At 46.3% G+C, this 57,671-nt stretch carries 45 protein-coding genes (2 of these 45 cut by a window edge); 36 read left to right on the top strand and 9 right to left on the bottom strand.

Features of this window, described 5'->3' with window-relative positions; genetic code table 11:
- The 12 genes from plsX to ACESON_RS02555 form a co-directional block, all read left to right on the top strand.
- Positions 1-223 carry the end of a phosphate acyltransferase PlsX gene (gene plsX, locus ACESON_RS02610; protein ID WP_373108374.1) on the top strand. The gene continues 791 nt to the left of window position 1, outside the view, so only the last 223 of its 1,014 coding nucleotides appear in the window; its start codon lies beyond the left edge, outside the window; it ends in the stop codon at positions 221-223.
- 20 nt (positions 224-243) lie between these two features.
- The gene (gene acpP / locus ACESON_RS02605) at positions 244-474 is read left to right on the top strand and encodes an acyl carrier protein (RefSeq protein WP_177960094.1); all 231 of its coding nucleotides are present in this window, start codon (positions 244-246) and stop codon (positions 472-474) included.
- A 132-nt stretch (positions 475-606) separates the two neighbouring features.
- Positions 607-1,302 carry a ribonuclease III gene (gene rnc, locus ACESON_RS02600; RefSeq protein WP_177960126.1) on the top strand — a complete coding sequence of 232 codons (696 nt, stop codon included), beginning with the start codon at positions 607-609 and terminating at the stop codon, positions 1,300-1,302.
- Positions 1,293-4,853 (top strand): chromosome segregation protein SMC, encoded by a 3,561-nt coding sequence (gene smc, locus ACESON_RS02595; RefSeq protein ID WP_373108373.1) that lies wholly within the window; start codon positions 1,293-1,295, stop codon positions 4,851-4,853. Before rnc ends, smc begins: the two co-directional genes overlap by 10 nt.
- Before the next feature lie 101 nt (positions 4,854-4,954).
- On the top strand, positions 4,955-5,890 hold the full coding sequence (gene ftsY / locus ACESON_RS02590; protein ID WP_373108372.1) for a signal recognition particle-docking protein FtsY: 936 nt from the start codon (positions 4,955-4,957) through the stop codon (positions 5,888-5,890).
- Between the two features lie 36 nt (positions 5,891-5,926).
- A complete protein-coding gene (ilvA, locus tag ACESON_RS02585; protein ID WP_373108370.1) occupies positions 5,927-7,201 on the top strand; it encodes a threonine ammonia-lyase in 1,275 nt (424 codons plus the stop codon).
- 32 nt (positions 7,202-7,233) lie between these two features.
- Positions 7,234-8,490 carry a chloride channel protein gene (locus ACESON_RS02580; protein WP_177960091.1) on the top strand — a complete coding sequence of 419 codons (1,257 nt, stop codon included), beginning with the start codon at positions 7,234-7,236 and terminating at the stop codon, positions 8,488-8,490.
- Between the two features lie 24 nt (positions 8,491-8,514).
- Positions 8,515-9,831, top strand: coding sequence for an amidohydrolase family protein (locus ACESON_RS02575; protein ID WP_177960090.1), 1,317 nt, complete (start codon positions 8,515-8,517; stop codon positions 9,829-9,831).
- Between the two features lie 319 nt (positions 9,832-10,150).
- Positions 10,151-10,984 carry an ABC transporter permease gene (locus ACESON_RS02570; RefSeq protein WP_373108368.1) on the top strand — a complete coding sequence of 278 codons (834 nt, stop codon included), beginning with the start codon at positions 10,151-10,153 and terminating at the stop codon, positions 10,982-10,984.
- Between the two features lie 29 nt (positions 10,985-11,013).
- On the top strand, positions 11,014-12,045 hold the full coding sequence (locus ACESON_RS02565) for an ABC transporter ATP-binding protein (RefSeq protein WP_373108367.1): 1,032 nt from the start codon (positions 11,014-11,016) through the stop codon (positions 12,043-12,045).
- An 18-nt stretch (positions 12,046-12,063) separates the two neighbouring features.
- A complete protein-coding gene (locus tag ACESON_RS02560) occupies positions 12,064-13,230 on the top strand; it encodes an extracellular solute-binding protein (protein WP_177958715.1) in 1,167 nt (388 codons plus the stop codon).
- A 39-nt stretch (positions 13,231-13,269) separates the two neighbouring features.
- Positions 13,270-14,049, top strand: a complete 780-nt coding sequence (locus ACESON_RS02555; protein ID WP_177958714.1) for an ABC transporter permease subunit — start codon at positions 13,270-13,272, stop codon at positions 14,047-14,049.
- 104 nt (positions 14,050-14,153) lie between these two features.
- Here ACESON_RS02555 and ACESON_RS02550 read toward each other — a convergent pair whose 3' ends face one another.
- The gene (locus tag ACESON_RS02550; RefSeq protein ID WP_177958713.1) at positions 14,154-15,071 is read right to left on the bottom strand and encodes a PfkB family carbohydrate kinase; all 918 of its coding nucleotides are present in this window, start codon (positions 15,069-15,071) and stop codon (positions 14,154-14,156) included.
- Between the two features lie 208 nt (positions 15,072-15,279).
- Here ACESON_RS02550 and ACESON_RS02545 point away from each other — a divergent pair, with 208 nt between their 5' ends.
- The gene (locus tag ACESON_RS02545) at positions 15,280-16,593 is read left to right on the top strand and encodes an amidohydrolase (protein ID WP_177958712.1); all 1,314 of its coding nucleotides are present in this window, start codon (positions 15,280-15,282) and stop codon (positions 16,591-16,593) included.
- 124 nt (positions 16,594-16,717) lie between these two features.
- On the opposite strand, the gene ACESON_RS02540 is transcribed toward ACESON_RS02545, so the two are convergent.
- On the bottom strand, positions 16,718-17,539 hold the full coding sequence (locus ACESON_RS02540) for a hypothetical protein (RefSeq protein WP_177958711.1): 822 nt from the start codon (positions 17,537-17,539) through the stop codon (positions 16,718-16,720).
- A 273-nt stretch (positions 17,540-17,812) separates the two neighbouring features.
- Between ACESON_RS02540 and ACESON_RS02535 the strand changes: the two genes are divergently transcribed.
- Both ACESON_RS02535 and ACESON_RS02530 read left to right on the top strand, forming a co-directional pair.
- Positions 17,813-18,727 carry an AEC family transporter gene (locus ACESON_RS02535; protein ID WP_177958710.1) on the top strand — a complete coding sequence of 305 codons (915 nt, stop codon included), beginning with the start codon at positions 17,813-17,815 and terminating at the stop codon, positions 18,725-18,727.
- A 186-nt stretch (positions 18,728-18,913) separates the two neighbouring features.
- Complete coding sequence (locus ACESON_RS02530) at positions 18,914-20,566, top strand: SH3 domain-containing protein (protein ID WP_373108364.1); 1,653 nt, start codon at positions 18,914-18,916, stop codon at positions 20,564-20,566.
- A gap of 161 nt (positions 20,567-20,727) precedes the next feature.
- Here the strand turns inward: ACESON_RS02530 and ACESON_RS02525 are convergent, their stop codons facing one another.
- Positions 20,728-21,639 (bottom strand): LysR substrate-binding domain-containing protein, encoded by a 912-nt coding sequence (locus tag ACESON_RS02525; protein ID WP_177958709.1) that lies wholly within the window; start codon positions 21,637-21,639, stop codon positions 20,728-20,730.
- A gap of 453 nt (positions 21,640-22,092) precedes the next feature.
- Between ACESON_RS02525 and citD the strand changes: the two genes are divergently transcribed.
- The 18 genes from citD (at position 22,093) to mobB (ending at position 44,670) form a co-directional block, all read left to right on the top strand.
- Entirely contained in the window at positions 22,093-22,389 is a 297-nt protein-coding gene (gene citD, locus ACESON_RS02520) for a citrate lyase acyl carrier protein (protein WP_177958708.1), read from the top strand.
- Positions 22,386-23,288, top strand: a complete 903-nt coding sequence (locus ACESON_RS02515) for an aldolase/citrate lyase family protein (RefSeq protein ID WP_177958707.1) — start codon at positions 22,386-22,388, stop codon at positions 23,286-23,288. The genes citD and ACESON_RS02515 overlap by 4 nt, the downstream gene beginning before the upstream one ends.
- Position 23,289: 1 nt before the next feature.
- Positions 23,290-24,852: a citrate lyase subunit alpha gene (gene citF, locus ACESON_RS02510; RefSeq protein ID WP_177958706.1), complete on the top strand. Its 1,563-nt coding sequence runs from the start codon at positions 23,290-23,292 to the stop codon at positions 24,850-24,852.
- A 193-nt stretch (positions 24,853-25,045) separates the two neighbouring features.
- Positions 25,046-26,350, top strand: a complete 1,305-nt coding sequence (locus ACESON_RS02505) for a 2-hydroxycarboxylate transporter family protein (RefSeq protein ID WP_177958705.1) — start codon at positions 25,046-25,048, stop codon at positions 26,348-26,350.
- Positions 26,351-26,655: 305 nt separating this feature from the next.
- Positions 26,656-28,191: a YifB family Mg chelatase-like AAA ATPase gene (locus ACESON_RS02500; RefSeq protein WP_177958704.1), complete on the top strand. Its 1,536-nt coding sequence runs from the start codon at positions 26,656-26,658 to the stop codon at positions 28,189-28,191.
- Positions 28,191-29,297, top strand: a complete 1,107-nt coding sequence (gene dprA, locus ACESON_RS02495) for a DNA-processing protein DprA (RefSeq protein WP_177958703.1) — start codon at positions 28,191-28,193, stop codon at positions 29,295-29,297. Before ACESON_RS02500 ends, dprA begins: the two co-directional genes overlap by 1 nt.
- Positions 29,298-29,478: 181 nt before the next feature.
- On the top strand, positions 29,479-31,557 hold the full coding sequence (gene topA / locus ACESON_RS02490; protein WP_177958702.1) for a type I DNA topoisomerase: 2,079 nt from the start codon (positions 29,479-29,481) through the stop codon (positions 31,555-31,557).
- Between the two features lie 125 nt (positions 31,558-31,682).
- Complete coding sequence (gene codY, locus ACESON_RS02485) at positions 31,683-32,459, top strand: GTP-sensing pleiotropic transcriptional regulator CodY (protein ID WP_177958701.1); 777 nt, start codon at positions 31,683-31,685, stop codon at positions 32,457-32,459.
- A gap of 288 nt (positions 32,460-32,747) precedes the next feature.
- A complete protein-coding gene (rpsB, locus tag ACESON_RS02480) occupies positions 32,748-33,488 on the top strand; it encodes a 30S ribosomal protein S2 (RefSeq protein WP_177958700.1) in 741 nt (246 codons plus the stop codon).
- Positions 33,489-33,553: 65 nt separating this feature from the next.
- On the top strand, positions 33,554-34,492 hold the full coding sequence (gene tsf, locus ACESON_RS02475) for a translation elongation factor Ts (RefSeq protein ID WP_177958699.1): 939 nt from the start codon (positions 33,554-33,556) through the stop codon (positions 34,490-34,492).
- A 361-nt stretch (positions 34,493-34,853) separates the two neighbouring features.
- Entirely contained in the window at positions 34,854-35,213 is a 360-nt protein-coding gene (locus ACESON_RS02470; protein ID WP_373108361.1) for an SHOCT domain-containing protein, read from the top strand.
- A gap of 589 nt (positions 35,214-35,802) precedes the next feature.
- The gene (locus tag ACESON_RS02465; protein ID WP_373108359.1) at positions 35,803-36,735 is read left to right on the top strand and encodes a cation diffusion facilitator family transporter; all 933 of its coding nucleotides are present in this window, start codon (positions 35,803-35,805) and stop codon (positions 36,733-36,735) included.
- A gap of 91 nt (positions 36,736-36,826) precedes the next feature.
- On the top strand, positions 36,827-37,840 hold the full coding sequence (locus ACESON_RS02460) for a substrate-binding domain-containing protein (protein WP_177957988.1): 1,014 nt from the start codon (positions 36,827-36,829) through the stop codon (positions 37,838-37,840).
- Positions 37,841-37,975: 135 nt separating this feature from the next.
- Entirely contained in the window at positions 37,976-38,833 is an 858-nt protein-coding gene (locus ACESON_RS02455; RefSeq protein WP_373108356.1) for a ketose-bisphosphate aldolase, read from the top strand.
- 131 nt (positions 38,834-38,964) lie between these two features.
- The gene (locus ACESON_RS02450) at positions 38,965-40,014 is read left to right on the top strand and encodes an SIS domain-containing protein (protein ID WP_177957990.1); all 1,050 of its coding nucleotides are present in this window, start codon (positions 38,965-38,967) and stop codon (positions 40,012-40,014) included.
- Positions 40,015-40,240: 226 nt separating this feature from the next.
- Entirely contained in the window at positions 40,241-41,629 is a 1,389-nt protein-coding gene (locus ACESON_RS02445) for a phosphatidylserine/phosphatidylglycerophosphate/cardiolipin synthase family protein (protein ID WP_373108354.1), read from the top strand.
- A 201-nt stretch (positions 41,630-41,830) separates the two neighbouring features.
- Positions 41,831-43,537: a VanW family protein gene (locus ACESON_RS02440; protein WP_373108352.1), complete on the top strand. Its 1,707-nt coding sequence runs from the start codon at positions 41,831-41,833 to the stop codon at positions 43,535-43,537.
- A gap of 11 nt (positions 43,538-43,548) precedes the next feature.
- Positions 43,549-44,670, top strand: coding sequence for a molybdopterin-guanine dinucleotide biosynthesis protein B (gene mobB / locus ACESON_RS02435; protein ID WP_373108350.1), 1,122 nt, complete (start codon positions 43,549-43,551; stop codon positions 44,668-44,670).
- A 338-nt stretch (positions 44,671-45,008) separates the two neighbouring features.
- Here the strand turns inward: mobB and ACESON_RS02430 are convergent, their stop codons facing one another.
- The 6 genes from ACESON_RS02430 to ACESON_RS02405 form a co-directional block, all read right to left on the bottom strand.
- Positions 45,009-46,346 carry a uracil-xanthine permease family protein gene (locus tag ACESON_RS02430; protein WP_373108348.1) on the bottom strand — a complete coding sequence of 446 codons (1,338 nt, stop codon included), beginning with the start codon at positions 46,344-46,346 and terminating at the stop codon, positions 45,009-45,011.
- 22 nt (positions 46,347-46,368) lie between these two features.
- Entirely contained in the window at positions 46,369-47,316 is a 948-nt protein-coding gene (gene arcC / locus ACESON_RS02425) for a carbamate kinase (RefSeq protein ID WP_177959083.1), read from the bottom strand.
- Positions 47,317-47,408: 92 nt separating this feature from the next.
- A complete protein-coding gene (gene ygeW / locus ACESON_RS02420) occupies positions 47,409-48,605 on the bottom strand; it encodes a knotted carbamoyltransferase YgeW (RefSeq protein WP_373108346.1) in 1,197 nt (398 codons plus the stop codon).
- An 82-nt stretch (positions 48,606-48,687) separates the two neighbouring features.
- Complete coding sequence (locus ACESON_RS02415) at positions 48,688-50,004, bottom strand: YgeY family selenium metabolism-linked hydrolase (protein WP_373108345.1); 1,317 nt, start codon at positions 50,002-50,004, stop codon at positions 48,688-48,690.
- A 55-nt stretch (positions 50,005-50,059) separates the two neighbouring features.
- Positions 50,060-51,265 carry a diaminopropionate ammonia-lyase gene (gene dpaL, locus ACESON_RS02410; protein ID WP_177959647.1) on the bottom strand — a complete coding sequence of 402 codons (1,206 nt, stop codon included), beginning with the start codon at positions 51,263-51,265 and terminating at the stop codon, positions 50,060-50,062.
- 45 nt (positions 51,266-51,310) lie between these two features.
- The gene (locus ACESON_RS02405) at positions 51,311-51,961 is read right to left on the bottom strand and encodes a PAS domain-containing protein (protein ID WP_177959648.1); all 651 of its coding nucleotides are present in this window, start codon (positions 51,959-51,961) and stop codon (positions 51,311-51,313) included.
- Between the two features lie 244 nt (positions 51,962-52,205).
- On the opposite strand from ACESON_RS02405, the gene ssnA reads away from it, so the two are divergent.
- The 3 genes from ssnA to hydA form a co-directional block, all read left to right on the top strand.
- Complete coding sequence (gene ssnA, locus ACESON_RS02400; protein ID WP_373108344.1) at positions 52,206-53,537, top strand: putative aminohydrolase SsnA; 1,332 nt, start codon at positions 52,206-52,208, stop codon at positions 53,535-53,537.
- Positions 53,538-53,601: 64 nt separating this feature from the next.
- Complete coding sequence (gene ygfK, locus ACESON_RS02395; protein WP_373108342.1) at positions 53,602-56,586, top strand: putative selenate reductase subunit YgfK; 2,985 nt, start codon at positions 53,602-53,604, stop codon at positions 56,584-56,586.
- A gap of 141 nt (positions 56,587-56,727) precedes the next feature.
- A protein-coding gene (gene hydA, locus ACESON_RS02390; RefSeq protein WP_177959651.1) for a dihydropyrimidinase crosses the window boundary here: on the top strand, positions 56,728-57,671 show its 5' portion. 433 nt of this gene lie beyond the right edge of the window; 944 of the gene's 1,377 nt are visible here — the first part of the coding sequence; its start codon is at positions 56,728-56,730; the stop codon falls past the right edge of the window.

Raw genomic sequence — 57,671 nt, 5'->3', positions numbered from 1 at the left:
GCTTGTTAAGCCTGCTTTGAAGGAAACCCTGAAGCGTTTTGATGCTTCCCAGTATGGCGGAGCGCCCCTTTTGGGACTGAAAGGCCTTGTGGTGAAAACCCATGGAAATGCAAAGGCTGGCGAGGTCTGCAATTCCATTATTCAGTGTGTGACCTTTAAAGAACAGGGGATTAGTGAAAAAATCAAGGAAAGCCTGGATGCCAAAGAACAGGCAGAAAAATAATAAGGACAGGAGAGGGATTTATGGAATTTGAAAAGTTACAGGAAATCATTGCAGAGGTTATGAACGTGGAGACGGATGATATTACTCTGGATACTTCCTTTGTGGAGGATCTGGGTGCAGATTCTCTGGATATTGCCCAGATTGTCATGGGAATTGAGGAAGCGTTTGACATTGAGATTCCGTCTGAGGCTTCCGAGCAGATCGCTACGGTAGGAGATGCTGTAGAGCAGATTAAGAACGCAATGAACTAAGGTTGCTAAAAGCGAAGGGGCTGACGCAGAATATCTGCGCGCCCCTTTTCTGAATACCTGAGAGAACACAAGACAGAGTTCCGGAAAAGCACCGGCACACTGTTTGTAATAGGAAGGAGCATGCAGGAAATTATGAATCGTGATTTAAACGAACTGCAGGAAATTACCGGCTATGAGTTCCGGGACAAAGAACTGTTTTGCCGTGCGCTGACTCACAGCTCTTATGCAAACGAACACAGAATGGCAAAAAAACAGTGCAATGAAAGACTGGAGTTTTTGGGAGACGCTGTGCTGGAACTGGTATCCAGCGATTTTTTATATCACAAGTATCCGGACAAGCCGGAGGGAGAACTGACGAAAATCCGTGCAAGTATTGTGTGCGAACCAACACTGGCATATTGTGCTGCGGACATTCATCTGGGCTCTTATTTGCTTTTGGGAAAAGGAGAAGAAGCGACGGGAGGAAGAGAGCGGAATTCTGTTGTTTCTGATGCCATGGAGGCGCTGATCGGCGCAATCTATCTGGATGGTGGTTTTGCTAGTGCAAAAGAGTTCATTCACCGTTTTATATTAAATGATATTGAGCACAAACAGCTCTTTTATGATAGCAAGACTATCCTGCAGGAAATCGTGCAGGCTTCCTACGAGGAACCTCTGGAGTATGAGATTTTAAAGGAGGAGGGGCCGGATCACAATAAAACCTTTGAGGTTCGTGCGCTTCTCGGCACAAAGGAAATCGGACGGGGCAGCGGCCGGACGAAAAAGTCTGCAGAAGCTGTTGCGGCTTATCGCGGAATTCTGAAGCTGAGGGAAGAGGTATGTATTTAAAAAGTATTGAAATACAGGGATTTAAGTCCTTTGCCAACAAGATCCTTTTTGAGTTTCACAATGGAATTACAGGAATTGTAGGGCCAAACGGAAGCGGAAAAAGCAATGTTGCAGATGCCGTCCGGTGGGTGCTGGGAGAGCAGCGCGTAAAACAGCTGCGGGGCGGCTCTATGCAGGATGTTATTTTTGCCGGTACAGAAATGAGAAAGCCTCAGGGCTTTGCCTATGTAGCAATTACTCTGGATAACTCGGATCATCAGCTTTCTATTGATTATGATGAGGTTACGGTTTCCAGGCGCCTTTATCGTTCCGGAGAAAGTGAATATCGGATTAACGGCAGTGCATGCAGGCTGAAGGATATTAACGAGCTGTTTTATGATACCGGAATCGGAAAAGAAGGTTATTCTATTATCGGGCAGGGTCAGATTGATAAGATTCTAAGCGGTAAGCCAGAGGAACGGCGGGAGCTGTTTGACGAGGCCGCCGGGATTGTGAAATTCAAACGGCGCAAGGCCATCGCCCAGAAAAAGCTGGAGGACGAGAAGCAGAATCTGGTCCGGGTGACAGATATTCTTACAGAGCTGGAAAAGCAGGTAGGCCCTCTTGCCCGCCAGTCAGAAACGGCAAGAAAATATTTAAGTCTGAAGGAGGAACTGAAGACTTATGATGTAAACCTGTTTCTGATGGAAGCGGAGGTTCTTCGCAGTCAGCTGGGAGAACTGGAGAAAAAAGAGGCAATTGTGTCCGGAGATCTGAAAGAAACGATGGAACAGTCAGAGGCACTAAAGAGTGAGTACCAGCAGCTAGAGCAGGAAATTGCCGGATTGGATACAGAGATTCTTGAGGAGCGGGGAAAATTAAGCCAGGCGGAAATGCGCAAAGGAAGTCTTGAGGGACAGATTAATGTGATCCGTGAGCAGATTAACAGTGAACGGATGCATGCAGAGCATATTCGTTCCCGGATTCAGGCGATTGCCCAGGATGCGGAGGAAAAAAGTAGCCAGATTGCCCTGTACCGGGAGGAACACGCAGGAATCGCTTCTGAGGAGGAGATAAGCCGGAAGCGTCAGGAGGAAGCTGAGGCCGGACTGATGCACAGGGATGAGCAGCTGATGCTTTTGGATCAGAAGCTGGAGGAGGCAAAAAGCAGTATTATTGCCGGGCTGAATGAAAAAGCGTCTCTCACTGCAAAGCAGCAGCGGTATGAAACTATGCTGGAGCAGGTTCAGGTAAGGCGCTCTGAGGTAGCTCAGAAAATTCTCAAGTTCAAAAGTGATGAGTCTGTTCAGGATGAACAGCTTCAGGAGGCATTAAAGAAGCTGGCAAAGGCTCAGGAGGAGCAGGAGGCGCTGGCATCTGCCCAGACAGAATGTGAGGAGCAGCTGGCTTTCTATGAACAGGAGCAGCGGCGCCTGACAAAAAATCTAAATGACCAGCAGCATGAATACCACACAGCTTCCACAAGGCTGGAGTCTCTGCGCAATCTGGCAGAGAGGTATGAAGGCTATGGAAACAGTATTCGACGAGTGATGGAGGTCCGGGATCGGATTCACGGAATTCGTGGTGTTGTGGCAGATCTGGTGACTACAGAGAAGGAATACGAAACAGCCATCGAAACTGCTTTGGGCGGAAGTATTCAGAATGTGGTAACCGATTCTGAGCAGACGGCCAAACAGCTGATTGAATATCTGAAAAAAAATCGTTATGGCCGGGTAACCTTTCTCCCGCTGACCAGCATCGGAGGCGGAAGTGGTTTTTCCAGGCCGGAGGCATTAAAGGAGCCGGGAGTAATCGGACTGGCCAGTGAGCTGGTTCATGTAAAACCGGAATATCAGGTTCTGGCAAAATATCTGTTAGGCAGGGTGGTCGTGGCAGATACCATTGATCACGCCATTTCCCTGGCAAAAAAGTATAAATATACGCTGCGGATTGTTACGCTGGAGGGAGAGCTTTTAAGTGCAGGCGGATCCATGACCGGCGGCGCATTTAAAAATTCCAGCAATCTCCTGGGAAGAAAGAGGGAGATTGAAGAACTGGAGGCAGTCTGCAAGAAGGCACTGTCTGCAGCTGACAGTATTGAAAAAGAACAAAAGCTTAATGAGGGGCTGATGACAGAGAAGCATGAGGAGCTGGAGGAATTGAAGAACCGGCGCCATCAGGTTTCTCTGGTACAGAATACCCATCAGATGAGCGTCAGCCAGCTGGAGGATAAAAAGGAGGAGATTCGGGAATCCTATCAGGATCTGAATCTGGAAAACAGGCAGCTGGAAGCTCAGCTGCGGGAAATTGAGGAAACAAAAAAGAAGCTGGAGCAGGCTGCTACGCAGCTGACTGCCCAGAATGAGGAAACCAACAGCCAGATTGAACAGATGGCTGTCTGGATGGACGAGGATCGGAAAAACAGGGAAGAGGCCGCAAGGGGATTGGAGGAAATCCGCCTGGAAGCTGCCGCCCTGAAACAAAAGGTTGATTTTGTAAAGGAGAATATCCGCCGCGTTGAAACGGAACTTAAGAAGCTCAAGGAGGAGAAAGAAGAGCTGGAAGCTGGAAGCTCTGCCTCCGGAGAGGCGGTATCTGCAAGACAGAAGGAGATCGAACGCTTAAAGGAAGAAATCGTTCATGCAGAGGAAGAAAAAGAACAGCTGGAGAACAGCGTAAAAAGCCGCAGTTCATTAAAGGAAGAAAAGGCCAGCCGTCAGAAGGCATTTTTCAGCCGGAGAGAGGAGCTGTCTGAGCGGACAGGCCAGCTGGATAAGGAGCTGTACCGGATTCAGGGACAGAAGGAAAAGCTGGAGGAAAAACAGGAAAGTCAGATCAATTATATGTGGAATGAGTATGAGCTGACTTACAGTACAGCCCTTCCTCTGAAAAACCCGGAGCTTACAGTTCTGACGGATGTCAGAAAGGGTATTGAGCAGTTAAAAGCTTCCATTCGTGCATTGGGCAATGTGAACGTAAATGCCATTGAGGATTATCGTGAGATTTCTGAGCGGTATGAGTTTATGAAAAACCAGCACGAAGATCTGGTTCAGGCGGAGGCTGCGCTGCTGCAGATTATTGAGGAGCTGGATACAGGAATGCGCCGACAGTTTCAGGAAAAATTCCGGGAAATCCGACAGGAATTTGACCGGGTATTTCGGGAATTGTTTGGGGGCGGACACGGAACTCTGGATTTGCAGGAGGATGAAGATATTCTGGAAGCAGGGATTCAGATTATTGCCCAGCCGCCGGGCAAAAAGCTGCAGAATATGATGCAGCTTTCCGGTGGAGAAAAGGCTCTGACAGCAATTTCTCTGCTGTTTGCGATTCAGAATCTGAAGCCGTCACCCTTTTGTCTGTTGGACGAGATTGAAGCGGCTCTGGATGATTCCAATGTAGATCGGTATGCTGGATATCTTCACAAGCTGACAAAAAATACACAGTTTATCGTTATCACGCACCGAAGAGGCACTATGGTGGCTTCTGATCGGCTGTACGGAATTACCATGCAGGAAAAAGGAGTATCCACCCTGGTATCTGTTAATTTAATTGAGGATCAGCTGGACGAGTGAGAATAGGTAAGTAAAACAGAAAAAGCTGGATGAATCAAACTGCGGACAACGCAGAAAATACGCCGGTCAGCATGCCGGAGGGGAATAGGAAGGAGAACGACATGGAAGAGAAGAAGAAGGGGTTTTTCAGCCGGCTGGTAGAGGGACTGAATAAGACAAGAGAAAATATTGTATCAGGGATTGACTCTATTTTCAGCGGTTTTTCAGCCATTGACGATGATTTTTTTGAGGAATTGGAAGAAACTCTGATTATGGGAGATATCGGAATCCAGACAACGATGACGATTATGGAGGATCTGAGAAAAAAGGTAAAGGAGCAGCATATTAAGGATCCGTCCCAGTGCAAGCAGCTTCTGATTGATTCCATCCGAAGCCAGATGGATTTAGGAGAAAATGCCTATGAATTTGAAAACCGTCAGTCTGTTGTTCTGGTAATCGGCGTAAATGGAGTGGGAAAAACTACTTCTGTAGGAAAGTTGGCCGGACAGCTGAAGGACGAAGGCAAAAAGGTGGTTCTTGCAGCAGCCGATACCTTCCGTGCAGCAGCGATTGAACAGCTGACCGAGTGGGCAAACCGGGCTGGTGTGGAGATTATTGCACAGCAGGAGGGCTCTGATCCGGCGGCCGTTATCTATGATGCTGTGGCAGCAGCCAAATCCCGGAAAGCAGATGTTTTGATCTGCGATACAGCCGGACGGCTTCATAATAAGAAAAACCTGATGGAGGAGCTGCGCAAGATCAACCGGATTATTGAAAAGGAATATCCGGATGCCTACCGGGAAACCCTGGTGGTGCTGGATGGAACAACAGGACAGAATGCTCTGGTTCAGGCGAAGCAGTTTATGGAGGTTGCTGATATTACAGGCATTATTCTGACAAAGCTGGATGGAACGGCGAAGGGCGGAATTGCAGTTGCGATTCAGGCAGAGCTGGGGCTTCCGGTTAAATATGTCGGTGTGGGAGAAAAGATTGACGATCTGCAGAAATTCAATTCTACAGATTTTGTTAATGCCCTGTTTGATGTAAAGCAGGACTGATAGAAATAAAGGACAGAGGGAGAGAGGACAAAAGTTATGGAAAATACAGAGAATATGGAGCTTTTAGAGAACGGACAGGATGAAGAAAAAATGACTCTGGAGAAATTTGAGGATGCCACAGAAGAGGTAAAAAAGGTTACTCAGGAGACGAAGCTGGTTTTCAGTGAATATTATTCATCGATTACAGGAAATAAGGTTTATTTCAAACCGGAAAATATGCAGTATACCGGCGCATATAAGGTGCGGGGCGCTTATTACAAAATCAGTACGCTTTCAGAGGAGGAAAAGAAACGGGGACTGATCACTGCCTCTGCGGGAAATCATGCCCAGGGTGTGGCCTATGCCGCCAAGCTGGCCGGAATCCGCGCTGTTATCGTAATGCCCACAACCACGCCTTTAATTAAAGTAAACCGCACCAGAAACTATGGGGCAGAGGTAATTCTGCACGGCAATGTTTTTGACGAGGCCTGTGCCTATGCTTATCAGCTGGCAAGTGAAAATGGATATACCTTTGTGCATCCCTTTGATGATCTGGATGTGGCAACAGGTCAGGGAACCATTGCCATGGAAATCATTAAGGAGCTTCCCACAGTAGACTACATTCTGGTTCCTATTGGAGGAGGCGGACTTTGCACAGGTGTTTCCACCCTTGCCAAGCTCCTGAATCCGAAGATCCGGGTTATCGGCGTAGAGCCGGCAGAAGCCAACTGCATGCAGGAATCCTTAAAAGCCGGTCATGTAGTAGCGCTTTCTGACGTAAATACCATTGCAGATGGTACGGCGGTGAAACGCCCCGGTGAAAAGCTGTTCCCTTATATTCAGCAGAATGTGGACGAAATCATTACGGTAGAGGATTCCGAGCTGATTGTTGCATTCCTGGATATGGTTGAGAACCATAAAATGATCGTAGAGAATTCCGGACTTCTCACAGTGGCAGCACTGAAGCACCTGGATGTGAAAAAGAAAAAAATTGTATCTATTTTAAGCGGCGGCAATATGGATGTGATTACCATGTCCTCGGTTGTTCAGCATGGACTCATCCAGAGAGATCGTATCTTTACCGTATCCGTACTGCTTCCGGATAAGCCCGGTGAGCTGGCAAAGGTTTCCTCACTTCTGGCGGAGGAGAAAGGAAATGTGATTAAGCTGGAACACAATCAGTTTATCAGCATTAACAGAAATGCAGCTGTGGAGCTTCGGATTACTCTGGAGGCAGAGGGTACGGAACATAAAAACAGAATTGTTCAGGCCTTAAATGATGCGGGATACCGCCCCAAGCTTGTAAAATCCAAGGGCGTGTACAGTGACTGATTCTGCTGTAAGGAAAAATGGGGGTATCTGGGATGAGCGAGGATGCTAGGACTGCGCCGTTGGCGTTGAATATACATTATTTTATCAAATGGACCCTGATTTCCGTTGTGATTGGCCTTACTGTAGGCGCAATAGGAACGGTATTTGGACACGGCGTAGCCTGGGCAACCCGGGTGTGGAATCGTTACCATTGGACGGTTTTTCTCATGCCGGCAGCAGGTCTTCTGATTGTCTGGCTGTATCGTGCTTGCCGGGAAGAAAAAAATCGTGGAACGGACATGGTGATTGAAGCTGTTTCTGCCAATGAAGAGGTAACCTTTGCTACTGCGCCGCTGATTTTTATTTCTACGATACTGAGTCACTGTGTCAGTGCTTCTCTGGGGCGGGAAGGGGCAGCCCTTCAGCTGGGAGGAAGTCTGGGAAACCTGATCGGCAAAGTGATGAAGCTGGATGAAAAGGATAAAAAGGTAGCGGTTATGTGTGGAATGAGCGCAGGCTTTGCAGCTCTTTTTGGGACACCGCTGGCAGCTGCTGTCTTTGCCATGGAGGTAATCAGCATTGGTGTCATGTACTATGCGGCCCTGGTTCCCTGTGTATTTTCCGCTTTTCTCGGAGCGGCTCTGTCTTCTCGCTTCGGACTGAAGGCAGAGGCCTTTTCTGTGGGACAGATTCCGGAATTCGGTTTGTATGGAGCAGCCCTGTCCATATTTTTCGGTATTCTCTGTGCCTGCGTAGGAATTGTTCTTTGTATCAGCCTTCATAAAAGCGGCCATCTGTACCGGAAATATCTTCCAAATCCGTTTCTGCGGATTCTGGCTGGAAGCGGAATTTTTATTCTTCTGACATTGATATTTTCAGATAGGACATATAATGGAAGCGGTATGGCTCTGATTGAGCGCTGCTTTGAGGGGGAAGCTGTTCCCATGTATGCATTTCTTCTGAAAATTTTGTTTACAGCAGTAGCGCTGGGGGCCGGATTTAAGGGCGGGGAAATTGTTCCGACCCTTTGCGTAGGCGCGGTATTCGGCTGTACAGCCGGAACCATTCTTCATGCCCCGGCTGGTCTGTGCACGGCAATGGGCATGGCCTGTCTGTTTGTCAGTGTAACAAACTGCCCTGTAAGCACCATGTTTCTGGCTTTTGAAATGTTTGGATTTGAAGCCATGCCTTATTATGCCTTGGCAGTGGGAGTGTGTTTTACGCTTTCTGGATACTATGGGCTTTACAGCAGCCAGAAATTTATTTATTCCAAAACAAGGGCAGAATATATTAACAGAAAATCTCATTAAAAACATAATAAACGGAGGACTTGTATGCGAACCGTAATCAATCATGCAACTATTCTTACCATGGATTCGGAGAAACACATTTATAAAGACGGATATGTGGTAATGGAAGGGAATACGATCCTGGAAACGGGAGAAGGAGAGGGGCCGAAGGATGCGGACTGTGTTGTAGATGGCAAAGGCGGAATCCTGATGCCTGGTATGGTCAATGTACACAGCCATATTTCCATGATTCCGTTTCGCTCCATGGGAGATGACTGTCCTGATCGTCTGAGGCGGTTTCTGTTTCCTCTGGAGCTGGAGGCCATGACTCCGGAGCTTATTTATTTAAGCGCCCGGTATGCAGTCTGCGAGCTTTTGCTGTCTGGTGTGACTACGGTATTGGACATGTATTATTTTGAAGATCAGGTTGCCCAGGCATGTGAAAAAATGGGAATCCGCGCGTGGGTGGGAGAGACCGTTATTAATATGGAAACCTGTGACAGCAAAGAGCCCTACGGAGGACTTGCCCTCTGTGAGGAGCTTTTGAAAAAATGGTCCGGCCACGACAGGATTCACCCGATGGCTGCTCCCCATGCTACCAATACCAATTCTCCGGAAATGCTGAAGGCAGCCTATGATCTGGCATGCCGCTATGAGGCTCCCTATACTCTCCATGTAAGTGAAATGGATTATGAAATGGAGCTTTTCCGGGAGCAGTATCAGAAGACACCGATTGAATTCCTGGCGGATTTGGGCGTCCTTGGCCCCAGAACCATAGCTGCCCACTGTATCCACGCAACCGATCATGACATTGCTCTGTTTGCAGAAACGGGAACAAAGGTGGCTCACTGTGTAGGCGCCAATACAAAAGGAGGAAAGGGTGTCTGCCCTGTTCTGGATATGAGAAACCAGGGCGTTTGTGTGGGCGTGGGAACAGATGGGCCGTCTTCTGGTAATACGCTGGATCTGTTTACCCAGTTTAAGATGATTGCTTCTGCTCAAAAAACAAAATACCACAGCCGCGGCGTTTTTCCGGCAGTGGATATTGTGGAGATGGGAACGATGGGCGGCGCCAGGGTTCTGGGGGCAGAGCAGGAAATTGGCTCTATTGAGCCGGGAAAGAAGGCGGATCTGGTTCTTTTGGAAACAGAGTCTGTTAACATGTTCCCCATATACAATGTATACTCTGCTATTGTATACTCTGCAAATGCGTCAAATGTAGACAGTGTATGGGTGGATGGAAAACGCCTGGTGAAAAATCACAGACTTCTTTGCGCGGATCTGGCAGCTGAGAGAAAGAAGCTGTCAGATGCTATGGGCGAATTTGCCAGCCGGGCAGAAAAATATCCGGATGTGCTTTGATTGTTTTTCAGTCTTTGACAAAAAACAGACAAAGGTACGATTTTTGTCAAAGCTATGCAGAATTGCGATAAAAATATGCACATAATTTGACGAATCGGGTTGACATTTGTTCTTTTCAATGTTATGTTAATATCGTTATTAGAGGAATTGATAAAGACTCGGCTATTTATTAGAGGGACTGATTAATGAGTGGGTATTCGACTTATAAATGCAAGTCCCTTTTTTCTGTCACAGTTTTTATGTTGCAGAAAGGAGTGTTTTTGCCGTAATATCGCCTCTTGCAACAGCAAAAGATTGAGAAAGAAAGGTTGGTAGAACCGTGCTTGAGAAAAAAACAAAGATTTACTGGCTGTTTATTCTTCCCGGCTGCCTGTTTCTGGCTGTATTTATGCTGATTCCGCTGTTTTCGTTGATTTTGACGACATTTTTTGATGAAGCGGGCGGGTTTAGCCTGAGAGGATATTTCAGTCTTCTGGAAAGCACCTACTTTAAACAGGTTTTCTGGAGAAGTATCCGTCTGAGTCTTATCAGTACAGTGGCATGTGCGCTTCTGGGATTCCCTACAGCGTATTATATTTCCAAATATTCCAAGAACAAGGGAATGCTGATGGCTCTGGCCGTATTCCCCATGTTTACCAGTCCGGTTATCCGTTCCTTCAGCTGGATGGTTATCCTTGGAAAGAAGGGCTTTGTCAATAATCTTCTGGTCAGCAGCGGAATTGTAGACAAGCCAATTAGTCTTCTGTACAACGAATTTTCTATGGTGGTAGGCTTTATTCAGCTGTTCCTGCCTCTGATGATTCTCTCACTGATTGGAATTATGGACAATATTTCCGAGGATCTGAATCTGGCAGCCGGAAGTCTTGGGGCATCCAGAGCCAGTACATTCCGCCATGTAATTCTTCCGTTAAGTATTCCCGGTCTGGTAACGGGAAGCGTTCTGGTATTTACCGGCTGTCTGACAGCCTACACCACCCCGCAGCTTCTGGGTGGAACCGACACTCGTGTGCTTGCTACCATGATTTATCAGCAGGCCATGTCTCTGGGTGACTGGACTCAGGCTTCCGTAGTGGCTGTAGTTATGATTGTGGTGACCATGCTGGTTTCCAGCGGCATCACAGCAATCAGTAAAAAACTGAACCCGACGGTCTGACCGTTGTAGAGAGGATAAAGGAGAAAAGTATGGCACTGTTGGAATTGCAGAATATTACTGCAGGTTATGACAAAAACGTGATTCTGAAGGATTTAAACTTTCAGGTAGAAAAAGGAGAGCTGGTTTCTTTACTTGGTTCCAGCGGATGCGGAAAAACCACTACTCTGCGTCTGATTGCAGGTTTTTCCACTCCCATGGAGGGAAAATTTATCTTTGACGACAAGGATTATACCCAGGTTCCTCTGAACAAGCGGAATTTTGGCTTTGTATTTCAGAGTTATGCCCTGTTCCCCCACATGACTGTTTTTGATAATGTGGCATTTGGATTGAAGATGCGCAATCTTCCGCAGAAGCAGATTCGTAAGGAAGTGCTGGAGATGCTGGAGACTGTGGATCTGAAAGGCTTTGAAAACAGGTTTCCCAAGGAAATGTCAGGCGGACAGAGACAGCGAGTGGCTCTGGCGAGAGCTCTGGTGATTAAGCCGGATCTGCTTCTTCTTGACGAGCCCCTGTCTAATCTGGATGCCAAGCTCCGTGTAAAAATGAGAGTCGAGATCCGCCGCCTGCAGCAGAAATTCGGATTTACGGCAATCTATGTAACCCATGATCAGGAAGAATGCTTTGCTATTTCTGACAAGGTTGCAATTATGAACCACGGCGTGATTGAACAGATGGATACCCCATCTGCTATTTACAATCATCCAAAGACAGAATTTATTGCCCGTTTCGTAGGCTTTGAAAATTTCCTGAACCTGAAAAAAGACGGAGAAAATTATCTGGCTGAGGACGGAACCCGGATTCAGGTTACGGAGAAAAAGGATGGAGAGCAGTTTAAGGCATGTATCCGTCCGGAGGACATTCAGATTGTCCCGGAAGGAGAGAGCGCGGTGAATCCCCTGTCCGGTGAAATTGTAGTAAGCACCTTCCTCGGCAAACGCCATCAGTACAATGTACGGACGGCTATCGGCGAGCTGGAGGTCAGCACAGATCAGGAATGCGTTTACGGCGTTGGAGATCAGGTTACCCTGTCTCTGACTCCCAATAAAATTATTTTACTGTAATGGCAAAGGAGAGATATTATGAAAAAGAAAGTATTGAGTGTTGTACTGGCTGCGTCTATGGCAGCTGCACTGGCAGGCTGCGGAGGAGCTCCGGAAGAGACAAAGGCTCCAGAAACCACAGCTGCTAAGACTGAGACTACGGCTGCTGCAGAAGGCGCTGAGAGCGAGGCTGCAGAGGGTGAGGCTGCAGAGGGTGAGGCTGCCGCTCTTGGCAATTTTGAAGGACAGGAGCTGAGTGTTTCTACCTTTTCCTTTAATGCAGAGCTGCTTCAGAAGAATGTTTACGATCCCTTTATGGAAGCAACCGGCTGCAAGCTGATTGTAGAAGGCGGAAAGAATGCAGAGCGTGTAACCAAGATCAAAGAAACTCCGGAAAACTATGATGTTGTGATTATCGGTGATGCTTTCGTGGCAGACCTGATTGATGCGGATCTTCTGGAAAAGGCTGATTACAGCACCTTAACCAACAGAGATGCTCTGTATGACAATGCAAAAGCACCTTTTGGCGAGGAGTACGGTCCTGCTTACACCTTTAACCGTCTTGGTATTGTGTATGACAAGGCTACCTGCCCCATTGAGATTACCTCCTGGGCAGATCTGTGGAATCCGGAACTGGAGGATTCTATTGCAATCCCGGATATTACTACTACCTCTGGCCCGCTGTTTTACTACGCTGTAGCAAAGATGGAGGGACTTACTCCCGGAACAGACGATGACGCAATCTTTGCAAAGATGGAAGAGTTAAAGCCGAATGTTATGAAGACCTACACCAGCGCAAATGATACCATCACGATGCTGAATCAGGGCGAGATTTCCGTTGCTGTTCTTCTGGACTTCTCCTACACTGCAGCAAAGGCTGCTTCTGAGGATTATGTCTGGGTAGATCCTTCTGAAGGAAACTACAGCGGATACAATACTCTGAATATTGTTAAGGGCTGTGAGAATAAGGATCTGGCTATGGCATTTATCGATTTCTACATTTCCAAGGAAGTTCAGCTGGCTGAAGCATTAGACGGCGTTGATTCTCCTGTCCGCATGGATGTAGAGCTGACAGAAGAGCAGGCTGCAAACTTTACCTATGGAAAAGAAATGATCGACGGTCTGCTGCTTCCTGACTGGTCTGTTATCAATGCCAACAAGGCTGACTGGACCGCCAGATGGAATGAGCTGTTCTCTGTACAGTAATCCGGCATTCCGAATCTGAACCAATAAAAGGAGTCATTCATGAAAAAGAGTAAATCACTGTTTCTTGTTACTGTGCTGGTATATATTTTCCTGATTGGGCCTCTTCTTGTCATTATGGCGGCCTCCTTCAGTGATACCACATACCTGAAATTCCCGGGCGAGGGCTTTACCCTCAAGTGGTATGCGCAGATTCTGAAGGTAAAAACCTTCGGAAGCGCAGCAAAATACAGTATCATTATTGCATTTGCCGCTACCTTCCTTGCTCTGATTCTGGGACTTCCTGCGGCCTATGCTTTGAACCGCTACCGCTTTAGGGGAAAAGAGTTTATCAAAGGACTTTTCCTTTCTCCGGTGCTGATTCCGGTGATTGTACTTGGTTTTGTTATGCTCCGCTATGTAACCAACCGGTTTAAGCTTCCGGCTCTGCCCAGCCTGCTGATTGGACATACGATTCTGTCCATTCCCTATGTTATGCGGGTGGTAACCTCCAGTCTGGCTAACTTTGATTTTTCCATGGAGGAGGCTGCAAGAATTCTGGGAGCGGGAAATGTTTATACCTTTTTCCATATTTTACTGCCGAATATCAAGTCCGGTATTGTATCCGCATGCATCATGGCGATCATTAACTCTTTCAACAACGTATCTCTGTCAGCCTTCCTGACAAGCGCTGGAGTTACAGTACTGCCGATTGAGATGATGGCTTATGTAGAGTACCATTTTGATCCGACGATTGCCGCTCTGGCAAGTCTTTTGATGGTAATTACTCTGGGGGTTATGCTGGTTATTGAGAAAACGCTTGGACTGAAGAGTGTTGTATAGGCTTGAAAAGGAGTTCCTGTGACGTGGTCATAGAAAAGAAAGGCCGCTGCTTTCGATTTCATTTGAGAGCAGCGGCTTTTTGTGTATAAAAGTTGTATCAGAGCTTATTCCTGAGTTTCCTTTTTGAGAAGAGGAGGAAGCAGCTCGGGGGGAAGAGAAGAGCCTGTGATTCCTACAACAGCAGCAGAAACACGGTTTGCGTAGGCCACAGCGTCAGCCAGAGGCATATCGTTTGTCAGGCAGGCAAGAATGGTTCCAATATGGGCATCTCCTGCGCCAATGGTATCCTTTACCTCAGTGACCGGTACAGATGGTACCAGATATCCCTCTTTTCCAGGCTCCAGACAGTAGGCGCCTTTGCTTCCAAGGGTCAGAATAACCGTATTATTTGTCACAGCCTGAAGAGCAGCGGCAGCTTCCTGGTAATCGCTGCAGCCGCTTAGGGCAGCCGCTTCGCCTTCATTCACATGGAGCATGGGATGAAGCGCCATCATGCGGTTTGTTTTGTCCGGTTCAATCAGTACGCCGCGGGGGCCAGGAGCATAGCACACAGAAAGCTGGGGATGACTCTCCAGATATTCAATCAGATTGATTCCGGTTGATTCTTCAATTTCCAGGCCGCATACATAGGTCAGTCCATAGGAGTCAGCCTGATAGGGCTCCATCCAGGATTTCTGGAAGGTATATTCTACTCCGTGGTAGGACATGAAGGTACGTTCTCCGGAAGCCTCTACCAGGCAGTAGCAGCATCCGTTTTCCTCTTCTGGAATATGGACAGAGACAGGAATTCCCTGAAGTCTCATCTGCTTTGCCACATAATCGCCGTAGGTTCCTCCGCCTACTGGGCTGATAAAGGTGTGGGGAGCGTGAAGCAGCCGCATCATATGGGAAACATTGTAGGCACAGCCGCCGAGAGCCATAGTCTGAGAGGTGGGGCGGATATTTTCCTCGGTTTTTGGAAGATGATCAATATGAAGGATGACATCCAGACAGGTGGAGCCAATAATTAAAGCTGGTTTCATAGCAGATAATAATCTCCTTATTTAATATTATTTTATCATTATACGATCTTTTCTTGGCTTGTTCAATTTCTTTTTGTGTTTTCCCAAGGAATATGGTAAAATTGACTGTAACTGTTCAGAGCGGCAGGAAAACCGGATAAGAAGATGATCCGTCCTGAACCGTTATCATTGACTTTATGGAAACTGACAGAACATGGGAGGAAATACGATGTACCAGAAGATAATCGAATATGCAGAAGCCCTGGATAAAATCAGCAGAGAGCGTCGGAGAGATTTTCACAGGTATCCGGAGACGGCCTGGCTTGAGATGCGAACATCGGCAGTAATTGCAAAGGTTTTAACGGAGCTGGGGTATGAGGTTCTCACAGGAAAGGATGTATGCCTGGAGTCCAGCCGATTGGGAGTTCCTTCTTCAGAGGAATTGAAGGAGCATGCAGAAAGAGCTCTTTTGCAGGGGGCTCCGGCAGAATATCTGACAGAGGAGATGAGAGCGGGCTTTACCGGTGTGATTGGAATTCTCCGGTGCGGAGAAGGGCCTGTGACAGCTCTCCGTTTTGACATTGATGCTCTTGGTCTGACAGAGGATGAAAATGTAAATCACAGACCCTTTGCAGAGGGATTTGCTTCCAGGAATCCGGGAATGATGCACGGCTGCGGTCATGATGGACATGCGGCGATCGGCCTGGGTGTAGCAGAGGTTCTGATGAAAATTAAGGACGGGCTTCACGGAACGGTAAAGCTGATTTTTCAGCCAGGAGAGGAGGGAGCAAAAGGAGCCTGTGCGATTGTGGCTCATGGACACCTGGATGATGTTGATTATTTTGCAGGAACTCATATTGCTCCTACAGGCGGACCGGATGACGGAGATGTAACACCCGGTACCTGGGGCTCTCTGGCTACAAGCAAATATGATGTGTATTTTGAGGGACAGGCTGCTCATGCAGGAGGATTTCCGGAAAACGGACACAGCGCCATTGTAGCAGCAGCCAATGCTGTATTGAATCTGACAGCAATTCCCCGCCATTCCGGCGGAATCACAAGAGTAAACGTAGGGATGATTCAGGGCGGAACCGGCAGAAATGTGATTCCTGACTCTGCCATGATTCAGATCGAGGTTCGTGGGGAAACGACAGAGATTAACGAATACATGGACGAGCAGGCAAGACGTATCTGTCAGGCTTCTGCAGACATGCTCGGTTGTACCTGCCGCATGGTATCTCAGGGCTCCTCTGAATCTCAGCACAGTGACGAGGATTTCCTTTATGACATTGGCAATATGGTCAGAGAGCATCTTCCCAGACTGAAGGTCAGCAGCTGTGAAAATGCTCAGAATTGGGGAAGTGAGGATATTTCTCTGATGATGAACCGGGTACAGGCACATGGAGGAAAGGCAACTTATATGCGTTCTATGACAGATATGGCATCTGCCCAGCATACAACTGCCTTTGATTTTGATGAGAAAGTGCTTGTAGATGCGATTGAAACCTTTTCTGTGATTGTTTATGATTTGATGAAAAAATAAAAAGAGAAGAGCCTGACTGGCCTGTAGATAAACCGGACAGACAAAAGGATAACCGGTCCGCGAATGAATCGGGGAACAAAAGAAGCCTGGGAGGTAAAAGTCCCAGGCTCTTTGTATGTCTTTCTTACTGTGCTGTAACTTCAACAGCAGGAATCTCTTTTGCACTGATGGTACCGGTGTAAGTAATCTTGAGTGTCTGATCCTCCTCATATTCGGTAAAGTCAATACTGTCAGAGACAAAGGTAAAGAAATCACCGTCTGCTGATTCCAGAACAATTCCGGCGCCGTCTTCGTTAACCTGTGCAACCGTTCCGATAAAGGCGTTGATCTCAGACTCTGGAGTATCATAAGAGTCTTCCATAACAACCTTGAGAGCCATGGGGGCATCATCTAAAGCGCCAAGATAGGTAACAGTCGCATTCTTGTTGACTTCAATGCCGTTTTTACCAACCACATAGGCATTGGCAGTTTCCAGGGTGTACTGCTCGCCGTCTACTTCCAGAGTCAGGGTGCCTTCCGATGCATCGACAACCTTGCCTTCCGCAGAAGGATCGGTATTCTGCCCGATGACAGACTCCATAACATCAAAGATCATAACCGGAACCGGATCCTCCGTGCTTCCAGCCGGGAAGGTAATATCAACCCAGTCGCCTTCAGAAAGAGGGAACTCCTTATTGACCTCAGCATTGGAAATATCATAATTCTTTTCTGTTTCATCACTGTCATTTTTTACAGTAATGGTATTGCCGTCAATTTTTGTGATCAGTCCGCTGACATAATCTTCCTCCACTTCTTCCTCTGTTTCTGTTTCAGCTTCTGTGGTGGCTTCTGTTACTGCCTCAGATGAAATCTCAGCGGTAGTAGGCGCTGTTTCCTCCTTTTTGGAACAGGCTGCCGCACTGATGGAAAGGGCTGCAATAGTAACCAGTAATAATGTTTTCTTCATAATTGAATCACTCCTCTTTTTGTCTCCAAAGCAGCTTGTTCCTGGAAAAGGAGCTTCTTTGGATGATTTTGATTAATAACAGAAGTGTACTACAAAGCTTTGGAAAATACCATTGATTTTTTATTAAATTTTTGAACTATTTTTTCGTAAAAAACAAAAATTTTTCTAAAATTTCGGAACAGAATAGAAAACTGACATTTGACGGAGCCGCTGAATGGTATTACAATATACATATTTCGGCAGAACAGCAGAGGAGAGGGGAAGTAAGAGGTTATGGATTTTAAAGGTTTGTTTGAAATGCAGGGAATGCTTTTTTCTATTATGATACTGGGGCTTTTTCTCCGGAAAAAGAAAATTGTGGGAGCAGAGGGAAAAAAACTTCTGACAGATCTGGTTATTGATGTAACGCTTCCTGCCAGTATACTGAAATCCTTCCAGATTGAATTTAACGGAGAGATTCTGAAAAGCTGCATGGTGATTGGAGCGGCAGCTCTGATTATTCAGGTGGGAAGCTATATGCTGGGGATGGTTCTCTATCCTGGATTTGGCGATGAACGAAAACGGGTTCTTCAGTATGCAACAATTTGCTCCAATGCAGGCGTTCTTGGCAATCCGATTGCTGAAGGGATTTTCGGTGGTCTGGGACTTTTATATGCTTCTATTTATGTGATCCCGCAGCGAATTTTCATGTGGTCTGTCGGTCTTACTTATTTTACAGAGGCGCCGGATAAGAAGACTCTGATAAAAAAAGTAGCAACCCATCCCTGTATTGTAGCAGTGGTTATTGGATTTCTTTTGATGATTTTTCAGATTCCGCTTCCCGGATTTGTGAATCTGACGATCAAGCAGGTGGCAGGAGCCAATACCTTTCTGGCTATGATGCTGGTGGGAACCATTCTGGCAGAGGTGCCTCTTTCCTCGCTGGCAGATGGAGCAACACTGTATTATTCTTTTGTGCGTCTTGTGTTTGTACCGTTTCTTGTATTTTGCGGCTGCCGGATCTGGGGAATTGACGGACTTGTGACAGGGGTATCGGTAGTTCTTTCCGGAATGCCGGCTGCCAGTGTTACTGCTGTTATGGCTTCAAAGTATCACAAGGATGAGGTTTTTGCTGTGAGATGTGTGGTTCTTTCCACTCTGCTTTCTATGCTGACTGTGCCATGCTGGTGTATGATTTTAAATTTTTGAGAGACATGCTTTCATTTTGTAATAGAAAATTCATAATTTTTCATATTTTTTTCACATACCTGCCTCGTCAAGCCCGGTGATTTATGGTATACTGTAACGGAATTTAGGTAAAGTACAGCCATGCAAAGATTCGGACAGGAAGATGCATGGCTGAACTATTATGAATTTAAAGAAGGAGCCCCCAATATGGCAGAGGAAAAGAACTATATTGATATCTTAAACAAAGCAAGACGAAGAAGAAAACGGGATCAATATAAAAAATATGTGATGTTTGGCGTGGCCGCTGTGGTTGCGGCAGCGGGAATTGCCGTTGTTGTCGGACATTTCAGAGGAGATCCTGCAGGAAGCGGAGAGAAGCCGGCGGCTGTCCGAGCAGAAGGAGCAGATGGAAATACGCAGGAAAGTGAAGCTGTAATTTCCTCAGAGGAGCTGGAAGCTCAAAAGGAAGCCCAGGAAAAACAGGCAGTTGTAGACTCCTATACGAATCTTGGAATGGTACAGCTTCAGGACGGAGGTTATTTAAACATCAGAGAAACTCCGACAGATGAAAGCATGGCAAATATTATTGGCAAGATACCGGATAAGGGCGCCTGCGAGGTGCTGGGAGAAGAGGAGAATGGCTGGTATCATATTCAGACTGGCGGTGTAGACGGCTACATCAGCAGCCAGTATGTGCTGACTGGAGAGGAAGCCCGTCAGAAGGCATTGGAATATGCAGCAAAGATGGCCGTGGTGACCATGGGGGAGGAAAATGAGACACTCCGGATTCGACAGACTCCGGATGCTTCCTCTCTGGATAATGTAGTAGGACAGGCTGCAAACGGATCCCGCTATCCGGTTTTAGGAGAGCAGGACGGCTGGGTGCAGATTCGGGAAGGATATATTTCCAGTGAGTTTGTCACCATAGAAATGGGACTTTCCGAAGGAGAAAAGCTGGATTTAAAGACAATGGCCTTAAATCAATACGACAATCTCCTGATTTCCCGGGTAGACAACTACCTGAATATTCGAAGTGAGCCAAAGGTTGATGCCTATGATGAAAATGTAATCGGAAAGCTGCCCAGTGACGCGGCAGGAGAAATTCTGGAAACCCTGGATGGCTGGTATAAGATCAAATCCGGTCCTATCACCGGTTATGTCAGCGCGGATCATGTGGCAACAGGCCCTGAGGCAAGGGATCTGGCTTTGCGCACGGCACAGCTGACAGCGATTGTGAATACGGATATGCTCAATGTCCGCACGGAGCCCAGTACGGAGTCCAGCATCTGGACGCAGATTTCCAAGGAAGAGCGGTATCATGTACTGGATCAGCTGGATGGCTGGGTGCAGATTGAACTGGATGCAGGAGACGGCGAGGGAGAAGAGGTGGACAAGGCTTATATATCCACCCGGGACAACAATGTCGAGGTACGGTATGCTCTTCCGGAAGCAATCAAATTCTCTCCTTTAGAGGAACGGGCCAATCAGCAGGCATCTCTGCGGAGCAAGGTGGTAAACTATGGCTTGAAGTTTGTAGGCGGAAGATATGTATGGGGTGGAACCAATCCCAATACAGGCGCCGACTGTTCTGGCTTTGTACAGTACGTGATGCGCAATGCAGCCGGTGTAAGTCTGCCCCGTACCTCCAGAGAACAGGCAAAAGTAGGAAGGTCTATCAAATCCAGCGAGATGCTGCCAGGAGATCTGATTTTCTATGCCAACAGCGGCGGCACAGTCAATCACGTTGCCATGTATATTGGAAACGGTCAGATTGTTCATGCAGCCAGCAGAAAGAGCGGAATCAAGATTTCTACCTGGAATTACCGGAGTCCAAAGACAATCCGGCGCGTTTTAAACTGAGTAACGAATAAATAATTTTTAAATAGTAACAAAAAGGAGCTGCGCTCTGGCAGAGGATGAAAGAAAACCTCTGCCGGAGCACAGCTCCTTTGCTTTTGATATCATGCCTGTGGAAGAAGCGTGATCCGTCGCAGGCGGGGAAGCTATCTGAGCGTTTTTTATCAGTGAAGAAATGGTTTTTTCAGACCGGAAAGGATTTCGATAAAATCTCTCATATATTTCGTCAGATACAGCTCTTTCCTGTGGCAGACATAGAAGCTGCGCCGCTGTTCGATTCCCTTAATGGGGTAAACACAGCAGCCAGGATACAGCTCCGGCGTCATTTCTATATAGTTGATGGGACAAATCATAACGGCATCACAGGCAATGGCTGTGCGTTTTCCAACCTCAATGCTGGATGTTTCCATCAAAATTTCCGGTTGAATATCATAGGTGACAAAAAGTCGATCCTGAGTATCCCGGACACTGTGTCCAACCTTGCTGCTGATGAATTTTTCGTTTTTTGCTTCTGTAATGGAGATGGAAGTTCCGGATGGAATCCGTTTCGCAAGCTGAGAGTTGCGGCTGGTCAGAAGAACCAGCTCTTCCTCTTCAATCAGAATATAGTTCAGTTCCTCATGCTTGGGATAGGTGGTCAAGCAGGCCAGATCCACAGTGCCGTCCAGGACGGCTGCCTCTGTAGTGGCAGATCCGCTTTCCCGCACATCCAGCTTTACATGAGGATATCTGGCATGAAAACGGGGCAGTACATAAGGCATGACCTGCATAGCCCGCTGTACCGGAATTCCCAGCTTGATGGTGCCATGTTCTTCGTGGTTGATCTCGTCGATTTCTTTGATCAGATTGGCATTGATGGTGAGAATTTTTTTGGCTGCTTCTATGTATTTTTCTCCGGCATAGGTCAGGGTAATGGGATCTGTTGTGCGGTTAAAAATAGGTGTTCCAAGAGTGTTTTCCACCAGCTTGATCATCTGACTTAAGGATGGCTGGGAAATATAAAGCTTTTTTGCAGCAGCGGTAATGCTCCCTTCCTTCAGAACCGTGAGCATATATTGCGCATGTTTAATATTCATTGAAAATCCCTCACATAATAAAAAATTATAGATGGCATAAACAGAATCGTATTAGCTATGTGAATAAACGTATGATACCATAAAAATAGTATGAATTCAATGCGAAAAACAGGGAATCGTTTGTTTGCTAGTAACAGTTAGGCCGTACATCTTCTTGCCCGCTTACAGTGGACAAGAAGATGTAAATATCTGTCCTATGAAGATTCAGATAGGAAAACGATTCTTGATGTAGTGAGGAAAATAAAGCCTTATCGGTTTGAAGAAAGTGAAGAAATAAGTGGAAAATAACAAAAAAATCAGAAAGACATAATAAAATAATTATAATCAGCATAATAATATATGTATTTGCACAATTGTATTTGAAATGATACACTGAATTCAGTTGAAATGACGGAGATCATTCTTCTCCGCTGATTCAGGCATAACTTGTCTTTGGACAAAAGGAGGAAGAAAATGGAAGTTAAGAAAGCTGCTATGGCAGGCACGCTGGAGTCCAGTGATGCTCAGGTAACCGTAGAACCGGGTAATGGCATTGAGCTTTCCATCGAAAGCAGTGTGATTCACCAGTTCGGAAAGCAGATTAAAGCAACAATTCTGGAGACGCTGGATCGTCTGGATGTAAAAAATGCAAAAGTAACTGTGGTAGATAAGGGTGCTCTTGACTGTACCTTAAAAGCGCGTGTGGAATGCGCGGTATACCGTTCCAATGATATTACTGAAAATCTTCCGTGGGGAGGTGTAATCAGATGAGTCATCCCAATAAAAAAAGATTAAGACGTTCCATGATGTTTTTAAACTGTCAGAAGCCAGGTCTGATTAAAGACCCGTATATCTATCGTCCAGATTCCATTATGCTGGATCTGGAGGATGCAGTAGCAGAAAATCAGAAGGACGCTGCCCGCTATTCTCTGTATCACGCTTTGCAGGAAATTGATTACAGAGGAGTAGAACGTGTTGTCCGTATCAATGGTTTGGACACGCCTCACTGGAAAGAAGATATTCGTGTCTGCGTAGCAGGAGGAGCCGATGTTATTCGTATTGCAAAGACAGAGTCTGGTCAGGATGTGCGTACAGTAGAAGAGCATGTGCTGGCTGCAGAGAAGGAATTCGGCAGACCGGAAGGTTCTACCCTGCTGATGGCAGCTCTGGAATCCTGCCGCGGAGTTCTGAATGCCCTGGAGGTATGTGAGTCCTCCGATCGTCTGATTGGCATTGCTCTTTCCGGAGGAGATTACACCAAGGATCTGCAGACTGTGATTACTGGAACAGGAGTAGAGCTGCAGGGAGCAAGACAGCATATGATTATGGCAGCAAGAGCAGCCGGAGTACAGTGCTGGGATACTGTATTTACCAACCTGGATGCAATGGACGTCTTTGAGGAAGAAGTAAAAATGATTAAAATGATGGGCTTTGACGGAAAATCTCTGGTAAATCCCCGTCAGATTGATATTGTACATAAGGTATTTACTCCAACTCAGAAGGAAATCATTTTTGCGGAAAAGGTAGTAAAGGAAATCGAAGAAAAGAAAGCCCAGGGTATCGGCGTATTTACCGTAGACGGCAAGATGATTGACATTGCTTTCTATGACGGAGCAAAGAGAACCATTGCTTTGGCAAAAGCATCAGGCGTATATGAGGGGGATCTGTAAAATGATAAATGCAGTAGGTAGAGAAATCCCGGAAGAGGTCTTAAAGGCCACCGGAAAGGATATTTTTAAAGGCGCATACGTCAATGCAGGTGTTGAGTATCAGAAGGGCGCCCCGAAGGTAAGAGCTAACGGAGATCCCACCAGGGACAAGCAGGTTGCTTCTATTGCCGAGGTCTTGAAGCTGTGCGGAATCCGGGACGGCATGACCCTGGGCTTCCACCATCACTTCCGCGAGGGTGACTATGTGGTTACTATGGTAATGGAAGAAATTCACAAAATGGGAATTAAAGGACTGACCATCTGTGCCAGCTCTCTGGGAAAGGCCCACGATGCTCTGCTGCCCATGATTGAGGACGGTACTATTGTAGGAATTCAGTCTTCCGGTGTTCGCGGCAAAATCGGTGAAGCAATTTCTACTGGAAAGCTCCGCGATATTGCTATTATGCGTTCACACGGCGGCCGCGTCCGCGCTATTGAATCAGGCGAGGTACATCTTGATATTTCCTTCATTGGAGCGCCCACCTGTGACAAATGCGGCAATATGAGAGCCAACGGAGGTAAAAGCGACTGCGGCGTTCTTTCCTATGCAATGGTAGATGCCCAGTATGCAGATAAGGTTGTAGCAATTACAGACTGTCTGGTTCCCTTCCCGAATATTCCGGCCAGCATTTCCATGATTGATGTGGATTATGTGGTTGTTGTAGATGAAATTGGAAATCCGGCCAAGATTGCTTCTGGAGCAGCAAAGCCCACTACAGACTTACGGAAGCTGAAAATGGCAGATTACTGCACACAGGTTGTAGTGAATACTCCGTATTTTAAGGATGGTTTTTCCTATCAGACCGGTGTTGGCGGAGCTTCGATCGCATCTACCATTTCTCTTGGAAAAATTATGGAGGAGCGGGGCATTACTATGGGCCTGGCGCTTGGCGGAATTACAACTCCTATCTGCAATCTGCTGGAAAAGGGATTGATCCGCAAGGTAGTTGATACCCAGGATTTTGACCTTGGAGCGATTGAATCTATTAAAAAGAATCCGAACCATATTGAGATTTCCGGTTCTGAATATGCCAACCCCTTTAATAAGGGCGCATATGTAAATCAGCTGGATTTTGTAATTCTGGCCTCTCTTGAGGTAGATGTAAACTTTAACTGCAACGTAGTAGTAGGTTCAGACGGTATGATTACCGGCGCGCAGGGAGGACATCCGGATACGGCAGCAGGTGCAAAATGCACCATTGTCATTGCACCGCTTCTGCAGGGAAGAATTCCGGCTATCTGTACCAATGTAACAACGGTAACCACACCAGGTGAGACCGTTGATGTGGTAGTTACTGATTACGGTGTAGCCATTAACCCAAGAAGACAGGATTTAATTGACTGTCTGAAGGATACCAACCTGCCCTTAAAGACCATTGAAGAGCTGCGGGATATTGCGTATTCGATTGTGGGAGAGCCGGATCCGGTTCAGTTTGGCGACAGAGTTGTTGGTGTTATTGAAGCCCGTGACGGAAGCATTATTGATGTTGTACGGGAAATTAAGGAATATGAATTTGAAGATTAAGCTTTAAATTCACAGGCGAAATGTAACAGTTCAGGATGGGGCAAGCTTGACACGGCTTTTTTGCCAGCTTTCCCGCCTTCCTGAATCAATTACGGTAAAATAATTATCCCGGTGGATGGGGACCGCCGGGTGATTATACAGCAGACTCTGCTTGCAGAGCGAAGACAAACCAATATATGGAGGTATTATATTTATGGCTGAAAACAAAGGATTTAGTCTGAAAACATTTGGAATGCCCTGGTGGCTGGCTGGAGCAATTGCAGTAATTGTTATTGCAGCAGCAGCAACAGGAGCACTTTCCGCAGATTTGGCAGGCTGTTTTGCACTGATGCTTGCCATTGGTCTCATTTGTAACGAAATTGGTGAGCGAATTCCGTTCTGGAACAGCTACATTGGAGGCGGTCTTGTTCTGACCTTCCTGGTATCTGCTTTTCTGTTTACCTATAAACTGATTCCGCAGAAATACGCAGATGGAATGATTATGATTATGGATGATGCAGATTTCCTTTCTTTCTTTATCATCTTCCTGATCACCGGTTCCATTCTGGCTCTGGACAGAAAGCTTCTGGTTCGTTCCTTTGCAGGTTATATTCCGGCTATTTTCGGAGGACTCTTAGGCGCAGGTATTCTGGGTATTGCAGCAGGTCTGCTGTTTGGTATCAGTCCGGTTGACATTCTGCTGAAATATGTATGTCCGATTATGGGCGGCGGAAACGGCGCAGGCGCAGTTCCCTTAAGCCAGATTTATGAGACAGTTACCGGGGATGCAGCCGCTAACTACTATTCCTTTGCAATTACCATTTTAACCATTGCCAATATTTTTGCAATTCTGACTGCAGCAATCCTGAAAAAGATTGGTGAGAAGAAAACAAGCTGGACTGGTGACGGAACACAGCTGATCCGCAAGGGCGGAGATTTTGCTACGGAAGATAAAAAAGTAAAGGTAAGCATGAAAGACCTGGGCGGCGCATTCTTCCTGGCTATCGGTTTTTATGCTCTGGGACGCCTTTTTGCCAAGGCTCTGCTTCCTACTATTTTTGGCGTTGCAATCCACCAGTTTGCATATATGATCATTTTTGTTGCACTGGTAGCTGCATTAGGCATTGTACCCGAGAACATCCGTGCAGCAGCAAAAAAACTTCAGTCCTTCTTTACTGCAAACCTGATTCTGATTATTATGGTAGGCGTAGGCGTTGACACCAACATCATTGAGCTGGCTAAGGCAATTACCCCGGGTAACGTCGTGATTGCACTTGCGATTGTAATTGGAGCAATTATCGGTTCCGCTCTTGTGGGATACCTGGTTGGCTTCTTCCCCATCGACTCTGCAATTACTGCTGGTTTGTGTATGGCAAACCGCGGCGGTTCCGGAGACCTGGCAGTACTTGGTGCCTGTGATCGTATGGGTCTGATTGCATATGCACAGCTGTCTTCCCGTTTAGGCGGAGGTATCGTACTGATTATTGCAAGTATTCTGTTTGGCGCTTTCCTGAAATAATGAACTAGGAAGCAATAACAAAACAAATATTACGCAGCAGGGGCTGTATACGCAAAAAGCGTGTACAGCTCCATTTGTTTGCGGCTGATGCATTTTCAAGACAGAAGGAACACTTACAAAAGGCGTTTTTTGTCGAACGATTTCCCTTGCATATTTTTCCTGCTCAGGCTATAGTAATAGTATCTTCATGAATCTGAGATTTTCGTACACTTCGTGTTTTTTCCAGTAAAAATATTCCTATGATTCCATAATAAGTAACAAGTGCTGCAAAGCTGCACAGCAGAATGTAGGTAAGGAGGGTTTTATTGTTCAGCAGAGTATACAGCGGCGGTCTGTCCGGAATGGAGGGCTATGTCGTGCAGGTGGAGGCAGATGTCAGTCCAGGGCTGCCTTCTTTTCACATGGTAGGATATCTGGCTTCTGAGGTAAAGGAGGCAGAAGAGAGGGTCAGAACCGGGATTCGCAATTCCGGATTTCGTCTTCCCTCTATGCGAGTAACTGTGAATCTTTCACCAGCCAATGTGCGAAAGGATGGAACTGGCTGCGATTTGCCGGTTGCAGTTGCAGTTCTGGCCTCTTATGGAGTGGTGGAGCCAACGCTTTTGAAAGACTCGGCATTCCTGGGTGAACTGGGCCTTGATGGAAGAATCAAGCCAGTGAGAGGCGTGCTGTCTATGGTTTTGGCTATGCGTCAGGCTGGTATGCGCAGATGCTTTCTGGCAGAGGAAAATATTTCAGAAGGATTGGCAGTAGAACAGATAGAAATTATAAAAGTAAGCAGTATCGGCAGCCTGGTGGAGCTTCTGAATTGCCCGGAGCAGATAAAAACATCCATCCGCGGAACAGAAGCGATTGAGGAGAGTGTCTATGCTGTGGATTTTTCAGAGGTCAATGGGCAGAAGCTGGTGAGACGGGCAACGGAGGTGGCAGTGGCTGGATTTCACAATATTTTGTATATTGGTCCTCCAGGAAGCGGAAAAAGCATGATTGCCCGAAGAATTCCGACGATTATGCCAGAACTTACACAGGCAGAGCAGCTGGAGGTATCTCAGGTATATAGTATCTGCGGGCTGCTTCCTCAGGGAAGAGCGCTGATGCGGGAGCGGCCGTTTCGTGCTCCCCACCATACGATCAGCGCACAGGCTCTGACAGGCGGCGGGATGATTCCACGTCCAGGTGAGATTTCCCTGGCTTCCCGAGGCGTCTTGTTTCTTGATGAGCTTCCAGAATTTGAAAAAAGGACACTGGAAATTCTTCGCCAGCCTATGGAGGACAGGAAGGTTACGGTAGCCAGAGTACAGGGAACCTATGAATTTCCGGCGCATTTTATGCTGGCAGCTGCGCTGAATCCATGCCCTTGCGGCTATTATCCGGATCGGCAGAGGTGTACCTGCTCAGAGCTTCAGGTGAGAAAATATCTTGGAAAAATATCACGGCCTCTTTTAGACAGGATTGATCTGTGTGTAGAGGCGGCGCCAGTTTCCTATCAGGAAATCCGCCAGCAGGAAATCAACGAATCCTCGGCCGCTATCCGAGAGAGGGTGGAAAACGCAAGAGGGATTCAGGAAAAACGGTTTGCAGGAATGGGAATTATTTTTAACAGCGAGATGGGGAATCGGGAAATCCGTCACTTCTGCCGTCTGGGAGATCAGGAAGAAGCATTTTTGCAGATGGTCTTTCAACGACTTGGCCTGAGTGCCAGAGGCTGCCAGAAGCTGCTTCGGGTAGCCCGTACTATTGCGGATCTGGATGGTCAGGAACAGATTCAGAAACATCATCTTATTGAGGCAGTCGGATATCGGGATCTGGAAGAACGGTATTGGGGGCGGGAAGAATCGTGATGAAAGAAAGAAACGCGGAAGAAAAACGGGCTTTATATTGGCTGTGCTGCTGTCCCTGTCTGGGCGCTGTCTCGATTCGAAAGCTGGGAAGTTATTTTGGCAGTTATCAGGAACTTATTAATATAGAAGAAACAGCGTTGGAGAAGATGCAGATTCTGACTCCTGCCCAGAAAAAGGGGATTTTGCAGTGGAAAAAAGAGTTTTCCAGATGCAGCAGTGCATATGATCGGATGGGAGGTAAACGAATCCGGTTTGTGACTCCCCTGGATTTGGAATACCCTCAGCGGCTTTTGGAAATCAGCGATTATCCGATGGGGCTTTTTCTGTATGGAGCACTGCCGTCAGATGATAAGCCTTCTGTGGCTGTTGTAGGGGCCAGAGGCTGTTCTTCTTATGGAGAGCAGATTGCGGAAGCCTTTTCCAAAGCCCTGGCTGCAGAAGGTGTTCAGATTATCAGCGGTCTGGCTGCAGGAATTGACGGAGCAGCTCACAAAGGCGCTCTGAAGGCAGGGCAGCCGACCTTTGGAGTACTGGGATGCGGAATCAATCAGTGCTATCCGCCAGAGCACTACAGACTTTTTGAAAGAATGAAAGAACAGGGAGGAGTCCTTTCTGAGTTTCCTATAGGGGAGCCGCCGCGTCCCAGAAATTTTCCCATGAGAAACAGGCTGATCAGCGGTCTGGCTGATGCGGTATTAGTAGTGGAGGCCAGGGAAAAAAGCGGTTCTCTTATTACTGCAGAGCTGGGACTGAACCAGGGAAGGGAGATATTTGCTGTTCCAGGGCGGGTGACGGATCCGCTGAGTAAAGGATGCAATCAGCTGATTCAGCAAGGGGCTCATATGGCAATATTGCCCAATGATATTTTGGAGTATTTAGGATTAAAATACAAAAAAACATTAATTATGTATGAAAAAGATGTAAATGGACTTGCCAAGAAAGAAAAAATGGTGTATAGTTGCTTGGATTTCAAACCGAAGCACATAGATGAGATCCTGTCTGAAGCAGGACTTCCTCTCAGCGAATGTATGGCTGCTTTAATGGAGCTTGAACTGGGCGGTTATGCCTATCGGTCTGCAAATCACTATTATGGAAAACAATTATAATGTTTGTAACAGTTCAGCCTTGCGGGGATTCAGTCAGGAAAACTCGTTGAAAGTATGCTTTCATAAGAGTTTTGATGCTTGAATCCACATAAGGCGGACGCCTAAAGCTTTTTGTTCGCTGTAAGCGGGCAAGAAGATACAAGGCTGAACTGTTACTAATGTTTCACATTTAGGAGTGGCTATGGCAAACAATTTAGTTATTGTGGAATCACCTGCAAAAGTAAAGACAATTCGTAAGTTTCTTGGGTCTACTTATGTGGTAGATGCTTCAAATGGTCATGTTCGGGATCTTCCCAAAAGCACCATGGGCATTGATGCGGAAAATGATTACGAACCCAAATATATAACAATCCGTGGCAAAGGAGATATTCTTGCAAAGCTTCGCAAAGAAGTAAAGAAGGCTGATAAAATCTATCTGGCAACGGACCCTGACCGGGAAGGAGAGGCAATTTCCTGGCATTTGACAAAAGCTCTGAAGCTGGATGAGGCCAAGGATAAAAAGGTTTACCGAATCAGCTTTAATGAGATTACAAAAAATGCAGTGAAAGCATCTTTGAAGAATCCAAGAGAGCTGGATATGAATTTGGTTGATGCTCAGCAGACACGTAGAATTTTGGACCGGATGGTAGGATACAGCATTAGCCCGCTTTTGTGGGCTAAAGTAAAGAGAGGGTTAAGCGCCGGCCGTGTTCAGTCTGTGGCTCTGCGCATGATTTGCGATCGTGAGGATGAAATCAGTGCTTTTATCCCGGAGGAATACTGGAATCTGGAAGCACAGCTTCTCCAGAAGGGCGGAAAAAAAGCACTTCACGCAAAGTTCTACGGAACCAGAACAGAAAAAGCAGCGATTCACAGCAGACAGGAGCTGGACGAGATTTTAAAGGGCCTGGAAAGCTGTCAGTATCTGGTAGAAGATGTGAAAAACGGCCAGAGAACAAAGAAGCCGCCGATTCCCTTTACTACCAGTACCCTACAGCAGGAAGCATCAAAGGTTTTGAATTTTTCTACTCAGAAAACCATGCGTCTGGCTCAGCAGCTTTATGAAGGTGTAGATGTCAAGGGTCATGGAACCATTGGTCTGATTACGTATCTGCGTACAGACTCTACCAGAATTGCAGAAGAAGCGGATCTGGCAGCCAGACAGTATATTGAAGAACAGTATGGTCAGCAGTATGTACTGCAGACAGAGCAGTCCAGAAAAAACAGCGGCAAGATCCAGGATGCTCATGAGGCAATCCGTCCGACTGATATTTCTCTGACACCAACCCTGGTAAAAGAATCTCTGCAGAGGGATCAGTTCCGTCTTTACCAGCTGATCTGGAAACGGTTTACAGCCAGCAGAATGCAGCCTGCTGTTTATGATACCACCTCTGTAAAGGTAGGAGCAGGAGATTATCTGTTTACTCTTTCTGCTTCACGGCTGTCCTTTGACGGCTTTATGTCCGTTTACGTTCAGGATGATGAAAAAGAGGAGAGCAATATGCTGCTTGGCAAGCTGGAGCAGGGAGATGTCCTGGAGCTTCAGGAACTGGAACCCAGCCAGCATTTCACCCAGCCGCCAGCCCATTATACAGAAGCATCTCTTGTAAAGGCTCTGGAGGAGCAGGGAATCGGTCGACCCAGTACCTATGCGCCGACAATTACAACCATTCTGGCAAGACGTTATGTAACAAAGGAAAATAAAAATATTTATGTAACAGAACTGGGAGAGGCAGTCAACGGCATCATGAAGCATTGCTTCCCGAGTATTGTAGATATCAGCTTTACGGCTAATATGGAGCTTTTGCTGGATAAGGTAGCTGATGGAACGGTAAAATGGAAGACCATTGTCCGCAATTTCTATCCGGATCTGGATGAGGCGGTAAAAACTGCGGAAAAGACGCTGGAATCCATTAAAATTGCCGATGAGGTAACAGATGTTATCTGTGATGTCTGTGGACGGAATATGGTTGTAAAATATGGCCCCCATGGAAAATTCCTGGCCTGCCCTGGATTCCCGGACTGCAAGAACACAAAGCCTTATCTGGAGAAAATTGGTGTATCCTGTCCCAAATGCGGAAAAGATATCGTAATTAAAAAGACAAAAAAGGGCCGCCGGTATTATGGCTGCGAAAACAACCCTGACTGTGATTTTATGTCCTGGCAGAAGCCGTCATCTGAAAAATGTCCTAAGTGTGGAAGCTATATGGTAGAAAAGGGAAATCGCCTTCTCTGTTCCGATGAGCAGTGCGGATATAGCATGAATTTAAAAGATAAATAATCTAATAATTAAAATAGTCAAAATAAATCGAAAAACTATTGTTATTATTGGCGAATCGTGTTAATATTTACTTAGTGTAGTACGATTGAACGAAGGCAGTCAAATAATTGAGGAGGTTTTTCGATATGAGTGTACAGCTTTTGGACAAAACTAGAAAAATAAACAAATTATTACACAATAATAATTCACACAAAGTTGTATTCAATGACATTTGTAAAGTGCTGAGCGATATTCTCTGTTCGAATATTCTGGTAATCAGCCGAAAAGGAAAGGTTCTTGGCGTAGGCCTGTGTCCCGGAGTGGATGAGATTGAAGAGCTGGTAGAGGATCAGGTCGGCGGATTTGTAGATCCAATGTTTAACGAACGTCTTTTAAGCATTCTTTCTACAAAGGAAAACGTCAACCTGGCGACTCTGGGCTTTGCAGAGGAATATGTGAAAAAATATCAGGCAATTATCACTCCGATTGATATTGCAGGAGAGCGGCTTGGCACCCTGTTTATTTATAAGTGTGACGAGCAGTATGATATTGATGATATTATTTTGAGTGAGTACGGAACTACTGTTGTTGGACTGGAAATGATGCGTTCCGTCAATGAAGAAAATGCCGAAGAGATTCGAAAGGTTCAGATTGTCAAGTCCGCAATCAGCACCCTGTCTTTCTCTGAGCTGGAAGCTATTACTCATATTTTTGAGGAGTTAGACGGCAATGAGGGCATTCTTGTCGCTTCTAAGATTGCAGACCGGGTGGGAATTACCCGTTCTGTTATTGTAAACGCCCTTAGAAAATTTGAAAGTGCCGGCGTGATTGAATCACGTTCCTCCGGCATGAAGGGAACCTATATTAAGGTACTAAATGATGTAGTATTCGATGAACTGAAAAATATCAAGGCAGATAAATAATGCTTAAACTCTGCGCCCGGGATCAGAATGTCTCCATTCGCTTTCTGATTTCGGGCGCAGTTTTTATAAGATCTCAACGCTCTTTCCTGTCTGAATCTTTACATAGCTGAAAGGACGCGGAAATCTAGAAAAATTCAAAATCCCCTCTTGTCAAACCATGGAAGATATGGTAGGATAAAAAGGCTGATAAAAATCACGTCTGCTGATTCTGACGGCGGTGCCTGAATCCAGGTCCCGAAGGAAGCACAAGAGGCAGGCGGAAGTAAAAACCAATTGGAGGTAAGAAACATGAGCGTTATTTCTATGAAGCAGCTGTTAGAAGCAGGTGTTCATTTCGGACACCAGACCAGAAGATGGAACCCCAAGATGGCTCCGTACATCTACACCGAGAGAAACGGCATCTACATCATTGACCTGCAGAAATCTGTTGGCAAGGTAGATGAGGCTTACAATGCAGTATCCGAGATCGCTGCCAACGGCGGCACCATCCTGTTTGTAGGTACCAAGAAGCAGGCTCAGGATGCTATTAAGACTGAGGCAGAGCGTTGCGGTATGTACTATGTAAACGAGAGATGGCTGGGCGGTATGCTGACCAACTTCAAGACCATTCAGAGCCGTATCAACAGACTGAAAGAGATCGAGGCTATGTCCGAGGACGGAACCTTTGACGTACTGCCGAAGAAGGAAGTTATCGCACTGAAGAAAGAGTGGGAGAAGCTGGAGAAGAACCTGGGCGGAATCAAAGAGATGAAGAAGCTTCCGGATGCTATTTTCATTGTAGATCCGAAGAAGGAAAGAATCTGTGTACAGGAAGCTCATACCCTGGGTATTCCGTTAATCGGTATCGCAGATACCAACTGTGATCCGGAAGAACTGGATTATGTAATTCCGGGTAACGATGATGCTATCAGAGCCGTTAAGCTGATCGTTGCTAAGATGGCAGACGCTGTTATTGAGGCAAATCAGGGTGAGGCTGGCGCTGACTTCGCTGAAGAGTTTGGTGCTGAAGAGGAAACCGAAGAGGCTTAATTAGAAAAATATTTCAGCCTGCGTATCATTGCGCAGGCTGAATAACAATCATGGAGGAAAAAACAATGGCAGTTACTGCAGCAATGGTAAAAGAATTAAGAGAAATGACCGGAGCCGGCATGATGGATTGTAAAAAGGCTCTTGCAGCTACCGATGGTGATATGGACAAGGCCGTAGAGTTCCTGAGAGAAAAGGGACTGGCTGGCGCAGCAAAGAAGGCTGGACGTATCGCTGCTGAGGGTATTGTTGATACCGCTATTACCGAAGACGGTAAGAAGGCTGTTGTCGTTGAAGTAAACGCAGAGACTGACTTCGTAGCTAAGAATGCAAAATTCCAGGCTTACGTTGCAGATGTAGCAGCACAGGCTCTGACCACTTCTGCAAAAGATATGGACGAGTTCTTCGCTGAGAAATGGGCAAAGGACGAGACTCTGACTGTAAAAGAGGCTCTGTCTTCTCAGATTTCCATTATTGGTGAGAACATGAACATCCGTCGTTTTGAGCAGGTTGAGGAGCAGAACGGTTTCGTTGCTTCCTACATTCATGCAGGCGGCAAGATCGGCGTTCTGGTAGACGTTGAGACTGACGTTGTAAACGATGCAATCAAAGATATGGCTAAGAATGTAGCTATGCAGGCTGCAGCATTAAAGCCCATGTACACCAGCCGTGATGAAGTAAGCGCTGATTTCATCGAGCATGAGAAGAGCATCCTGCTGGCTCAGATCCAGAACGATCCGAAGGAAGCTTCCAAGCCGGAGAAGGTTATTCAGGGCATGATTCAGGGTCGTATCAACAAAGAGATGAAGGAAATCTGCCTGCTGGATCAGGTTTATGTAAAGGCAGAGGACGGCAAGCAGTCCGTTGCTCAGTATGTTGCTGAGGTTGCTAAAGCAAACGGCGCTAAGGTTGCTGTTAAGAAATTCGTTCGTTTCGAGACCGGTGAAGGTATGGAGAAGAAGAACGAGGACTTCGCAGCTGAGGTTGCTGCTCAGATGGGTAAGTAATTCTGAACTGACCAAGCGAATATGAGGGATGCTTTCTGCCCGCGATGCAGGAAGATACACATAGAGAAAAAACGCTGGAAACCGATAGGTTTCTGGCGTTTTTTCGCGTTTTATGGTAAAATATTATTACCATATTATCATCGACTGGCTGTTTACTCAATTTGAATTGGAGGTATAAGATGAGAATCGAAAGGACTAAAAAAATAAAAGAAATTTTGTTCCCAAAAAAGGTCGCACCAATACGGCTCTTCGGTTTTCGTTTATTCCATATGGGAGGACGCGTAAGGTGGATTATGGACTTATTCAAATAGTAAATTTTGAGATGGGATAGACTTAAAAAATTATACGAGGAGGTTCTTTTATGAAAAACAGAAATATAAAAGTAAAACCTGGAAAGACACAGTCCCTGTTAGGATTTGTTGTTGGAATTTTGTTTGTAATATTAGGAATTACAATTGTGATTCCGATGTTTGGACTTTTTGGGATTTTATGGACTGTTATGGCTGGCTTCGGTGTGTTTTTTCACTATAAAAATGCATTTACAGAAAAAGGGATGGCAACACATGAAATTGTGGTTGAAGAAGATAGTGAAACATCTGCAGAGCCATCCCAGGAAAATATCGAAGACAAGCTTATAAAATTAGAATCCCTATATCACCAAGGCTTAATTACTCAAAAGGAATATGATTCCAAGAGAAAAGAAATTCTGGACAGGCTTTAGGATTTTATTCTAAATTCAGCAGAAGGTTCTCGATATTGATATGTTTTGCATCAGAATGTGAATATATGCATTCCTATTTTCTGTTAATTTCAGAAAATTTGGGCTATAATGAAATAGGGCTAAGATTTTTCCTGCGCAGGATGAACAGGCTTTGGAAATCTAAGATTTTGAGAGTCTGTTTTTTATGTCATAGGATTAGGGTGTCAAAAGGTCATTTTAAAAAGGAATGACACATGAGAAAAGTATGAATCCCAAAAAACTGTGCTTATTAAAACAGCAAGTGGGAGAAATACAGCAAAAAAATATCTATTTTCACCCTACATGCCCATGCACTTTATTGAGGGAAAGCATATTTTTATTAAAATTATCCTTTTGACACCCTAATCGTCATAGGAAAGTGCATCCTATGACATAAAAACGCTCCGCGAGGATCGCCATGGGTTGCAAGAGAATTGGGCTGATGAAACGACCCGCCGCAGGAGAAGCTCGCTTGCGAGCTTCTTTTTTATTCTCTGTATCAGCAACATTTCTTCTTTCAGGAATATTCTGAAAGTAAAGCAGTATCTTTGGAATAGCGGAGGTTCTGTCCGTGAGAAAAAACCTGTCTCATATGTCAGAGGAAGCCTATGTAATTCGAAAACTTTCTCTGGTAGGAATTATTGGAAATATTATTTTAAGCAGTTTTAAATTGGCGGCTGGAATCTGTGGCCACTCCGGAGCCATGGTTTCCGATGCGATTCATTCAGCCTCAGACGTATTTACCACAGTTGTTGCCTGTTTCGGTGTGCGGCTTGCCAAAAAAAATGCTGATAAGGAGCACCCCTACGGCCACGAGCGGATGGAGTGTATGGCTGCTCTGATTCTTGGCATGGTTCTGATGCTGACCGGACTTGGAATTGGAACAGAAGGACTCAAACATATCATGATGGCAACATCGGAAGCTGCCATAATTCCGGGACCGATTGCCCTCTGGGCAGCAGTGATTTCTATTTTTTCAAAGGAGGCTATGTTCTGGTACACCCGCTACTATGCAAGATTGTTAAACTCTGCGGCTTTTCTTGCAGATGCATGGCATCACCGGTCCGATGCCCTTTCTTCTGTAGGCTCTCTTTTGGGAATTGGAGGCGCCATGCTGGGATTTCCTGTTCTGGATGCTGTGGCCAGCGTGGTGATCTGCCTGTTTATTTTAAAGGTTGCCTTTGATGTTTTAAAGGATTCCGTTAAAAAAATGCTGGATACCTCCTGCGGAGATTTTTATGAGAAAAAACTCTCGGATTTTATTCTTATGCAGCAGGAGGTTCTTGGAATTGATATGCTTCACACCAGAATGTTCGGAAACCGGGTTTATGCAGATCTGGAAATCCGGGTGGACGGAGACAAATCTCTGAGAGAGGCTCATGCCATTGCGGAAAACGTTCATAATCAGGTGATAAAAGACTTTCCGTCCATGAAAGATATTATGATTCATGTCCATCCGGAGGACAGATCTGGAGAAAGAGAAATTCAGGAAAAATCTTTTTAGTTTTTCACGAAATACCCTTGACAACCATTCATTTCTATTGTATTCTTTAACAAGTACACACGAGTGTACATCGAGAAAGAGGATGAAGCTTATGGAAACTTCCAGAGAGCGGGTGACAAGAGCTGATGTGGCCAAAGCAGCCGGTGTCAGCGAAACCATCGTATCCTATGTTGTCAATAACAACCGATACGTGGCGAAGGAAAAGCGGCAAAGAGTTGAGGAGGCTATCCGTGCTCTCAACTACCGGCCCAACAATATGGCCCGGGCGCTGAAGGGAAAGAAGAGCAATCAGATTCTGTTTATTGCCGACCACATTACCAATGAGTACTTCAGCAGCATTGTCAGCGCTATGGATCAGTATGCCTATGAAGCTGGATATCTGATTTCTCTGTGTGCCAACAGGAATACACCGGAGTTTGTCTCCCAGGTGATCAGCAGGCAGTATGACGGCATTATTGTCAGCTCTGCCAGCTTTCCGGAGGAGTATGTAAGCCAGCTTTCCCAGGCTGGAATTCCTGTAGTGGTATTCCGCAGACGGCTGCATTTAAAACCCATGGAGCATGCAGCTCTTATGGAAACAGGGCTGTATACAGGAGCCAGAAAGGCAGTACGCCATCTTATGGAAAAGGGCTGCAGAAATATTGTTTATGTAGACAGAATCAGCGCCAGAGGCCATGTAAGTCCGGCAGACGATATGCGGTTCAGCGGCTTTGTAGACGAGATGAAGGAAAGTGGCTTTTCGGTAGGACCGGACAATATTGTCTGCGGCTGCCGAAGTCAGGAAGAGCTGGAAGAGGAGCTGAGGGAGCGTTTTCGAAAGGGAAAGGCAGCAGATGGCATTTTCGGACGGAATGATACCCTGGCCTGCATTGCCATGACTACAGCTCAGCAGGTAGGACTTCGGGTTCCGGAGGATATCCGCATCATCGGTTTTGATGATTCCAGCATTAGCCGGCTTTGTTCGCCCAAGCTTTCTACCCTGGGATTTCAGCAGAGGGAGATTGCAAAAACGGCGATTGATATGCTGTCCCAGATGATGAACGGACAGCAGCCGGAGAATGTTGATTTTGATACAGTATTGATTGAAAGGGAAAGTACCTTATGAGCAAACCATTGCTCATTCCCTTTTGGTCTATGTACATACGAGTGTACATGAGATAATGATTCTTTGCACAGATATATCTGTGTAAAAATAAAGGTTTCACAAAAAACTATATTATAATGTATGGAGGAAATGATTATGCTTACAACAAGTAAGGAAATGCTTCAGCAGGCAGCGGCAAATGGCTATGCAGTACCCGCCATCAACACCCAGGGCGGAAACTATGACATTATCTGGGCAGTCTGCAAGGCGGCTGAGGATCTGGGATCCCCGATTATGCTGGCTCATTATGTGAGCACAGGCGCATATTCCGGACATGACTGGTTTGTAAATGTCTGCAAGTGGTGCGCATCTAAGGTATCCGTTCCTGTGGCAATTCACCTGGATCACGGCGACGGCTTTGATATCTGCATGGAAGCATTAAAGCTGGGCTTCACTTCCTTAATGATTGACGGTTCCACGAAGCCGGTTGAAGAAAATGCTGCAATGACAAATGAGGTTTTAAAGGTTGCAAAATGTTTCGACGTACCGGTTGAGGCAGAGATCGGAGAGCTGCTTCGTCTGGATAACATGGGAACCGTAATGGAAAATAAAAATATTGTGGATCCGGAGGAGGTTCGCCGGTTCTTAAGCCTCTGTCAGCCGGATTCTCTTGCAATTGGAATTGGAAATGCACATGGCTACTACAAGGGCGAGCCGGATATTCATCTGGAGGTTCTGGAGGCTGTGCGTAAATTCACAGATATTCCGCTGGTTCTTCACGGCTGCACCGGAATGAAAGAAGAGATCATTAAGGATGCCATTAAGCTGGGCGTTGCCAAGATCAACTTCGGTACAGAAATCCGCTACAAATATGTAGAGCATTACGAAGAGGGCTTAAAGACCATGAATCATCAGGGTCATTCCTGGAAGCTGTCTCAGTTTGCCAATGAGAAGCTGCAGGAGGATGTAAGAAAGATCATCCGTCTGGCCGGCTCTGAGGGACGTGTAAAATAATTTCGGGTAACAACTCAGGACGGCGGGAGAACTGGTTGGAAAATCCAGACAAGAAGATGCCCGTCCTGAACCGTTACAATTTCAACATTATCATTCAGAATACAAAACAAAAAGAAAGGAAATGAAAGACTATGAAAAACAGCGAACTTACCTACAAAGAAATTTACGGACAGCCCCAGTCCTTCCAGGCAATCAACAATACCCTGGGAGATATTTACAAGGTTCTGGATCAGGTATTTGCAGAGGAGTATGACGAGCTGATCTTTACCGGCTGCGGAACCTCCCTGTATCTGGCACAGGCTGCTGCTCACGCATTTGCATCCTGCACCAAGATCCCGGCTAAGGGAATGTGCTGCTCTGAGCTGTACTACTTTCCGGAGACTTATGTAGGAAACGGCAAAAAGGTCCTGGTTCTTCCGATTACCCGTAAGAGCTATACAACCGAAGTACGTATGGCTATTGATAAGGTACGCAGCTTCCCAGGCGTAAAATCTCTGGCAATCACCTGCGATGCTGACAGCTCCAAGTACAACGATTATATGATTCTTTCTCCGGAAACTGCAGAAGACAGCGTAATTATGACCCGTTCCTTCACCAGCATGATTTATCTGTCTGTAGTTCTGGCCTTCTATGCAGGCGGAAAGAAAGAAAAAATCGAGGCTATGGCAGACTACGCTGCTCAGTCTGAGGAGTTCTTAAAGCTCAGCGATGAGATGGCAAAGAAAATTGTTGCAGAGCATCCGGAGCTGAATCTCTTTATTACTCTGGGACAGGGCATCAACTACGGAATTGCCAACGAGTGCATGAACAAGATGAAAGAAATGAGCCTGAGCAATTCTGAAGCATATTACAGCCTGGAGTATCGTCACGGACCGATGAGCCTGGTAGACGAAAATACCATGATCATTCTTCTCAGCAACGAAGAAACCGTTGATGGAGATGTAAAGCTGATGACCCAGATGAAGGAATACGGCGCAACCATTCTGGCTATCGGCAATAACGCTTCTGAGAACTTCAAGGATGTTGACTATACTCTGGATATGCCTTACGGCTACGACAGTCTGCAGAATGCAGCTATGATCGGCTTCATCGGTCAGACCATGGGATATTATCTGGCAGAAAAGAAGGGACTGAATGCAGATACTCCCCGTCATCTGTCTCAGGCAATTGTAATTAAATAATAAAAACATTTCAGCGAACAGGCCTGCTTTCCGGCAGGTCTGTTTTTCTATGCGCCTGGAATTGTACGTTTGAGATGTATGATTAGAAAAATTTCATTTTTCATTTAGAATATTATCATTTCCAGATCTAATAAACAGAAGGTTTCTATGTTACAATAGAAGTAATTTAAATGCCGGAAATCAGATTCCGGAAATCGAATACAAAGGAAACGGAGATGGCATGTAAATGGTAAAACGGATCATCAAGTATGTGGGACTGGCTGTTTTTTTCTACCTGATTTATCTGGCTGTATGTCTGCTGGTTCCTCCGCTGTTTCACAAAACAACGGATGCGGCGGCAAGAGAAGCCTTTCATACAGTCAAAACCGATGAGGAAGGCTTTGCAAAGGAAAGAGCACGCAGTGTAGATACGAACCTGGATGCCCTTTTATGGCGGCTGCGCCTGGTAGAAGAGGCCCAGGAAAGCCTTGTGCTGACTACCTTTGATTTCCGGGATGAAAGCGGAGGCCAGGATATGATGGCTGCTCTCTGGAATGCAGCCAACCGGGGCGTGAAGGTGCAGATTCTGGTAGATGGCATCAATGCCGGTCTGTTTTTATCCGGCAGCGACAATTTCCGTCAGTTGGCCTCTCATGAAAATGTAGAGGCACGTTTTTATAATCCCATCAATTTTTTGACTCCATGGAAAATCAATTATCGGATGCACGACAAATATCTGATTGCTGATAACTGGGGCTACATATTGGGCGGAAGAAATACAGACAACCGTTTTCTTGGATGCTACGAGGAATTTTACAACGAGGACCGGGATATTCTTGTTTATGAAACAGTTCCCGGAAAAGGAGAGTCCTTATGCCAGCTGCAGAATTATTTTGAGCGCATATGGAACCTTCCAGACAGCAGGATTTTCAGGAAGAAGGGAAAAGGAGGCAATCTGGAGGCTCACTACCAGCAGTTAAAGCAGAGGTATCCGGAAGCCTTCACACCTACAGACTGGGAGCTGGAAACCACAGAGACAAACAGAATTGAGCTGTGTACCAATTCCATAGAGCCCAAAAACAAGGAGCCCTGGATTTGGGACAGAATGATTGAGGAGATGAAGCAGGCATCAGATGTCCAGGTACAAACTCCCTATATTATCTCCAGTAAAAAAATGTATCAGGATCTGAAAGCTGTAACTGATTCAGGAGTCTCCACAGAAATCCTGATTAATGCTGTGGAAAATGGAACCAATCCCTTTGGATGTACCGATTATCTGAACCAGAAAAAGAAAATTCGTGATACAGGCGTTCATATTTATGAGTATCTGGGGAAACAGGCCCAGCATACAAAAACTGTCCTGGCAGATGATAGAATCAGTATTGTAGGTTCCTGCAATTTCGATATGAGAAGCGTTTATCTGGATACGGAACTGATGCTGGTGATTGACAGTCCCGAAATCAATGCCCAGCTTCGTAAGCAAATTGGACAGATGAAGGAAAGCTGCCGCCATATGCACCCGGACGGTGCTCTGCAGGACGGCTCTCAGTACCAGATTCCTCCTCAGGAGTGGCAGAAAAAGCTGATTTACAGCGTACTGCGGGTAATTATTATTCCGATACGTCATTTACTCTAGCCTCTGAAATCGGACTGCAGCAATTTCACTGGCTTTAGATGGTTTACTTTTGGGATTCTATATTGACAGAAAAAGGTTCCTTTTATATAATTCGTATCATACATATATGAATGATTGCTGACTTTCATAATAGGACATGTCTGTGTTGCGGACATGTCCCTTTTCTGCAAAAAATCAGCATGGAAAGAGAGGAAACAGGATATGAAGCATTCAGAACGTCCGTATTCGTCCAGAGATCCCTATGCCCGGCTGAAACGGCTTGAACGGGAACGGAAACGAAGAAAACGGATTCTCCTTTGCTGGGGCGCAGCCGCTCTGCTGCTTTTGGGCACCGGAACAGCAGCCATCGTGCATATGCGCAGTCAGGGGAAAAAGCAGTCCATAGAAACAGAGATCGCCGCAGAAAATATTGTCATTGAAGAAAAAACCGTAGTAGATGGTATTTCCGTAAAGGGTATGAATCGTCAGAAGGCACTGGAAACCATTCTGAATCATACCCCCTGGAGTATGTCAGTAACACTGGGAGAGAAAACCTATCCCGTTTCCAATCTTTATCAGATTCAGGCTGAAAAGCTGCTGGATACCATTTGTACCCAGGAAGAGCCGGGAGAATATACGGTTGATATGGAAAATCTGGAAGAACTGGCGGCAAAAGAGGCCTCAGCCTGCGCAGACCTGTGGGATACTGCACCGAAAAACAGCGGGCCTGAAAGCTTTGATATTCAAACAGGAAGCTTTGTATTTGGAGAAAGCCTTCCGGGAACAGCAGTCAACCAGGAAAAGCTGTCAGAAGACATTCTGGAAGCTGTGAAAAATCGTGATTATGATGCTGTCATTCCGGCTGAAACCTCCCAGGTTCCTGCTGAAGTAACGAAAGCAGAAGCAAAAGAAAAGTACAAAACACTGGCTTCCTTTACAACAGAAACCACCAGCAATGCAAAGCGCAACACCAATGTCCGTCTGGCTGCTCAGGCGCTTAATGGTACGATTCTTCAGCCAGGAGAAGAGTTTTCCTTTAATCAGGTAATTGGGCAGCGTACAGAGGAAAAGGGCTATCAGGCTGCCGCCGCTTATAACAGCGGTGCAGTGGTTCAGGAGGTGGGCGGCGGGGTATGCCAGATTTCCAGTACTCTTTATAAAGTGGTTTTCCAGTCCGGTATGAAAATCACCTTTCGCCGTTCCCATACCTTTGAGCCGAACTATGTGACTCCAGGGCAGGACGCAACGATCAGCTGGGTGGAACCGGATTTTCGCTTTGTCAATACTTCCAAAGGACCGATTGGAATCCGTGCCAGCTATTCCAATCAAAAGGCATCTGTTTCGATTTACGGACTTCCTGTTTTGGAAGAGGGAATTACCTGGGATCTGGATTCGAAAAAAGTAGAAGAGATGGAGCTTTTGCCACCCGTATATGAGGAGGATCCAACGCTGGAGCCGGGACAGGAGATTGTAAAAAGCGCCGGAACAAAGGGAAGCCGGTGGGTTACTTATAAAGTGGTCTATCAGAATGGAAAAGAAATCGAGCGGACGGAGGATCACTCCAAAACCTACAAGGGACATGCTCCTGTGATTCGAAGAAATACCAGCGGAGCGGTATTAAAGCCGGAGGAAACCCAAATGGCGGAGACAACAAGCGCAGCGGCAATAGACGGTATGCCGGATGATTACATTCCCGGCTCCGGCATGGAGCTTGTTCCAGAGGAAAGCAAAGGTGACGCAGAGAGCAAAAAGGAAAACAGCTCACTTTCAGAAAGCAGCTCAGCCGCCAAAGCGGAGGCCTCTCAGGAAGAAGAATCATCCAGAGAGACGACGGCAGAGGAGAAGACCTCTGCGCCGGAAATGGCCGAAACCTCTGAAACCAATCAGCCGTCGGTACCGGAAACCATTGCTCCAAAGCCAGAGGATTAGGGAGTATATCCATGAAAAAGAAACCTTTGATTCTGGCTGTCTGCGGAGTGAAGAATTCCGGAAAGACCACCCTGATCCAGAAGCTGATTCCGCTTCTTCAAAATCAGGGACTGAAGGTCGCAGCAGTCAAGCATGACGGTCACGATTTTGAGCCGGATGTGCCCGGAACAGACTCCCACTCCTTCTGGAAAGCTGGAGCTGTGGGTACGGCAATTTTTTCTGACTCAAAATATATGGTTATCCGGAAAAAGAAAATGTCCTACGAGCAGATAGGAGAGCTGTTTCCAGAGGCGGATTTGATTCTTGCAGAGGGACTCAAAAGCACTCCCTGTCCCAAGCTTGAAATCGTCCGCCAGGGAATTTCTCAAGAACTGTCGTGCTGCCAGGAGGGACTTTTAGGTATCCTGACGGATTTCTCTTTCGCGTATTTTGACTCTGAAAAAAATCCGTCAGCAGTTCCAGTCCTTTCGCTCAATGATCTGGAAAAAATTGCAGATAAAATTCTTGATTTTTGTTTCGCAAGAAGGAGTCTTTCTATGGTAGTTTTAGCCGGCGGCCTCAGCCGGCGGATGGGACAGGAGAAGGCTGAGCTGAATTATGCAGAAACCTCGTTTTTAAATTATCAGTTAAAAAAGGGGCAGCTTCTTGGAATCGAAGAGCGTTTGATATCCGGATATCGCGGCGCCCTTGTAAAATCATTTCAAGAGGAAATCCTGATCCCGGATCGGATTCCAAATGCCGGTCCCTTGGGTGGCCTTGAAGCCTGTTTCCAGGCTTCTGCCAGACCCTATGCCCTTGTTCTTCCTGTGGATATGCCGACTGTAACCGTATCGCTTCTGGCATCTCTGATTTCTGGCTTTCGCAGATACATAAAAGAGGAATGCTCTGCTGGAAAACGACCGGATATTATGATTCTCTCTCATGGAGGAAAAGAAGAACCTCTGGCTGCTATTTATCCCACTGAACTGGCAGCTCTTGCAAGAGAGCAGATTTTAAGCAAGGATCGTTCTGTTATGGGATTTATGAAAGCAGCTGGATATCGAACCTTAGATGTTCCTGATTTGGAAGACGCATTTGTTAATATTAACGATCCAGGGCAGTATCAGAAACTAAAAAATATTCATGTATTCTAAAATATATTTATATTGCATAAAAAATTTTTAGTTCCATAAAAATGATTGTATTCTTTGCGAATTGTCTCTTTTTTTATCTATGCTATAATAGGATTATCAAAACAAGGGAGGCGCAAAATCCATGGCAGCAGTTGCAGTAATTCTGACAGTTGGTGCGTTCGGTCTGGAAGTATATCACACCGTTCACAATCAGTTTAAATTCTAAACAATATTACGTTTCAGTGAAATAAGAAATTCTTCACTGTTCGTCAATGATACAGAAATACCATACAGGAATCTTCCTGTACAAAAAAAGGGCCTGTGAATCTTCACAAGTCCTTTTTCTTTCGGGTAGAAAATTATTCGTTTTTCTTGTCTGGATCAGGCAGTACAATATTCATAATAACAGCAATCAGTGTTGCGATTACAACCGGAGAACGGCCGAAAATGGTCGTTACCCATGTTGGAAATGCAGACAGAGATGCAGATGCCTGAGAAACACCCATACCGAGCGCTGCTGCCAATCCTACGATGGAAGTATTACGGTAGTTCATGTGAGCAGTCATTACCAGCTTCATACCAGTCATGGCAATGGATGCAAATACAGAAACCGTCGCTCCGCCCAGTACGCACTGAGGAATGGTAGTCAGCAATGCAGAAAACTTGGGAACCAGGCCTGCAATCAAAATCATAGCGCCTGCGCCGCCCAGTACAAAACGGTTTACAACACGGGTTGTTGTTACAATACCTACATTCTGGCTGAAGGTAGCTGTCGGAAGTCCGCCAATCATAGCTCCCAGAAGGTTCATGATTCCATAACCAACAATACCGCCCTGGAGCTCATCATCCGTAGGCTGGCGATCCATACCGCCGGAGGTTGTGGCTGAGAAATCACCAATGGCCTGAATGGAGTTAATGGCAAATAAAATGCCGATAGCAACGCAGGATGAAATTTCAAACTTCACACCAAAGTGCATCACAGAAGGGAGCTGGAACATCCCTGCAGTACCTACGCTGCTTAAATCTACCATACCAAAGGGGAGACTGAACAAATAACCTGCAATAATACCAATCAGAATTGATGCCAGCTTCAAAATTCCTTTTCCAAAATGGTTTAAAATCGTAACTACAGCCAGGGTAAAGATTGCAATCAGCCAGTTCTGCCAGGAGCCATAATTCGGGCTGGAGGTTCCGCCGGCCATATAGTTAATGGCAGTAGGATACAGAGACAATCCGATGGTAAATACAACTGTACCGGCAATCAGCGGAGGGAAGAATTTGCGGATCTTTTTAATAAAGATACCTACAAATACCGCTACAATACCGCCAACAATCTGCGCACCGAAGATAGCAGGAAGTCCAAAATCACCGGCTATCGCCTGCATACTGGGAAGATAGGCAAAGCTGACACCCATAATCACAGGAAGTCCTGAGCCTAAATGAAAGCCTCCCTTTTTCCCGATAGGAAACAACTGTAAAAAGGTAGAGAGACCTGCAATAACCAGAGCGGACTGAATCAGAATGACACTGTCAGAATCAGAAAGCCCGGATACACCGGCAATAATAATAGCGGGGGTTACACAGCCCACAATCATAGCTACCACGTGCTGCAAAGACAGAGGGAATGCCTGCCCAAATGACGGCACACCATCCAGTTCAAAAAGTGACGCGCGTTTTTTCGTTGCTTTTTCGCTCATTTATTTATCCTCCTTGGAGATTTTACTGATGAATTCGTGTTCCGGTCTTACCCAGAATACCATCCTTTGCTTTCTCCAGCAGGGTGATGAGAGCAGTACGGCCCGGTTTGGACTCTGCAAATTCTACAGCTGCCTCTACTTTTGGAAGCATGGAACCGGGAGCAAAATGACCCTCAGAAATATACTGTTTTGCCTGAGCTGTGTTCAGCTCATCCAGCCATTTCTCTTCCGGCTTACCGAAGTTAATCGCTACTTTTTCTACTGCAGTCAAAATAATCAGGAAATCTGCGTCCAGCTCCTTTGCAAGAAGACAGCTTGCGAAATCCTTATCAATAACTGCGCTTGCGCCCTTTAAATGATTGCCCTGCAGGGTCACGGGAATTCCGCCGCCGCCGCAGGCAATGACCAGCTGACCGTCGTTTACCAGAGAGCGGATGGCGCCGATCTCAATGATTTCTGCCGGCTTGGGAGAAGCAACAACACGGCGGTAACCACGTCCTGCATCCTCCTTCATTACATAACCGTAGGCCTCCTCTGCATGAAGCGCCTGTTCCTTTGTCATAAAATGACCGATAGGCTTGGAAGGATTCTGGAAAGCAGGATCTGCTTCATCCACACGAATCTGAGTTACCATAGTTGCTACAGGTATATCTTTAATTCCGCGGTTTAACAGTTCTTCACGAAGTGCATTCTGTAAATCATACCCGATATAAGCCTGACTCATAGCCACACAGACGGAGAGTGGGGTATTGGGCTGATTGGGGTTTTCCCGGGAAAGAGCCGCCATTGCATTATTAATCATACCGACCTGGGGACCGTTTCCATGGGCAACCACAACCTCGCAGCCCTCTTCAATCAGATCCACAATCGCCTTTGCCGTAATTTTTACAGCCGCCATCTGCTCTGGAAGAGTATTGCCCAGCGCATTTCCCCCCAGCGCTATCACAATTCGTTTCTTCTTGTCCATAATATTCTCCTTAAAATTTCTCATAGGTTGTTCCGGGCCGCCGGTCATTAAAACCAGGCGGCCCGAACGCAAGAGGATTTATCAAAATTGGTCAATTAATCAAATTTACGGGAGATTCCGCGCTCTTCCAGTTTTTTCAGAACAGCTGCCGGATCCTGGAATTTAGCCAGGAAAATCATTGCTGCAATCACATACGGCTTGTAGCTTGCCTCTTTGTACAGAGGAGTACGATACCGGTCAAATACAGAAGCCTCAACCTCACCGTCCTTGCAGCTTACATCGTTGATGTCAGCCGGCAGGCAGTGGAGATACAGAGCCTTGCCGTCCTTGGTTGTCTTCATCAGCTCTTCGGTACAGCACCAGTCTTTATGCTCTGCGTTCTGGGCCAGCAGCTCCTTCTCCAGAGCCTTAATGCCCTCGGAATCACCCTCTGCATACAGATTGGTTCTCTTTTCCATTGCTGCAAACGGAGCCCAGCTCTTCGGATATACAATATCAGCATCCTTAAATGCGTCTGCCATGTCGTGAGATACGCGGAAGGAACCGCCGGACTTCTCAGCGTTCTTTCTTGCAACCTCCTCAACCTCAGGCATTACCTCGTAGCCTTCCGGATGAGCCAGAACAACTTCCATTCCCATACGGGTCATCAGACCGATTACACCCTGAGGAACAGACAGCGGCTTTCCGTAGGAAGGAGAGTAAGCCCAGGTCATAGCCAGCTTTTTGCCCTTCAGATTTTCAACACCGCCGAACTCGTGGATAATGTGCAGCATATCTGCCATACACTGAGTCGGATGATCGATATCACACTGTAAGTTTACCAGAGTTGGCTTCTGCTCCAGAACGCCGTCCTTGTGGCCCTGGGTTACAGAATCAACAACCTCATGCATATAAGCATTGCCCTTGCCGATGTACATATCGTCACGGATACCGATTACGTCAGCCATAAAGGAAATCATGTTTGCAGTTTCACGAACAGTCTCGCCGTGCGCAATCTGAGATTTTCCTTCATCCAGATCCTGAACCTCCAGACCCAGCAGGTTGCAGGCAGAAGCGAAGGAGAATCGGGTTCTGGTGGAATTGTCACGGAATAAGGAAATACCCAGTCCGCTTTCAAATACCTTTGTAGAGATATTGTTTTCTCTCATGTAGCGCAGAGCGTCTGCAACGGTCCATACTGCTTCCAGCTCGTCATCGGTTTTCTCCCAGGTCAGGAAGAAATCGCCCTCGTACATTTCCTTAAAGTTTAATTTGTTCAGTTTGTCAATATAGCCCTGTAAAGTTTTATCCATGATGGAACCTCCATATTATTTATCATTTTTATTTTTCGGGAATTTATCTTGTATTGCTTAATTTGTAAAAGCTGTGCCGGTATTATTTGCAGTAAACGGTCGGAAGAGCAGCATAAACAGCAGCGCAGGTTACCAGATCCTGTTTCCAGGTCTTTTCGTTGGGAGCATGTGCCTGAGCCTCGGCACCCGGTCCAAAGCCGATGCACGGAATGCCGTTACGTCCCATAATGGAAACGCCGTTGGTAGAGAAGGTCCACTTGTCTGTCAGCGGCCGTGCAGTTCTCATTTCCAGAGTTTCCTCAGCGCCGATACGCTCTTCGCCATACAGATTAATATAAGCTTCCTCGAGAGCCTTTGTTACGTCGTGATCTTTCGGAATAACCCAGGTGGGGAAGTAGCACTCAATCGGATAAACCAGTCCGGTATAGGACGGGCGCTCGTAGTTATACATAGAAACAACAACATCATCGCCGTATTTCTTTACGCTTGGCAGGTTGCGAATCTCTTCCAGACAGCTTTCCCAGGTCTCACCGGCAGTCATGCGGCGATCCAGAGAAACTGCACAGGAGTCTGCAACTGCACAGCGGCTGGGAGAGGTGTAGAAAATCTGGGAAGTAGTAACGGTACCGCGGCCCAGGAAGTTTGCTTCCTCCCACTCCGGATTGTATTTCTGATCCAGCATTTTTACAAGACCCTTGATCTCTGTATCATCAGCAGCATCGTTCTCGTTCAGAGCGCGAACGTCCTGAAGAATGTCAGCCATTTTGTAGATTGCGTTGTCACCGCGCTCCGGAGCAGAGCCGTGGCAGGAAACACCCTTTACATCAACACGGATTTCCATACGTCCACGCTGTCCTCTGTAGATACCGCCGTCAGTAGGCTCGGTGGAAACAACAAATTCCGGACGAACCTTGTCTTCGTTGATGATGTACTGCCAGCAAAGACCGTCGCAGTCTTCCTCCTGAACGGTTCCGACAACCAGAACGGTATATTTGTCGCTCAACAGACCCAGATCCTTCATAATCTTTGCACCGTATACAGCAGATACGATACCGCCGCACTGGTCGGATACACCGCGACCGCCGATTTCTGTATCTGTCTCATAGCCCTCATAAGGATCAAATTTCCAGTTTTCGATATTTCCGATACCAACCGTATCAATGTGAGCATCAAAGCCAATCAGAGTTTTACCGGTTCCCATATATCCAAGAACATTTCCCATGGGATCGATCTCAACCTTATCGAACTCCAGCTTTCTCATTTCTTCTGCAATGCGGTCAATGTGCGCCTTTTCATCGCAGCTTTCGCCGGGGTATTTTACGATTTCCCGTAAAAACTTGGTCATATCTCTTCCATAATTCTGTGCAGCTTCTTTGATTTTTCCGTAATCAAGGCTCATTTTAATTTCCTCCGTTTTTGATAAGCATATTTTGTCTGGTATCTTTAAAAGGAGATTAGCGCTCCTTGCCTTCCCATACAATATTTTTATAACGCTCCGGATCCGTATCGCCCTCTGTCGAGAAGAGCAGTACTTTGGAATTCTCATCCAGTCTCAGATGCTCTCTTAATTCTTTATATTCGTCCATGGTCATGATGCAGGCCAGCACACCGAAGGGAGCTGCTCCGGATTCACCGGAAACCACCTGAGGATCACCCTTTATCGGAGCGGACAGCATACGCATACCCTTTGCTGCAACCCAGTCAGGAGCAGATACAAAGGTATCTACATGGTTTTTCAGGATATCCCAGGAAATGGTATTGGGCTCGCCGCATGCAAGGCCTGCCATAATAGTCTGCATATCCCCGTCAACAATCTGAATGCTGCCGTCGCCAACCTTTGCGCCCTTGTACAGACATGCTGCCAGATCAGCCTCCACAACAACAACCTTCGGAGGATTCTCCGGGAAACGGTTGGCAAAATAACCCTGAACAGCACCTGCAAGGGAACCGACACCAGCCTGAATAAACACATGAGTGGGGCGGTCACAGCCATATGCAGCAAGCTGTTCGTCTGCCTCCATTGCCATGGTTCCGTATCCCTGCATAATCCATGCGGGAATCTCTTCGTAACCATCCCATGCAGTATCCTGAACAACAACGCCTCTTGGAGTTTCAGCTGCTTCCTTTGCTGCAAGGCGAACACAGTCATCATAGTTCATATCTGTAATATCTACCTGAGCGCCTTCCTTCTGGATATTCAGAAGACGGGTCTGGGTTGTTCCCTTCGGCATATGTACAACAGCTTTCTGGCGAAGCTTATTTGCTGCCCATGCAACTCCGCGCCCGTGGTTTCCATCGGTTGCAGTAAAGAAGGTAGCCTGACCGAATTCTTCCCGAAGAGCGTCTGAAGTCAATACGCTGTAAGGAAGCTCAGATACGTCTCTGCCGGTTTCCTTCGCAATATAACGAGCCATAGCAAAAGAACCGCCCAGTACTTTAAATGCGTTTAATCCGAACCGGTAGGATTCATCCTTTACATAAACCTGACCCAGTCCAAGATAGGAAGCCATCTGATCAAGCTTTGCCAGGGGAGTGGTAGTATACTGAGGGAAACTCTCGTGAAAGGCGCGGGCCTTTTTCACTTCCTCCAGCGCCATTACCGGCAGTTGTTTATCATCGGTTTTGGGCATTGTATTGTAAGCCCACTCAATTGCTTTCATGTTGAAAACCTCCTGCATTATATAAAAATCCATGTTACTGTTTGCTTAGGGTGCTTCTGAATTCTTTTTTGCGGCATCAATATAGCTGTAAAGCGTAAACTTGGAGATGCCGAAATAAGAAGAGACCTTATCGCCGGATTTTGTTACCAGAAATGCTCCTGAGTCATTTAAAAACTGAATGGCGGAAATCTTTTCATCCTTTGTCATCAGAGCCACAGGCTTGCCGACAATGGCTACGGACTGCTCAATCAGTTCATCCAGAAGATCATTGACATTGTGGGTGATTTTTCTCGGCTCCTTGTTTTCTGTAGGACTGGTTTCAATCAGAGAGCGCAGTGCGTTGTCGATGCTGATAAGTCCTGTAATATCATAATTAATCGAAAAGATATACTGAATCTCATCATCTTCTCCACGGATGTACATGGTGCTGGATTTTAAAATCCTGCCGTCCTCTGTTCTGGTCAGATAAGCAAGCTTATCGGAAAGAGCTTTGGAATGCTTGTTTTTTGTCTCCAGCACAATGCCCGAAGGGCCGTCACCCTTGTGGCGGTTGCTGACATGACCGTTTTCTATATATACAATAGAAGACTCCATGTCCGCCCTTGTCAGGTCGTGAATCACAATCTCACAGGATGTTCCAAAATGTGTGGCAACTCCGTGAGCTATCTGGGTTAAAAAATCTAGGGTCTGTCTCATATGAAGTTCATCCTTTCGCGAAAGCATTTTCGGGCAGTGTTCCTTGGCCAAGACTGCCTGAAAATTTTTTTGATAAGTCCATCATACCATAAAAAAAACAAAATGCAATAGTTTTCTTAAAAAAATTTAGATGGTCTCAAATATTTTTTATTTTACTATTGCAATTATGGAAATTGAATGGTAGTATGTAGATATCAAAGCATGGCTGTTTGTGAATTACAACAAAATAAAAGGAGGTTCTTTCATGATTATTGTAGGAAATGGAAGATTAGTCACCAGAAACCCGGATGCTCCGTTTTATGAATCCGGCGCTGTTGCCATAGAGGGGAACTCTATTGTAAAAGCAGGAGAGCTAAAAACAATTCAGGCAGAATTCCCGAATGCAGAATTTATTGATGCAAAGGGCGGAGTGATTATGCCTGCCTTCATTAATGTACATGAGCACATTTACAGCGCTTTTGCCCGCGGTTTAAATATCAACGGCTATAATCCAAAGGGATTTTTAGATATTCTCGGTGGACAGTGGTGGACCATTGACCGCCATCTGACTCTGGAGCAGACCTATCTCAGCGCTATGGCTACTTATATTGACAGCATTAAAAATGGCGTAACCACTGTTTTTGACCATCACGCCAGCTTTGGCGCAATTACAGGTTCTCTGTTTGAGATTGAAAAAGCCGCAAAAGAAACCGGTATTCGCTCCTGTCTCTGCTATGAGATTTCTGACCGGGACGGAATGGACAAATCAAGAGAAGCCATTCAGGAAAATGTAGACTTTATCAAGCATGCTCTGGCTGACGACAGCGATATGATTACCGGTATGATGGGTATGCACGCATCCTTTACCATCTCAGATGAAACTATGGAACGGTGTGCTGCCATGAAGCCGGAGGGCGTCGGCTACCATATCCATGTGGCAGAGGGCATTGAGGATCTTCACGCCTGCTTAAAGGATCACGGCAAACGGATTATTGATCGTTTAATGGACTGGAATATTCTTGGTGAGAAAACCCTGACAGCTCACTGTATTTATGTGAACAAGCATGAGATGGAGCTTCTGAGAGATACCAACACTATGGTAGTACATAATCCGGAATCCAACATGGGCAATGCCTGCGGATGTCCGCCTACTATGGAAATCTTCCATACCGGAGTGCTGACTGGACTGGGAACAGACGGATATACCCATGATATGACAGAATCTTATAAGGTAGCCAATATTCTTCATAAGCATCATCTGTGTGATGCCAACGCAGCATGGGGAGAGGTTCCTGTGATGCTGTTTGAAAATAATGCAAAGATTGCTAATAGATATTTTAAAAAACCTTTAGGCGTTCTGAAGGAAGGCGCAGCAGCTGATGTTATTGTTACCGATTACAATCCGCTCACTCCCATGCATGCAGGAAATGTAAACGGTCACATTCTTTTTGGTATGACCGGGCGCAGTGTAGTGACAACCATTGCCAATGGTAAGGTTCTCATGAAGGATCGGGTTCTGACAACGATTGATGAAGAAAAAGTAATGGCTGACTGCCGTCAGGCAGCTGCCGCATTGGCAAAATCTATTAATGGATAAATTCCGGGGCACTTAGCGTCCCCCAATGATATTCAGTGATAAACAATACAAGGAGGAATACGTCATGAGCGACAGAATGACCCCAATGCCATTTAGTCAGATGATCAGATGGATTTTAAAAGAAAAGGAAGAACAGGGAACCGTATTTGGTGTTTATCATCCCTACCGCGCTGCAGACCAGTACAGCCGTCAGATTTTTGGACGGAAGCTGGAAACTCCTGTGGGACCGGCTGCAGGCCCCCACACACAGCTGGCTCAGAATATTGCAGCTTCCTACTACGGAGGCAGCCGTTTCTTTGAGCTGAAAACCGTACAGATTCTCGATGGTGAGGATTTGCCTGTCAACAAGCCCTGTATTAAGGCGGATGACGAATGCTACAACTGCGAGTGGTCTACGGAGCTTTATGTTCCCCAGGCTCAGGACGAGTACATCAAAGCATGGTTTTTATTAAGCGTAATGGCAAAGGAATTTGACCTGGGCGCTATGGATGGTTTCCAGTTCAACATGAGTGTGGGCTACGATCTGGAGGGAATCAAATCTGAAAAGGTAAATCGCTTCATCGATTCTATGATGAATGCAGCAGATATGGCAGCTTTCCAGGAGTGCAGACAGTATCTGTTAGATAACCTGTCTCTGTTCCAGAAGCTTACAAAAAAGGATGTTGAGGCAATTTCCCCCTGCATCTGCAATTCTGTAACTTTATCTACTCTGCACGGCTGCCCTCCTCAGGAAATTGAGCGGATTGCAACCTACCTGATTACAGAAAAAGGACTGAATACCTTTATTAAATGCAACCCGACTCTTCTGGGCTATGAATTTGCCAGAGAAACCATGGATAAAATGGGCTATGATTATGTGGCCTTTGGTGATTTCCACTTCAAGGACGATCTGCAGTATGAGGATGCTGTTCCCATGCTGAAACGGCTGATTGCTCTGAGTGCAGAAAAGGGACTGGAATTTGGTGTTAAGATTACTAACACCTTCCCGGTAGATGTTAAGCAGAACGAGCTCCCCAGCGAAGAGATGTATATGTCCGGAAAGTCCCTGTATCCGCTGTCTATTGCTCTTGCAGCAAAGCTCAGCAAAGAATTTGACGGAAAGCTTCGTATTTCCTATTCCGGCGGCGCAGATGCCTTTAATATTGACAAGATCGTAAAAGTAGGAATCTGGCCGGTTACTGTAGCAACCACCCTTTTAAAGCCCGGCGGATATCAGAGACTGGAGCAGCTTGCTCTGGCTACTCAGGAGGCAGGCGTTTCCTTCAACGGCGTTTCCTATGAAGCTGTTCAGAAGCTTGCCGATGAGGCTGTTACTGACAAACATCATGTGAAAGCAGTAAAACCCCTTCCGTCCAGAAAACTGAACCGTCAGGTTCCGCTGACTGACTGCTTTGTTGCTCCCTGTAAAGAGGGATGTCCGATTCATCAGGATATTACGGCATACCTGCAGCTTGTAGGCGAAGGAAAAATGAAAGAAGCCATGGAAGTTATCACAGAAAAGAATCCGCTTCCGTTTATTACCGGTACCATCTGCGCACACAACTGCATGAGCAAATGTACCAGAAACTTCTATGAGCATCCGGTACATATACGCAATGCAAAGCTGACTGCTGCTGAAGGCGGTTTTGCAGATTTAATGAAAAACTTAAAGGCCCGTGATCCGGAGACTGGAAAGACTGCAGCAATCGTAGGCGGCGGTCCGGCCGGTATGGCGGCAGCCTTCTTCCTCAGCAGAGCAGGTTTTGCCGTAACCCTGTATGAAAAAGAGGATTCCCTGGGCGGTGTGGTAAAACATGTGATTCCTGGATTCCGTATTTCTGATGAGGCGATTGCCCATGATGTGGCTCTTGTAACTGCCTACGGCGCCAAACTGCAGCTGAATACAAAAATCGAGAATCTGGACAGCCTGAAGGATGCCTATGATTATGTGGTGCTTGCTGCAGGTGCTTCCGAGCCAGGAGTCCTGAAGCTGGAAAAGGGCGAGCCAGTAAATGCCCTGGAATTTTTAGCAGACTTTAAGAAACATGACGGCAATCTGGATCTGGGCAAAAATGTTGTAGTAATCGGCGGCGGAAATACTGCTATGGATACTGCAAGAGCAGCAAAACGCACCAAAGGCGTAGAGCATGTATATCTGGTATACCGCAGAACCAAACGGTATATGCCGGCAGATGAGGAAGAGCTTGTTATGGCAGTAGAGGACGGCGTGGAATTCAAAGAGCTGCTGGCTCCGAAGGCCCAGGAAAATGGAATGCTTCTGTGTGATGTTATGAAGCTTGGGGAGATGGATGCCTCCGGAAGACGCGGCGTTGTTGCAACCGGAGAAACTGTTTCTGTTCCGGCCGACACCATCATCGCTGCAGTCGGAGAGAAGGTTCCCACTCATTTTTATGAAGCGTGCAGCCTGAATCTCAACGATCGCGGTAAGGTTCTGGTCAATCCGGATACCAAGGAATCCAGCGTAAAGAATGTATATGTAATCGGTGACGGTCTGGGCGGTCCGGCTACAGTTGTAGAAGCAATCCGTGATGCCCTGACAGCCTCTGAAGCAATTGCAGGAAGAAAGCTGGTACAGGACTTTGATGAAAAGGTTACTTCTGAGGATGTTTATCCCAGACGTGGTTCCCTTCTGGAAACCCAGGAAGGCCGTGTAGAAAGCGGACGCTGCTTAAGCTGCTCCTCCATCTGTGAAAACTGTGCAGAGGTATGTCCGAACCGTGCAAACCTGGCAATCCGGGTTCCGGGTATGGCAAAACATCAGATTATCCATGTGGATTATATGTGTAATGAGTGCGGAAACTGCCGGAGCTTCTGCCCTTATGACAGTGCTCCTTATCTGGATAAATTCACCTTGTTTGCCAATGTGGAAGATATGGACAACAGTAAGAATGAGGGCTTTACGGTATTAAATAAGGCTGAGGTTTCCTGCCGCGTCCGTTATCTGGGCAATATCATAGAATGGAAGTCTGGCGAAAAGACAGAGATTCCGGAAGCTCTCTGCAAGGTTATGGAAACTGTATGCAGAGACTATGAGTATCTGATTCAGTAAAACCAGCTTTTGCGTCGGAAAACAGCTGCCTGCCAGCAAAGGGGGGGAAGCTGTTTTCCTGGCGCATGTATTTGTCATCTGGTTTGTGATTATTTTCATATAAGGTTTCATTCATATAAAAGAAAAGGAAGGCGATGAACCATGAAAACATTGCTGAAAGGCGGACGGGTCGTATCCGGCAGAGGATGGATAGAAGCTGATATTCTGTTGGAGGATGATAAAATTTCCAAAGTAGAGGCTGATATTAGTGACAGCGATGCCAGAATTATAGATGTGACCGGACGTTTTATATTCCCCGGTTTTATTGATGCCCATACGCACTTTGATCTGGCTGTAGCCGGAACTGTAACTGCAGATGACTTTGAGACAGGAACCAGGGCGGCTGTCAGCGGAGGAACCACAACCATTGTGGATTTTGCCACCCAGTATCGGGGCGAAACCTTAAAAGAGGCTCTGGATAACTGGCACAGAAAGGCAGATCAAAAAAGCTCCTGTAACTATGGATTTCATCTGGCAATCTCAGAATTTTCGGAATCCATTAGCAGTGAGCTGGAAGAAATTATTCGTGATGGGGTCACTTCTTTTAAGCTGTACATGATTTACGATGACAATATGCTGGATGACGGCAGCATCTACAAGGTTTTGAAACGTCTGACCGAGCTTGGGGGCATTGCCGGCGTTCACTGTGAAAACAGCGACCTGGTAAAAGCCATGGTTCAGGAACAGAAGGAGCTGGGAAATCTTACCACCAGCGCTCATCCTGCCAGTCGTCCGCCTCTGGTAGAAGCAGAAGCCATTGACCGGCTGCTGAAGATTGCTGCTTTGGCTGATTCTCCGGTTATTGTTGTGCATTTAAGCACCAAAGCCGGTCTTAAGGAGGTTCAAAGCGCCCGGAAGCAGGGGCAGGAGGTCTATCTGGAAACCTGTCCTCAGTATCTGCTTCTGGATGACAGCGTTTATGATCTGCCTGATTTTGAAGGCGGAAAATATATCATAGCGCCGCCGCTCAGAAAGAAAGAGGATCAGGAGGCTCTCTGGGAGGCTCTGGCTGACGATTCTATCCAGACCCTCTCAACCGATCACTG

This window comes from Lachnoclostridium sp. Marseille-P6806 (assembly GCF_964238185.1).
In the GTDB taxonomy this organism is placed as follows: Bacteria; Bacillota; Clostridia; order Lachnospirales; family Lachnospiraceae; genus Brotaphodocola.
The sequence above is the reverse complement of the archived record's forward strand: the minus strand, read 5'-3'. Positions and strand labels throughout refer to the sequence as shown.

Excerpts from the sequence above, each read along its gene's own strand:
- ftsY (WP_373108372.1), top strand. The coding sequence starts at position 4,955 with ATGGAAGAGAAGAAGAAGGGGTTTTTCAGCCGGCTGGTAGAGGGACTG.
- ACESON_RS02540 (WP_177958711.1), bottom strand. The coding sequence starts at position 17,539 with ATGAAGAAAACATTATTACTGGTTACTATTGCAGCCCTTTCCATCAGT.
- ACESON_RS02445 (WP_373108354.1), top strand. The coding sequence starts at position 40,241 with ATGGTAAAACGGATCATCAAGTATGTGGGACTGGCTGTTTTTTTCTAC.
- ACESON_RS02440 (WP_373108352.1), top strand. The coding sequence starts at position 41,831 with ATGAAGCATTCAGAACGTCCGTATTCGTCCAGAGATCCCTATGCCCGG.
- smc (WP_373108373.1), top strand. The coding sequence starts at position 1,293 with ATGTATTTAAAAAGTATTGAAATACAGGGATTTAAGTCCTTTGCCAAC.
- codY (WP_177958701.1), top strand. The coding sequence starts at position 31,683 with ATGAGTGTACAGCTTTTGGACAAAACTAGAAAAATAAACAAATTATTA.
- ACESON_RS02450 (WP_177957990.1), top strand. The coding sequence starts at position 38,965 with ATGAAAAACAGCGAACTTACCTACAAAGAAATTTACGGACAGCCCCAG.
- topA (WP_177958702.1), top strand. The coding sequence starts at position 29,479 with ATGGCAAACAATTTAGTTATTGTGGAATCACCTGCAAAAGTAAAGACA.
- acpP (WP_177960094.1), top strand. The coding sequence starts at position 244 with ATGGAATTTGAAAAGTTACAGGAAATCATTGCAGAGGTTATGAACGTG.
- ACESON_RS02430 (WP_373108348.1), bottom strand. The coding sequence starts at position 46,346 with ATGAGCGAAAAAGCAACGAAAAAACGCGCGTCACTTTTTGAACTGGAT.
- ACESON_RS02555 (WP_177958714.1), top strand. The coding sequence starts at position 13,270 with ATGAAAAAGAGTAAATCACTGTTTCTTGTTACTGTGCTGGTATATATT.
- ACESON_RS02455 (WP_373108356.1), top strand. The coding sequence starts at position 37,976 with ATGCTTACAACAAGTAAGGAAATGCTTCAGCAGGCAGCGGCAAATGGC.
- ACESON_RS02550 (WP_177958713.1), bottom strand. The coding sequence starts at position 15,071 with ATGAAACCAGCTTTAATTATTGGCTCCACCTGTCTGGATGTCATCCTT.
- dpaL (WP_177959647.1), bottom strand. The coding sequence starts at position 51,265 with ATGAAAGCAATTGAGTGGGCTTACAATACAATGCCCAAAACCGATGAT.
- ACESON_RS02460 (WP_177957988.1), top strand. The coding sequence starts at position 36,827 with ATGGAAACTTCCAGAGAGCGGGTGACAAGAGCTGATGTGGCCAAAGCA.
- dprA (WP_177958703.1), top strand. The coding sequence starts at position 28,191 with ATGAAAGAAAGAAACGCGGAAGAAAAACGGGCTTTATATTGGCTGTGC.
- ACESON_RS02560 (WP_177958715.1), top strand. The coding sequence starts at position 12,064 with ATGAAAAAGAAAGTATTGAGTGTTGTACTGGCTGCGTCTATGGCAGCT.
- ACESON_RS02405 (WP_177959648.1), bottom strand. The coding sequence starts at position 51,961 with ATGAGACAGACCCTAGATTTTTTAACCCAGATAGCTCACGGAGTTGCC.
- tsf (WP_177958699.1), top strand. The coding sequence starts at position 33,554 with ATGGCAGTTACTGCAGCAATGGTAAAAGAATTAAGAGAAATGACCGGA.
- ACESON_RS02575 (WP_177960090.1), top strand. The coding sequence starts at position 8,515 with ATGCGAACCGTAATCAATCATGCAACTATTCTTACCATGGATTCGGAG.
- ACESON_RS02470 (WP_373108361.1), top strand. The coding sequence starts at position 34,854 with ATGAAAAACAGAAATATAAAAGTAAAACCTGGAAAGACACAGTCCCTG.
- ACESON_RS02415 (WP_373108345.1), bottom strand. The coding sequence starts at position 50,004 with ATGAGCCTTGATTACGGAAAAATCAAAGAAGCTGCACAGAATTATGGA.
- rnc (WP_177960126.1), top strand. The coding sequence starts at position 607 with ATGAATCGTGATTTAAACGAACTGCAGGAAATTACCGGCTATGAGTTC.
- ilvA (WP_373108370.1), top strand. The coding sequence starts at position 5,927 with ATGGAAAATACAGAGAATATGGAGCTTTTAGAGAACGGACAGGATGAA.
- ACESON_RS02545 (WP_177958712.1), top strand. The coding sequence starts at position 15,280 with ATGTACCAGAAGATAATCGAATATGCAGAAGCCCTGGATAAAATCAGC.
- ACESON_RS02565 (WP_373108367.1), top strand. The coding sequence starts at position 11,014 with ATGGCACTGTTGGAATTGCAGAATATTACTGCAGGTTATGACAAAAAC.
- ACESON_RS02530 (WP_373108364.1), top strand. The coding sequence starts at position 18,914 with ATGGCAGAGGAAAAGAACTATATTGATATCTTAAACAAAGCAAGACGA.
- citF (WP_177958706.1), top strand. The coding sequence starts at position 23,290 with ATGATAAATGCAGTAGGTAGAGAAATCCCGGAAGAGGTCTTAAAGGCC.
- citD (WP_177958708.1), top strand. The coding sequence starts at position 22,093 with ATGGAAGTTAAGAAAGCTGCTATGGCAGGCACGCTGGAGTCCAGTGAT.
- mobB (WP_373108350.1), top strand. The coding sequence starts at position 43,549 with ATGAAAAAGAAACCTTTGATTCTGGCTGTCTGCGGAGTGAAGAATTCC.
- rpsB (WP_177958700.1), top strand. The coding sequence starts at position 32,748 with ATGAGCGTTATTTCTATGAAGCAGCTGTTAGAAGCAGGTGTTCATTTC.
- ygfK (WP_373108342.1), top strand. The coding sequence starts at position 53,602 with ATGAGCGACAGAATGACCCCAATGCCATTTAGTCAGATGATCAGATGG.
- ACESON_RS02535 (WP_177958710.1), top strand. The coding sequence starts at position 17,813 with ATGGATTTTAAAGGTTTGTTTGAAATGCAGGGAATGCTTTTTTCTATT.
- ACESON_RS02580 (WP_177960091.1), top strand. The coding sequence starts at position 7,234 with ATGAGCGAGGATGCTAGGACTGCGCCGTTGGCGTTGAATATACATTAT.
- ssnA (WP_373108344.1), top strand. The coding sequence starts at position 52,206 with ATGATTATTGTAGGAAATGGAAGATTAGTCACCAGAAACCCGGATGCT.
- ACESON_RS02525 (WP_177958709.1), bottom strand. The coding sequence starts at position 21,639 with ATGAATATTAAACATGCGCAATATATGCTCACGGTTCTGAAGGAAGGG.
- ACESON_RS02515 (WP_177958707.1), top strand. The coding sequence starts at position 22,386 with ATGAGTCATCCCAATAAAAAAAGATTAAGACGTTCCATGATGTTTTTA.
- ACESON_RS02505 (WP_177958705.1), top strand. The coding sequence starts at position 25,046 with ATGGCTGAAAACAAAGGATTTAGTCTGAAAACATTTGGAATGCCCTGG.
- ygeW (WP_373108346.1), bottom strand. The coding sequence starts at position 48,605 with ATGGATAAAACTTTACAGGGCTATATTGACAAACTGAACAAATTAAAC.